Source organism: Dyella japonica DSM 16301 (assembly GCF_001010355.1).
In the GTDB taxonomy this organism is placed as follows: Bacteria; Pseudomonadota; Gammaproteobacteria; order Xanthomonadales; family Rhodanobacteraceae; genus Dyella; species Dyella japonica.
The window spans coordinates 1-56,902 of the sequence record NZ_JPLA01000032.1 but is presented as its reverse complement, the minus strand read 5'-3'; the positions used below and the strand labels follow the sequence as shown (position 1 = coordinate 56,902).

At 65.7% G+C, this 56,902-nt stretch carries 49 protein-coding genes and 1 pseudogene; 20 read left to right on the top strand and 30 right to left on the bottom strand.

What is annotated here, in order from left to right; translation table 11 throughout:
• Positions 1 to 298: 298 nt before the first annotated feature.
• Positions 299 to 1,687: a cysteine--tRNA ligase gene (gene cysS, locus Y882_RS12925; protein WP_046972341.1), complete on the bottom strand. Its 1,389-nt coding sequence runs from the start codon at positions 1,685 to 1,687 to the stop codon at positions 299 to 301.
• Positions 1,688 to 1,918: 231 nt separating this feature from the next.
• On the opposite strand from cysS, the gene Y882_RS12920 reads away from it, so the two are divergent.
• The 11 genes from Y882_RS12920 (at position 1,919) to Y882_RS12870 (ending at position 13,560) form a co-directional block, all read left to right on the top strand.
• Positions 1,919 to 2,455 carry a glycine zipper 2TM domain-containing protein gene (locus Y882_RS12920; RefSeq protein ID WP_046972340.1) on the top strand — a complete coding sequence of 179 codons (537 nt, stop codon included), beginning with the start codon at positions 1,919 to 1,921 and terminating at the stop codon, positions 2,453 to 2,455.
• A gap of 327 nt (positions 2,456 to 2,782) precedes the next feature.
• Positions 2,783 to 3,790 carry an N-acetylornithine carbamoyltransferase gene (locus Y882_RS12915; protein ID WP_046972349.1) on the top strand — a complete coding sequence of 336 codons (1,008 nt, stop codon included), beginning with the start codon at positions 2,783 to 2,785 and terminating at the stop codon, positions 3,788 to 3,790.
• Positions 3,791 to 3,792: 2 nt separating this feature from the next.
• The gene (locus tag Y882_RS12910) at positions 3,793 to 4,416 is read left to right on the top strand and encodes an FMN-binding negative transcriptional regulator (protein ID WP_046972339.1); all 624 of its coding nucleotides are present in this window, start codon (positions 3,793 to 3,795) and stop codon (positions 4,414 to 4,416) included.
• On the top strand, positions 4,413 to 4,892 hold the full coding sequence (locus Y882_RS12905; protein WP_046972338.1) for an OsmC family protein: 480 nt from the start codon (positions 4,413 to 4,415) through the stop codon (positions 4,890 to 4,892). The genes Y882_RS12910 and Y882_RS12905 overlap by 4 nt, the downstream gene beginning before the upstream one ends.
• Before the next feature lie 41 nt (positions 4,893 to 4,933).
• The gene (locus tag Y882_RS12900; protein WP_046972337.1) at positions 4,934 to 6,124 is read left to right on the top strand and encodes an argininosuccinate synthase; all 1,191 of its coding nucleotides are present in this window, start codon (positions 4,934 to 4,936) and stop codon (positions 6,122 to 6,124) included.
• A 132-nt stretch (positions 6,125 to 6,256) separates the two neighbouring features.
• Complete coding sequence (locus Y882_RS12895; protein ID WP_046972336.1) at positions 6,257 to 7,351, top strand: acetylornithine deacetylase; 1,095 nt, start codon at positions 6,257 to 6,259, stop codon at positions 7,349 to 7,351.
• A gap of 7 nt (positions 7,352 to 7,358) precedes the next feature.
• Positions 7,359 to 8,675 (top strand): acetylglutamate kinase, encoded by a 1,317-nt coding sequence (locus tag Y882_RS12890; protein WP_046972335.1) that lies wholly within the window; start codon positions 7,359 to 7,361, stop codon positions 8,673 to 8,675.
• Between the two features lie 3 nt (positions 8,676 to 8,678).
• Entirely contained in the window at positions 8,679 to 9,659 is a 981-nt protein-coding gene (gene argC, locus Y882_RS12885) for an N-acetyl-gamma-glutamyl-phosphate reductase (RefSeq protein ID WP_046972334.1), read from the top strand.
• 126 nt (positions 9,660 to 9,785) lie between these two features.
• The gene (locus tag Y882_RS12880; protein ID WP_046972333.1) at positions 9,786 to 11,081 is read left to right on the top strand and encodes an argininosuccinate lyase; all 1,296 of its coding nucleotides are present in this window, start codon (positions 9,786 to 9,788) and stop codon (positions 11,079 to 11,081) included.
• A 44-nt stretch (positions 11,082 to 11,125) separates the two neighbouring features.
• Positions 11,126 to 12,298 carry a glutamate 5-kinase gene (proB, locus tag Y882_RS12875; RefSeq protein ID WP_046972332.1) on the top strand — a complete coding sequence of 391 codons (1,173 nt, stop codon included), beginning with the start codon at positions 11,126 to 11,128 and terminating at the stop codon, positions 12,296 to 12,298.
• Positions 12,295 to 13,560 carry a glutamate-5-semialdehyde dehydrogenase gene (locus tag Y882_RS12870; protein ID WP_046972331.1) on the top strand — a complete coding sequence of 422 codons (1,266 nt, stop codon included), beginning with the start codon at positions 12,295 to 12,297 and terminating at the stop codon, positions 13,558 to 13,560. The genes proB and Y882_RS12870 overlap by 4 nt, the downstream gene beginning before the upstream one ends.
• 140 nt (positions 13,561 to 13,700) lie before the next feature.
• On the opposite strand, the gene Y882_RS12865 is transcribed toward Y882_RS12870, so the two are convergent.
• Positions 13,701 to 14,192, bottom strand: coding sequence for a nuclear transport factor 2 family protein (locus tag Y882_RS12865; RefSeq protein WP_244466341.1), 492 nt, complete (start codon positions 14,190 to 14,192; stop codon positions 13,701 to 13,703).
• Between the two features lie 89 nt (positions 14,193 to 14,281).
• Positions 14,282 to 15,187 (bottom strand): LysR family transcriptional regulator, encoded by a 906-nt coding sequence (locus Y882_RS12860; protein WP_046972330.1) that lies wholly within the window; start codon positions 15,185 to 15,187, stop codon positions 14,282 to 14,284.
• A 118-nt stretch (positions 15,188 to 15,305) separates the two neighbouring features.
• Here Y882_RS12860 and Y882_RS12855 point away from each other — a divergent pair, with 118 nt between their 5' ends.
• Positions 15,306 to 16,565: an MFS transporter gene (locus tag Y882_RS12855; protein ID WP_046972329.1), complete on the top strand. Its 1,260-nt coding sequence runs from the start codon at positions 15,306 to 15,308 to the stop codon at positions 16,563 to 16,565.
• Here Y882_RS12855 and kynU read toward each other — a convergent pair whose 3' ends face one another.
• From kynU to Y882_RS12840, 3 genes are read right to left on the bottom strand one after another with little or no spacing between them, the layout of a single operon-like run.
• Positions 16,566 to 17,846, bottom strand: a complete 1,281-nt coding sequence (gene kynU, locus Y882_RS12850; RefSeq protein WP_046972328.1) for a kynureninase — start codon at positions 17,844 to 17,846, stop codon at positions 16,566 to 16,568.
• A gap of 55 nt (positions 17,847 to 17,901) precedes the next feature.
• The gene (locus Y882_RS12845) at positions 17,902 to 18,408 is read right to left on the bottom strand and encodes a hypothetical protein (RefSeq protein WP_046972327.1); all 507 of its coding nucleotides are present in this window, start codon (positions 18,406 to 18,408) and stop codon (positions 17,902 to 17,904) included.
• A complete protein-coding gene (locus Y882_RS12840) occupies positions 18,405 to 19,439 on the bottom strand; it encodes an amidohydrolase family protein (protein ID WP_046972326.1) in 1,035 nt (344 codons plus the stop codon). The genes Y882_RS12845 and Y882_RS12840 overlap by 4 nt, the downstream gene beginning before the upstream one ends.
• On the opposite strand from Y882_RS12840, the gene Y882_RS20995 reads away from it, so the two are divergent.
• Complete coding sequence (locus tag Y882_RS20995; protein ID WP_425479456.1) at positions 19,419 to 20,009, top strand: YciI family protein; 591 nt, start codon at positions 19,419 to 19,421, stop codon at positions 20,007 to 20,009. The two genes, Y882_RS12840 and Y882_RS20995, sit on opposite strands and share 21 nt — an antisense overlap.
• Before the next feature lie 133 nt (positions 20,010 to 20,142).
• Here the strand turns inward: Y882_RS20995 and Y882_RS12830 are convergent, their stop codons facing one another.
• The 4 genes from Y882_RS12830 to Y882_RS12815 all read right to left on the bottom strand — a co-directional run bounded on the left by Y882_RS12830 (position 20,143) and on the right by Y882_RS12815 (position 25,293).
• A complete protein-coding gene (locus tag Y882_RS12830) occupies positions 20,143 to 22,227 on the bottom strand; it encodes an FUSC family protein (RefSeq protein WP_046972325.1) in 2,085 nt (694 codons plus the stop codon).
• Between the two features lie 727 nt (positions 22,228 to 22,954).
• Positions 22,955 to 23,755: an N-acetylmuramoyl-L-alanine amidase gene (locus tag Y882_RS12825; protein ID WP_425479455.1), complete on the bottom strand. Its 801-nt coding sequence runs from the start codon at positions 23,753 to 23,755 to the stop codon at positions 22,955 to 22,957.
• Between the two features lie 114 nt (positions 23,756 to 23,869).
• Complete coding sequence (gene efpL, locus Y882_RS12820) at positions 23,870 to 24,433, bottom strand: elongation factor P-like protein EfpL (RefSeq protein WP_046972323.1); 564 nt, start codon at positions 24,431 to 24,433, stop codon at positions 23,870 to 23,872.
• A gap of 98 nt (positions 24,434 to 24,531) precedes the next feature.
• The gene (locus tag Y882_RS12815; RefSeq protein WP_046972322.1) at positions 24,532 to 25,293 is read right to left on the bottom strand and encodes an SDR family NAD(P)-dependent oxidoreductase; all 762 of its coding nucleotides are present in this window, start codon (positions 25,291 to 25,293) and stop codon (positions 24,532 to 24,534) included.
• Positions 25,294 to 25,577: 284 nt separating this feature from the next.
• On the opposite strand from Y882_RS12815, the gene Y882_RS12810 reads away from it, so the two are divergent.
• Positions 25,578 to 28,985 (top strand): 6TM ABC transporter family protein, encoded by a 3,408-nt coding sequence (locus tag Y882_RS12810; RefSeq protein ID WP_156171461.1) that lies wholly within the window; start codon positions 25,578 to 25,580, stop codon positions 28,983 to 28,985.
• Positions 28,986 to 29,003: 18 nt separating this feature from the next.
• Here Y882_RS12810 and Y882_RS12805 read toward each other — a convergent pair whose 3' ends face one another.
• From Y882_RS12805 to Y882_RS12735, 15 genes are all read right to left on the bottom strand, one after another.
• Positions 29,004 to 29,567, bottom strand: a complete 564-nt coding sequence (locus tag Y882_RS12805; protein ID WP_046972320.1) for a GNAT family N-acetyltransferase — start codon at positions 29,565 to 29,567, stop codon at positions 29,004 to 29,006.
• Positions 29,564 to 30,031, bottom strand: a complete 468-nt coding sequence (locus tag Y882_RS12800; RefSeq protein WP_046972319.1) for a GNAT family N-acetyltransferase — start codon at positions 30,029 to 30,031, stop codon at positions 29,564 to 29,566. Before Y882_RS12800 ends, Y882_RS12805 begins: the two co-directional genes overlap by 4 nt.
• Positions 30,025 to 30,624, bottom strand: coding sequence for a YdeI/OmpD-associated family protein (locus Y882_RS12795; protein WP_046972318.1), 600 nt, complete (start codon positions 30,622 to 30,624; stop codon positions 30,025 to 30,027). The genes Y882_RS12800 and Y882_RS12795 overlap by 7 nt, the downstream gene beginning before the upstream one ends.
• Before the next feature lie 9 nt (positions 30,625 to 30,633).
• Positions 30,634 to 31,119, bottom strand: coding sequence for a GNAT family N-acetyltransferase (locus tag Y882_RS12790; RefSeq protein WP_046972317.1), 486 nt, complete (start codon positions 31,117 to 31,119; stop codon positions 30,634 to 30,636).
• The gene (locus Y882_RS12785; RefSeq protein ID WP_046972316.1) at positions 31,116 to 32,432 is read right to left on the bottom strand and encodes a metal-dependent hydrolase family protein; all 1,317 of its coding nucleotides are present in this window, start codon (positions 32,430 to 32,432) and stop codon (positions 31,116 to 31,118) included. Before Y882_RS12785 ends, Y882_RS12790 begins: the two co-directional genes overlap by 4 nt.
• Before the next feature lie 67 nt (positions 32,433 to 32,499).
• Positions 32,500 to 32,874 carry a hypothetical protein gene (locus Y882_RS18955; RefSeq protein WP_052949986.1) on the bottom strand — a complete coding sequence of 125 codons (375 nt, stop codon included), beginning with the start codon at positions 32,872 to 32,874 and terminating at the stop codon, positions 32,500 to 32,502.
• Between the two features lie 39 nt (positions 32,875 to 32,913).
• Positions 32,914 to 33,678, bottom strand: a complete 765-nt coding sequence (locus Y882_RS12775; protein WP_046972315.1) for a LytR/AlgR family response regulator transcription factor — start codon at positions 33,676 to 33,678, stop codon at positions 32,914 to 32,916.
• Positions 33,675 to 34,931, bottom strand: a complete 1,257-nt coding sequence (locus Y882_RS12770; RefSeq protein WP_156171459.1) for a sensor histidine kinase — start codon at positions 34,929 to 34,931, stop codon at positions 33,675 to 33,677. The genes Y882_RS12775 and Y882_RS12770 overlap by 4 nt, the downstream gene beginning before the upstream one ends.
• A 149-nt stretch (positions 34,932 to 35,080) precedes the next feature.
• Positions 35,081 to 35,977: a hydroxymethylglutaryl-CoA lyase gene (locus Y882_RS12765; RefSeq protein ID WP_046972345.1), complete on the bottom strand. Its 897-nt coding sequence runs from the start codon at positions 35,975 to 35,977 to the stop codon at positions 35,081 to 35,083.
• Positions 35,978 to 36,022: 45 nt separating this feature from the next.
• Complete coding sequence (locus tag Y882_RS12760; RefSeq protein ID WP_046972313.1) at positions 36,023 to 36,733, bottom strand: hypothetical protein; 711 nt, start codon at positions 36,731 to 36,733, stop codon at positions 36,023 to 36,025.
• 84 nt (positions 36,734 to 36,817) lie between these two features.
• Positions 36,818 to 38,806 carry an ATP-binding protein gene (locus Y882_RS12755; protein WP_046972312.1) on the bottom strand — a complete coding sequence of 663 codons (1,989 nt, stop codon included), beginning with the start codon at positions 38,804 to 38,806 and terminating at the stop codon, positions 36,818 to 36,820.
• 173 nt (positions 38,807 to 38,979) lie between these two features.
• Complete coding sequence (locus Y882_RS12750) at positions 38,980 to 39,498, bottom strand: cupin domain-containing protein (protein WP_046972311.1); 519 nt, start codon at positions 39,496 to 39,498, stop codon at positions 38,980 to 38,982.
• A 37-nt stretch (positions 39,499 to 39,535) separates the two neighbouring features.
• Complete coding sequence (locus Y882_RS12745) at positions 39,536 to 39,928, bottom strand: VOC family protein (RefSeq protein ID WP_046972310.1); 393 nt, start codon at positions 39,926 to 39,928, stop codon at positions 39,536 to 39,538.
• Positions 39,929 to 39,982: 54 nt separating this feature from the next.
• Positions 39,983 to 40,777, bottom strand: coding sequence for an enoyl-CoA hydratase-related protein (locus Y882_RS12740; protein ID WP_046972309.1), 795 nt, complete (start codon positions 40,775 to 40,777; stop codon positions 39,983 to 39,985).
• A 73-nt stretch (positions 40,778 to 40,850) separates the two neighbouring features.
• Complete coding sequence (locus tag Y882_RS12735; RefSeq protein ID WP_211259175.1) at positions 40,851 to 41,897, bottom strand: MBL fold metallo-hydrolase; 1,047 nt, start codon at positions 41,895 to 41,897, stop codon at positions 40,851 to 40,853.
• 267 nt (positions 41,898 to 42,164) lie between these two features.
• On the opposite strand from Y882_RS12735, the gene Y882_RS12730 reads away from it, so the two are divergent.
• Genes Y882_RS12730 through Y882_RS12720 form a run of 3 tightly spaced genes read left to right on the top strand, consistent with a single transcriptional unit; the run spans position 42,165 to position 44,547 of the window.
• On the top strand, positions 42,165 to 42,410 hold the full coding sequence (locus tag Y882_RS12730; protein ID WP_046972307.1) for a FeoA family protein: 246 nt from the start codon (positions 42,165 to 42,167) through the stop codon (positions 42,408 to 42,410).
• Positions 42,407 to 44,251 carry a ferrous iron transporter B gene (gene feoB, locus Y882_RS12725; protein ID WP_046972306.1) on the top strand — a complete coding sequence of 615 codons (1,845 nt, stop codon included), beginning with the start codon at positions 42,407 to 42,409 and terminating at the stop codon, positions 44,249 to 44,251. The genes Y882_RS12730 and feoB overlap by 4 nt, the downstream gene beginning before the upstream one ends.
• Entirely contained in the window at positions 44,248 to 44,547 is a 300-nt protein-coding gene (locus tag Y882_RS12720) for a DUF6587 family protein (protein WP_046972305.1), read from the top strand. Before feoB ends, Y882_RS12720 begins: the two co-directional genes overlap by 4 nt.
• A gap of 4 nt (positions 44,548 to 44,551) precedes the next feature.
• Here Y882_RS12720 and Y882_RS12715 read toward each other — a convergent pair whose 3' ends face one another.
• Both Y882_RS12715 and Y882_RS12710 read right to left on the bottom strand, forming a co-directional pair.
• Positions 44,552 to 45,460: a tetratricopeptide repeat protein gene (locus Y882_RS12715; RefSeq protein ID WP_082121105.1), complete on the bottom strand. Its 909-nt coding sequence runs from the start codon at positions 45,458 to 45,460 to the stop codon at positions 44,552 to 44,554.
• A gap of 131 nt (positions 45,461 to 45,591) precedes the next feature.
• The gene (locus Y882_RS12710) at positions 45,592 to 46,488 is read right to left on the bottom strand and encodes a tetratricopeptide repeat protein (RefSeq protein WP_052949982.1); all 897 of its coding nucleotides are present in this window, start codon (positions 46,486 to 46,488) and stop codon (positions 45,592 to 45,594) included.
• 193 nt (positions 46,489 to 46,681) lie between these two features.
• On the opposite strand from Y882_RS12710, the gene Y882_RS12705 reads away from it, so the two are divergent.
• The gene (locus tag Y882_RS12705) at positions 46,682 to 46,867 is read left to right on the top strand and encodes a hypothetical protein (RefSeq protein WP_046972304.1); all 186 of its coding nucleotides are present in this window, start codon (positions 46,682 to 46,684) and stop codon (positions 46,865 to 46,867) included.
• A 63-nt stretch (positions 46,868 to 46,930) separates the two neighbouring features.
• Here Y882_RS12705 and Y882_RS12700 read toward each other — a convergent pair whose 3' ends face one another.
• The 3 genes and pseudogenes from Y882_RS12700 to Y882_RS12690 all read right to left on the bottom strand — a co-directional run bounded on the left by Y882_RS12700 (position 46,931) and on the right by Y882_RS12690 (position 50,321).
• Positions 46,931 to 48,538, bottom strand: coding sequence for a carboxyl transferase domain-containing protein (locus tag Y882_RS12700; RefSeq protein WP_046972303.1), 1,608 nt, complete (start codon positions 48,536 to 48,538; stop codon positions 46,931 to 46,933).
• 191 nt (positions 48,539 to 48,729) lie between these two features.
• A pseudogene (locus tag Y882_RS12695) lies at positions 48,730 to 48,990 on the bottom strand (hypothetical protein); the annotation flags it as partial.
• A gap of 146 nt (positions 48,991 to 49,136) precedes the next feature.
• A complete protein-coding gene (locus Y882_RS12690) occupies positions 49,137 to 50,321 on the bottom strand; it encodes an acetyl-CoA C-acyltransferase (RefSeq protein ID WP_046972302.1) in 1,185 nt (394 codons plus the stop codon).
• 225 nt (positions 50,322 to 50,546) lie between these two features.
• Between Y882_RS12690 and Y882_RS12685 the strand changes: the two genes are divergently transcribed.
• Positions 50,547 to 53,369: an autotransporter serine protease gene (locus tag Y882_RS12685; RefSeq protein ID WP_046972301.1), complete on the top strand. Its 2,823-nt coding sequence runs from the start codon at positions 50,547 to 50,549 to the stop codon at positions 53,367 to 53,369.
• Between the two features lie 206 nt (positions 53,370 to 53,575).
• Positions 53,576 to 56,473, top strand: a complete 2,898-nt coding sequence (locus Y882_RS12680) for a S8 family serine peptidase (protein ID WP_244466340.1) — start codon at positions 53,576 to 53,578, stop codon at positions 56,471 to 56,473.
• Positions 56,474 to 56,902 lie beyond the last annotated feature (429 nt).

Here is a 56,902-nt window from a genome sequence, read left to right as displayed (position 1 = left end):
CCTCGCTGCGCATCGGCTTTAGGCTGCGCGTGGCGAGCCGCGCCGCGCTTGTCGCTTGTCTGTGGGAGCGCACCCTGTGCGCGACAGGCACGCTGCGGTGTACCGCTCCGTAGGTTTGTCGCGCACAGGGTGTGCTCCCACAATCGCTCGATGGTGCGAGCCGCCTAGAGAGAAACGCGATACACCGCACTTCTCCCTCTCCCCTGCGGGGAGAGGGCCGGGGTGAGGGGCGGGTGCTCGCGGGAAGGTTTCTATGGAGAGGGTTTGGGGCAAAAGAGCGAAGGCGTGACCCTTCACCTCACCCCTTCACCACACTCCACCGCGTCCCCTGCGCACCATCTTCAATGGCCACGCCCATCGCCGTGAGTTCTTCGCGAATGGCATCGGCGCGCTTGAAATCCTTGCTGGCGCGGGCGGTGCGGCGTTCTTCCAGCAGGGCTTCGACGCGGGCGGCGTCGACTTCGGTGGCGCCGCTGGTCTGCTTGAACCAGCTCTCGGGGTCCTGCTGCAGCAGGCCCAGCACGGCGCCGGCGCCGAGCAGGGTGGTCTTGGCGGCGCGGCGTTCTTCCTCGCTGCCGGCCTGGCGTGCGGCGTCGGCGAGCTGCGACAGCTCGGCCAGGGCCTGCGGAGTGTTGAGGTCGTCGCACAAGGCGGCTTCGACCGTGGCGGGTACGGGAAGGGCGGTGGTGTCCACTTCCACGTCGACCAGGTCGCGCAACACGCGATACCAGCCATCGAGCGTGCTGATGGCCTGGGCGATGGCGGTGTCGGACCAGTCCAGCGGCTGGCGATAGTGGCCGCGCAGGAGCAGCAGGCGCAGCGCTTCGGGCGCATGTTCCTTGAGCAGCTCATGCACCAGCATCACGTTGCCCAGCGACTTGGACATCTTGCGGCCGCTGAAGGTGAGCATGCCGTTGTGCAGCCAGTAGCGCGCGAACACCTTGCCGCCATGGGCGCAGGTGGACTGGGCGATCTCGTTCTCGTGATGCGGGAACTGCAGGTCGACGCCGCCGGCATGGATGTCGATGGTGTCGCCCAGGTGGGCTTCGCTCATCGCCGAGCACTCGATGTGCCAGCCAGGGCGGCCGCGGCCCCAGGGGCTGTCCCAGCCGGGCAGGTCGGGGGTGGAGGGCTTCCACAGCACGAAGTCGCCCGGATTGTGCTTGTACGGGGCCACCTCGACGCGGGCGCCGGCCAGCAATTCTTCCGGATCGCGGCCCGACAGCTCGCCGTACTTGGCATACGAATCCACCGAGAACAGCACGTGCCCCTCCGCGGCGTACGCATGGCCGCTGGCGATCAGGCGCTCGATCATCGCAATCATCTGCGGCATGTGAGCGGTGGCGTGCGGCTCCACGTCGGGTGGGGCAATGCCCAGCGCCGCCATGTCTTCCCGATAGGCCTGGGCGTAGCGGGTGGTGATGCTCTCGATGCCCACGCCCAGCTGCTGGGCGGCGGTGTTGATCTTGTCGTCGACGTCGGTGATGTTGCGGGCGTAGACCACGTTCGGATAGTGGCGCCGCAGCAGCTTCACCAGCACGTCGAATACCACCGGCCCGCGCGCATTGCCGATATGCACGTAGTTGTAGACGGTCGGCCCGCACAGATACATGGTGACCCGCTGCGGGTCGAGCGGGGTGAACGTTTCTACGCGGCGCGTCAGGCTGTTGTGGAGCGAAATCGGCATCGGTCGGGTGGTCCGGACGGTGGGAGCAGGCGCCAGGCGGGCGCAAGCCGGTCGCGCATCTTAACAAGCCGCCGTGGCCTCCGCTGGGGCCGGGGACAGCCCTGGCAGCGCTTGGCTCGGTGCGGGCAGGCGGCGCAAGAAAACCTCTAAGCGTCGATTCAGCGTGAATTTGCTGCAATGGATGCTATGAGGTGCAGAGATGCGCCCGAATTGCTTCCTGCGGAGGTCGTAATGACCAAGTGGTTGTTCCCTGCGCTCGTGCTGTCCGTAATGACCACTGGCGTATTTGCGCAGGATGCGCGCTATCAGAATCAAAATGAAGACAACACCCATTACGGTTGGGCGGATGTGCTGCGCGTCGACCCCGTGTATGGCGTGGCCCGTACCGAGGTGCCGCGCCAGGAATGCTATGACCAGCAAGTAGTACGTGAGGCCCCCAGCCAGGGCTCGGCGGCCGGCACCATCCTGGGTGCCGTGGTGGGCGGTGTGCTGGGCAGCACGGTGGGTCACGGCAACGGCCGCACGGCGGCCACCGTGGCCGGTGCGGTCGCCGGCGGGGCCGTGGGCAATAGCGCCACCCAGTCCGGCGGCGGCGAATATGCGACTACCGAAACCCATTGCCGCCAGGTGGCGGCGGTCAGCGAGCAGCGCCGCATCATGGGTTACGACGTGGAGTACCGTTATCGCGGCGAGGTTTACCTGTCCCGCCTCAACTACGATCCCGGCGAGCGCCTGCGCGTGCGGGTGAGCGTTTCTCCCGCCGACTGAGATCCCCCGTCCATCGCCGCCTCCGGGCGGCGATTTGGTGTCGGGTGCCGCGATCGGGGGCATTCGTTGTTGCATGGCAGCGAAAATCCCGTCATCATGACAATTCAACCTCCCGGAACACCCATGTCCGCAGCCGTCTATACCGCCACTGTCCTCACTAGCGCCCGCATGGCCGCTGGGATGACGTCGCGTGCTCGCCGACCGCTGTGCCGCTTTATGGCCGGGTAGGCTGTCGCACGCGTTTCACGTGTATCGACGATAAAACCCGGCTAGCAGCCGGGTTTTTTTGTTTCCGGATTCCGACGATTGGACAAAGGCAACTTCCTCATGACGCTTCGCCACTTTCTGACCACCCAGGATTACAGCCGCACCCAGATCGATGCGCTGCTCGAGCAGGCAGCTGCCTTCAAGCGCTCGCCGCGCGGGCAGCAACTGGCCGGCAAGTCGGTGGCGCTGATGTTCTTCAACCCGTCGATGCGCACGCGCACGAGTTTCGAACTCGGCGCCTTCCACCTGGGCGGCCATGCCATCGTGCTGGCGCCGGGCAAGGATGCGTGGCCGATCGAGTTCGAGGTGGGCACGGTGATGGATGGCGACACCGAAGAGCACATTGCCGAAGTGGCACGCGTGCTGTCGCGCTACGTGGACCTGATCGCCGTGCGCGCTTTCCCGAAGTTCCAGGACTGGCAGGTGGATCGCCAGGACAACGTGATCAAGGCGTTCGCCAAGTACGCCACGGTGCCGGTGATCAACATGGAAACCATCACCCACCCATGCCAGGAGCTCGCCCACGCGCTGGCCATGAAGGAACACCTGGGCAGCCTGCAGAACAAGAAATACGTGCTGACCTGGACCTATCACCCCAAGCCGCTCAACACGGCGGTGGCCAATTCCGCGCTGCTGATCGCCACCAAGATGGGTATGGACGTGACCTTGCTGTGCCCCACGCCGGACTATGTGCTCGATGAGCGCTACATGGAGTTCGGCTATCAGAACGCCAAGGAAAACGGCGGTTCGCTCAAGGTAAGCCACAACATCGAAGAGGCCTATAGCGGCGCCGATGTCGTGTATGCCAAGAGCTGGGGCGCGCTGCCGTTCTTCGGCCGCTGGGAGCAGGAAAAGCCGATCCGCGATGCGCACAAGCACTTCATCGTGGACGAACAGAAGATGGCCCTGACCAACAACGGCCTCTTCAGCCATTGCCTGCCGTTGCGCCGCAATATCAAGGCCACCGACGCGGTGATGGATTCGCCCGCGTGCATCGCCATCGATGAAGCCGAGAACCGCCTGCACGTGCAGAAGGCCGTCATGGCCTCGCTGATCGGCCAGGGCTGAGCATGTACCAGCCCGCGCACTTCAAGCAGACGGACAGCGAGACGCTGCACGCGCTGATGCGCGCCTACCCGTTCGCCACCGTGGTGGTGCAGGGCGAGGACGGGCTGGCGGCCAATCATTTGCCGATCGAGCTGGTGGATGGAATGCTGCACGGTCATGTGGCGCGCGGCAATGAACTGGCGCGCATGGACGGAGCCGACGTGCTGGTGATCTTTCGCGGTCCGGACGGCTATATCAGTCCCAACTGGTATCCCAGCAAGCAGGAAACCCATCGCGAAGTGCCCACCTGGAACTACGCCGTGGTGCACGTGCATGGCCGCCTGCGTGTGATCGACGACGCCACTTGGTTGCGTCAGTTGCTGGAGCGCCTCACCGATCGCCATGAAGCTGGTCTTCCGGCGCCCTGGCAGGTCTCCGACGCACCGGAAGATCACATCGAGAAGATGCTACGCGCCATCGCCGGGCTGGAAATTTCCATCGATCGCATCGAAGGCAAGTTCAAGTTGAACCAGAACCATCCGGCGGCCAATCGCGCCGGTGTGATCGCCGGCCTCGGGCAGCGTGCCGGTCGCGGCGATGCGGAACTGGCCGATCTCATGTCGAAACAAGAAGAGGCAAGCTCGTGAGCCACACCCATCAGCACCACTACAAAGTCGACGTGACCTGGACCGGCAACCAGGGCACGGGCACCAAGACCTATCAGGGCTATGGCCGCGGCCATGAGATCCGCATCGAGGGCAAGCCGACCGTCGAAGGCTCGTCCGACCCGATGTTTCGCGGCGATGCCAGCAAGGTCAACCCGGAAGACATGCTGGTGACGGCACTGTCCACCTGTCACATGCTGTCCTACTTGCATCAGGCGGTGTTGGTCGGCGTCGTGGTGACGGCATACACCGATAGCGCCGAAGGCACGATGGAAACCGATACGCATGGCGGCCACTTCACCGAAGTGGTGCTGCATCCGGTGGTCACCATTACCGCCGACAGCGACGCGGCCAAGGCCGAGGCGGCACACGATGCTGCTCACCACGGCTGCTTTATCGCCAATTCCGTGAATTTTCCGGTGCGCGTCGAACCGCGCATCGTGGTCCAATCCGTTTAACTATTTATCCGTTTAGCCTTCCATCTCAGGATTCGCAAGTCATGAGCAAAGACATCGTTCTCGCCTTCTCCGGTGGCCTCGACACCAGCTTCTGCGTGCCTTACCTCAAGGAGCGCGGCTGGGCCGTGCATACCGTGTTCGCCGACACCGGCGGCGTGGATGCCGAGGAGCGCGCCTATATCGAGCAGCGCGCCAAGGAGCTGGGCGTGGCCAGCCATGTCACCGTCGATGGCGGTCCGGCGATCTGGAACGGTTTCGTCAAGCCGTTCGTGCAGGCGGGCGAGGCCTACCAGGGCCAGTATCCGCTGCTGGTGTCCGACCGTTACCTGATCGTGGACGCCGCCATTGCGCGCGCCAAGGAACTGGGCACCAAGGCGATCGCGCACGGCTGCACCGGCATGGGCAACGACCAGGTCCGCTTCGATCTGGCCGTGAAGGCGCTGGGCGACTACCAGATCGTGGCGCCGATCCGCGAGATCCAGAAGGAACACACCCAGACGCGTGCCTATGAGCAGGCCTATCTGGAAGAGCGCGGCTTCGAAGTGCGAGCCAAGCAGAAGAGCTACACCATCAACGAGAACCTGCTGGGCGTGACGCTCTCTGGCGGCGAGATCGACCATTGGAAGACGCCGGGTGAAGGCGCCCGCGGCTGGTGCAAGCCGCGCGCCGAATGGCCGTCCGAAAAGCTGACCGTCACGCTGGGCTTCGTGAAGGGCGAGGCGGTGTCGCTCAATGGCGAAAAGCTGCCGGGCGACAAGCTGCTGGCCAAGCTCAACGAGCTGTTCGCGCCCTACGGCGTGGGCCGCGGCATGTACACCGGCGACACCACCATCGGCCTGAAGGGTCGCATTGTGTATGAAGCGCCGGGCCTGATCTCGCTGCTCGCCGCGCACCGCGCGCTGGAAGAAGCCGTGCTGACCAAGCAGCAGAACCGCTTCAAGCCGGAAGTGGCGCGCAAGTGGGTGGAAGTCGTGTACGAAGGCTTCTTCCATGACCCGATCAAGACCGACCTGGAGGCGTTCCTGTCCTCCAGCCAGGGCCAGGTCAATGGCGAGGTGGTGCTGGAAACCTCCGGTGCCCAGGTGACGGCGGTGGAAGTGCGCTCGCCGCACATCCTCAATGCCAAGGGCGCCACCTACGCGCAGTCCGCGGACTGGGGCGTGGAGGAGGCCGAAGGCTTCATCAAGCTGTTCGGCATGAGCAGCACCTTGTGGGCTGAGATCAACCGCTGACCTACGCTCGTCATCCCAGCGGAAGCTGGGATCCAGTGACTTTCGCCCCTAAAGCTAAGGCATTGGATTCCTGCTCTCGCAGGAATGACGGATGGGAAAACTTGAGGCAACCATGTCACCTGCCTGGATCGCATGAACGCACTACTGGACGACACCCTCCGACATCTCCGCGCGCTGGTCAGCTACGACACGCGCAATCCGCCGCGCGAAATCGGCACGGGCGGCATCTTCGATTACCTGCGGGACAACCTGCCGGGCTTCGATGTTTCCGTGACCGATTACGGCGCTGGCGCGGTCACGCTCTATGCCGTGCGCGGCAAGCCCAAGGTGCTGTTCAATGTGCACCTGGACACCGTGCCCGATTCGCCGCACTGGACCGCCAGCCCGCACGAGCTGCGCGTAACCGAAGACCGTGCGATCGGCCTGGGCGCCTGCGATATCAAGGGTGCAGCGGCAGCGCTCGTTGCCGTGGCCAACGTCACCAGCGGCGACATGGCCCTGCTATTGTCCACCGACGAAGAGGCCAACGATCCGCGTTGCATCGCCGGCTTCCTCAAGGATAAGCCGGCCTACGATGCCATCATCGTGGCTGAGCCGACCAAGGGCGAAGCCGTGCTGGCGCACCGTGGCATCCATTCGGTGCAGATGCGCTTCAAGGGCAGTGCCGGCCATGCGTCGGGCGAGCAGAAACCCAGCGACAGCGCGGTGCACCAGGCCGTGCGCTGGGGCGCTGCTGCGCTCGATTATGTGGAGAAGCAGGCGCATGAGCGCTTTGGCGGCCTCACCGGGCTGCGCTTCAACATCGGCCGCGTCGACGGCGGCATCAAGGCGAACATGATTGCGCCGTCCGCCGATGTGCGTTTTGGCTTCCGTCCGTTGCCGACCATGGCGCCGGAGCAGCTGCTCAACACCTTCCGCACGTTGGTGGAGCCGCAGCCGGTGGAGTTCCAGGAACTGTTCCGCGGCGACTCGCTGCCGGCGGGCGACACGGCCACGGCCGAAGCGCGCCGCCTGGCGGCGCGCGACCTGGCCGATGAGCTGAACATCCCGATCGGCAACGCGGTGGACTTCTGGACCGAGGCGGCGCTGTTCTCGGCTGCCGGTTACATCAGCTTTGTCTACGGCCCCGGCGATATCGCCCAGGCGCATACCGCCGACGAGTGGGTCGCGCTCGATCAATTGCAGCATTACGCCCAGACCATCTACCGCCTCATCGATAAGAGCTAAGACCGAAGTGGAAGCCCACAAGCACACCCGGAAAACCATCGTCCGCCTGCTTTCGAGCATGGGTAGCGCGAAGGAGATCCAGCAATACCTCAAGCGTTTCTCGCAGTTGGATGCGAAGCGCTTCGCCGTGGTGAAGGTCGGTGGCGCCGTGTTGCGCGACGATCTGCCCGCGCTGACCTCGTCGCTCACCTTCCTGCAGCAGGTGGGCCTGACCCCGATCGTGCTGCACGGCGCCGGTCCGCAGCTGGACGAAGAGCTGTCGGCCGCGGGCATCGAGAAGCAGACCGTGAACGGCCTGCGCGTGACCACGCCCAAGGCCTTGTCCATCGTGCGCAAGGTGTTCCAGGAACAGAACCTGCGCTTGGTCGAAGCCCTGCAGACCATGGACACGCGCGCCACCTCGGTGCCGTCGGGCGTGTTCACGGCCAGCTATATCGACCGCGATACCTATGGCCTGGTCGGCAAGGTCAGCCAGATCAACCTGGCGCCGATCGAAGCGAGCCTGCGTGCCGGTTCCATTCCGGTGATTGCGAGCCTTGGCGAAACCGAAGAGGGCCAGATCCTCAACGTGAACGCCGACTTCGCCGCCAACGAACTGGTGCGCGTGCTGCAGCCGTACAAGATCGTGTTCCTCACCGGCACCGGCGGCTTGCTGGACGATCAGGGCAAGATCATCGACTCGATCAACCTCAGCACGGAATTCGACCACCTGATGTCGCAGCCGTGGATCAACGGCGGCATGCGCCTGAAGATCGAACAGATCGCCGACCTGCTGAACGACTTGCCGCTGACTTCGTCGGTCTCCATCACCAAGCCGTCCGAGCTGGCGAAGGAACTGTTCACGCACAAGGGTTCGGGCACGCTGGTTCGCCGCGGCGAAAAGGTGAAGCGCTTCGAGTCGTGGGAAGGCATCGACCTGGGTCGGATGCGCGAGCTGATCGAGTCGAGCTTCGGACGCACGCTGGTGCCTGACTATTTCGAGCGCACCATGCCGTTCCGTGTCTATGTGAGCGAGAACTATCGCACCGCGATGATACTCACCATGGAAGGCGGCCTGCCGTATCTGGACAAGTTCGCCGTGCTGGACGACGCACAGGGCGAAGGCCTGGGTCGCGCGGTGTGGCAGGTGATGCGCGAGGAGAATCCGCAGTTGTTCTGGCGCTCGCGTCACGGCAACAGCGTCAACCATTTCTATTACGCCGAATCGGATGGCTGTCTCAAGCAGCCGAGCTGGAAAGTGTTCTGGTACGGCATCGACGACTTCGACACGATCGCCAGCTGCGTGGCGCATTGCGCGCAGCGCCTGCCGACCCTGGTGGACTGAATCATGAGCACGACTAAACATCGCTTGGGCATCGTGGGCGCGCGCGGGCACACCGGTGCCGAACTGATCCGGCTGGTGGCGGCGCATCCGTCGCTGGAGCTTGCCTTCGTTTCTTCGCGCGAGCTGGATGGTCAGCGCGTGGCCGATCACGTGGAGGGCTACACTGGTGAGCTGCGCTACGTGAATCTTGATGCCGAGGCCGTGGCGGCGCAGCAGGCGGACGTGGTGGTGCTGGCCTTGCCTAACGGCAAGGCCGCACCGTATGTCGAGGCGATCGACAAGGCCAAGCCGGACACGCTGATCGTGGACCTCTCGGCCGACTATCGTTTCAACGAGACGTGGTACTACGGCCTGCCTGAGCTCACCCGCCAGTTGTGGCGCGGCGAGAAGCGCATCAGCAATCCGGGTTGCTACGCCACCGCCATCCAGCTTTCGATTGCGCCATTGAAGGACTTGCTTGCCGCGCCGCCGGTGAGTTTTGGTGTTTCCGGCTACTCCGGCGCAGGCACCACGCCCTCGGACAAGAACAATCCGGAAAAGCTGCGCGACAACCTGATGCCGTACCAGCTGACCGGCCACATGCACGAGAAGGAAGCGAGCCGCCATCTCAACGTGCCGGTGGAATTCATGCCGCACGTGGCGCCTCATTTCCGTGGCCTCACCGTCACCACCAACCTTTACCTGGCGCGTCCTGTGACGCGCGAGGACATCATCAAGCGCTTCAACGGCGCCTATGAAGGCGAGAAGCTCGTGCATGTGGTGGACGAGGCGCCCTGGGTCAGCCAGATCGCCAACAAGCACCATGTGGATATCGGCGGCTTTGCCGTGTCCAACGACGGCAAGCGCGTGGTGGTGGTGGCGACGCTGGACAACCTGTTGAAGGGCGCCGCGACGCAGGCCATGCAGAACATTAATCGCGCCATTGGCGTGGACGAGTACACGGCGATCGAAGAGCGAGAAGTGAGTGGGAAGAGCCAGAAGTGAGTGGGGAGAAGTGAGGAGTAAGAGAAAGCCGTCATTCTTCAGCTCTATCTCACTTCTCATCCCTCACTTCTCACTCCTAGCTACTAACTCCTAACTTCTCACTTCTCGCTCTAAAGAGGCATTCCAATGACCCAACCCCTCTGGCAAAAATCCAATATCAAGATCGACGCCCGCATCATGGCGTTTCTTGCCGGCGACGACGTGCTGCTGGATCGCGAGTTTTTCCTGCATGACATCACCGCCAGCAAGGCGCATGTCGAAGGCCTGGCCAATATCGGCGTGGTCAGCGCGGACGAAGCCGCCGCGCTCAAGCGCGAGCTGGATGCGCTGGCCGAGGACTTCCGCAGCGGCGCCTTCGTGCTGGACGATCGCTATGAAGACGGTCATTCGGCGATCGAGGCGCGTCTCACCGAGCGCCTTGGCGATGCTGGGCGCCGCGTGCACACCGGCCGCAGCCGCAACGATCAGATCCTGGTCGCCACGCGCCTGTGGCTGAAGGAGCAACTGGCGGCGCTGGAACAGTATTGCCGTGCGATCGCGCAGGTCTGTCTCGATCGCGCCGCCCAGCCGGCGGTTCCGCTGCCGGGGTACACCCATCTGCAGCGTGCCGTGGTGTCCTCCACCGGCATGTGGTTTGCCGGCTTTGCCGAGGGCTTTATCGACAATGCGCTGCGTGCAAAGCAGACGGCGCTGCTGATCGATGCCAATCCGCTGGGCACGGCCGCGGGCTATGGCGTCAACCTCAAGCTGGATCGCGAACACACCACCCAGGCGTTGGGTTTTGCCCGCATGCAGGTGTCGCCGATCTATGCGCAGCTCTCGCGCGGCAAGTTCGAGATGGCCGTGCTCGAGGCGATTGCCGGCGCGCTGCTGGACGTGCGCCGCATGGCCTGGGACCTGTCGCTGTTCACCACCGCGGAATTCAACTTCGTGAAGCTGCCGTCGGAGTACACCACCGGCAGCTCGATCATGCCGAACAAGCGCAACCCCGACGTAGTCGAGCTGCTGCGCGCCAGCTATGCCAGCGTGGCGGCTGCGCGTACCGAGATCGAGCAGCTGCTCTCGCTGCCGTCGGGCTACCAGCGTGACCTGCAGTTCTCCAAGGGCTCGCTGTTCCACGGCTGCCGCCACGGTCTGGCCGCGCTGGAACTGGTGCCGGATCTGCTGGCGCGGATGGAATGGAACGAGCCCGCCATGCGCGCCGCGATCGAGCCGGCGATGTACGCCACCGATGTGGCGATCGAGCAGGCGGCAGCTGGTGTGCCGTTCCGCGACGCCTATCGGGCAGCGGCCGATGCCGCCGCCTCGGCGGGTGCGGGGCGCACGCCCGAGGGCAGCCTGGCTGCTCGCGTGTCGCCCGGTTCCGGCAACGACCTGCGCCTGGACGAATTGCGCGATAGACTCGGCCATCTGGACGTCTAAACGGAGATCGGCATGACGACCGTCAGTACGGGAAGTGCCGAATCATGAATGAGGGGCAGCGCGTGCAGACGGCCCCGCAGGCGCTGCCTGCCTGGCGTCGTGCCGTGTTGAAGGTGGGCAGCAACCTGCTGGCAGCCGACGGCGGCGGCCTCACGGCGGCCTATGCCGCGAGGCTGGCGGAGTTCATCCGGGCGAGCCGGGAGGCAGGCCGCCAAGTGGTGCTGGTGTCCTCCGGCGCGGTGGCGGCAGGGCGGGCGCAGCTGCGGGCGCATGCGCCCAGCGGCGGCGATCTGGCGGCGCGCCAGGCGCTGGCCGCCTTGGGGCAGGCGCCGATGATCGCGCTATGGCAGTCGCTCAGCGCACGCCCGGTGGCACAGGTCCTGCTGGCCCATGACGACCTGCGCAGCCGGCGCCGTTATCTCAATGCCCGCACCACGCTGCGCGAACTGCTGGCGCTTGACGTGCTGCCGGTGGTGAACGAGAACGACACGGTCGCGGTCGACGAGTTGAAGCTGGGCGACAACGACAATCTGGCCGCCATCGTCGCGGCCCTGGTCGATGCGGACCTGTTGCTGATCGCTTCCGATATCGATGCGCTGTATACCGCCGATCCGCGCCGCGATCCCGCGGCGACGCCCATCAGGAGAGTGGACGCGCTGACGCCCGAGATCCTGGCCATGGCCGGCGGCAGCGGCAGCGCGGTCGGTACGGGCGGCATGCATACCAAGCTTGAGGCGGCGTCCAAGGCGGGCGCCGCGGGCATACCGACCGCGTTGTTCAGCGGCCGAAACGCCGGCGCCGTCGCCGCACTCTCGCGCGGTGAATTGCTGGGAACGTTTTTCGCAGCTGGCCGCAATCGCATGCAGGCGCGCAAGTACTGGTTGCGCCATGCGCCCGCTGCACCGGGACGCGTCCATGTGGATGCGGGTGCAGTGCGTGCCCTGGCCAGCGGACGCGCCTCCCTGCTGCCCGGTGGCGTGCTTGCGGTGATCGGCGAATTCCACCGCGGCGACCTGGTCGAGATCGTCGACGAGCAGGGGCGTGCGGTGGCGCGTGGACTGAGCCAGTACGGCGCCGGCGAAGTGAAGCGTTTGGCCGGGCGGCATAGCCGCGATATCGAAATCATCCTGGGTTACAGCTACGGTGCGGAAGTCGTGCATCGTGATGATCTCGCCACCACGGCAGACATCGAGACCACCGGAGATATCGACGCATGAGCGACATCCGTTCGTTGGCGATGGCCTGCCGTGAGGCGGTACCCCTGCTGGCCATGCTCGACACGCCAAGCAAGCGCGCACTGTTGAATGACATGGCGGACGCGCTCGAACGACGGGTCGACGACGTGCTCGATGCGAACGCACAGGACATGCAACTGGCCGCCGACAAGGGCGTGCAGGGCGCCATGCTGGATCGGCTGCGACTCGACCAGGCTCGCGTGGCCGGTATCGCCCAGGCCTTGCGCGATGTGGCGCAGCTGCCCGATCCGGTGGGCGTGGTCACGCGACGGGAAACGCTCGCCAACGGCATCACCGTGGAGCGCGTGCGCATACCGCTCGGCGTGATCGCGATGATCTACGAAGCTCGCCCCAACGTCACCGCCGACGCCGCTGCGCTATGCCTGATGGCAGGCAACGCGGTGATCCTGCGCGGCGGCTCGGAGGCCATCCACTCCAATCGCGCGATCGCCGCCGCGCTGCACGAGGCGCTGCACGCCCACGGGTTGCCGACGGCGGCCGTGACCCTGGTCGAAGATCTCAGCCGCGAGACCATGGTGGCGCTGCTGCAGTTGAGCGATCTGGTCGATCTGGCCATTCCACGCGGCGGCGAGGGCCTGATCCGTTTCGTGACCGAACATGCGCGCGTGCCGGTGATAAAGCACTACAAGGGCGTGTGTCACCTGTACGTGGATCGCGTTGCCGATCTAACGCTGGCCTTGAATCTGCTGATCGACGGCAAGACCTCGCGTCCTGGCGTGTGCAATGCGCTGGAAACGGTGCTGGTGCATCGCGATGTGGCTGATGCGTTCCTGCCCGGCGCCGCGGCGGCGTTGCGCGAGCGCGGCGTTGAGTTGCGCGGCGACGAAGCCACCCGCGCCCTGGTGCCCGCAGCAGGTCCTGCCAGCGAAGAGGATTACGCCGCCGAATTTCTCGACCTGATCATCGCGCTGCGCGTGGTGGACAGTCTCGACGAAGCGATCGCGCACATTCGACGCTACGGCTCCGACCACACCGAAGTGATTGCCACCGGTGATACATCGACAGCGCAGCGTTTCGTGCAGTCGCTGCGTTCGGCGGTGGTGATGGTCAATGCGTCGTCGCGCTTTTCCGATGGCGGGCAGCTGGGGCTGGGGGCGGAGATTGGCATTTCCACCACTCGCCTGCATGCGTATGGCCCGATGGGGGCGGAGTCGCTCACCATCGAGCGATTTGTCGTGCGTGGGGAAGGGCAGGTGCGGCACCCAGAGAGCCGCATCCCCTAATCGATTGTAGGAGCGCACCCTGTGCGCGACCGCGGACTGACCGGAAGCCTCTGTGCCCGGTCTTCGCGACGACCGATCCGGCTTCATCGCTCCGTAGGCTGTCGCGCACAGGGTGCGCTCCTACAAGGGCGTGGTGGCGCTCAGTTTGCAGGCTCGAGCGGCCGATGGTCGTAACTCACCACGCGCGTCAGCTGCCACTGGCCATGCTGGTAACGCCAGATATGGAAGAACTTGCCCATGCCTTCGCACTTGCCGGACTCGAGCTGGCAGAACTTGTGCGTGCCGATCTCGATCGCGCCGTAATCCTTGATCGGATACACCTCGATGTTGCCGATCAGTTCGCGCCGCACTTTGTGGCAGATATTGCGCCGGGTCGCATCAACGATGGCGTCGCGAGTAGTCATCAGTCCACCCTTGTCGTGGTAGAACTCGATGTCGTCGCTGAAGTACTCGCCGAACGTCTTCAGATCGCAGTGGTTGTAGGCGTCGAAGACCTTGCTGTCAAGCGAAGCAATCGTGCGGGTCAGTTCGTCGCCGGTCGGCATCGCTGCCGGTGTTTGCGCATGTGCCAGGCAAACAGCCATCGGCAGGGCGATCAGACCGAGCAGGCGGACGAGCAGTGCGTTGCGCATGGCCATTCCTTGTCGTGGAGGGGGCCATCATGGCTCAACCAACCAGCACTCGCATCCATGCCTAATGGATGGACGTCCATTCATCGCCTTCAACGCGACCGCGGCCGCCGCGACATCACCGCCTTGAGCTGCTCCAGCAGCATGGCCACCGGCGCTTCCAGGCGCGGCGGCAGGGCGCGGTGGATCAGCCAGGCGATCATGTCCAGCTGGAAGTCGGTTACCGTGACGAGCTTCAGCTGGCTGCGATAGCTGCTGGCGGAGAGCAGGTCGGGAGTGATGATGCCGATGCCGGCGCCGCGCGCGACCAGGGACAACTGCAGATCCGCCCCGAACGCTTCCACGCCCACGTTGCAGGGCAGCCCGCGTTCTTCCATGGCCCGCCGCAAGGTGGAACGCATGCCGCAGCCGTTCTGGCTCAACACCCAGGGAAACGCGGAGAGATCCTTGAGCGTGGCGCGTGCGCGCAGGCCCAGCGATGGCGCGGCGACAATGCGCAAAGGCTGGCGATCGATGGCGTGCGCCGTCATCGTTGCTGGTGGCGGCGTGTGCTCGGAGAGAACCACCGCTGCCGCGTCCAGCAGGCCGGTCTCCACTTGTTCCACCAGGCCGGGCGACCAGGCCGAATGGATGCGCAGCGCGAGGCCCGGATAGCGCGAGCGGAGCAGATCGATGGGCGTGGTGAGCGCGCGCTCCGCGAGGAACGGCGGCATGCCCAGGCGCAATTCGCCGGTGGGTTCGGTGTCGCTGCGCGCCAGTGCGAGCAGGTCGGCCTCGGCGTGCAGCAGGTCGCGGCCCTTCTGGTAGATCTCGCGTCCCGTCGCGGTGGGGCGCAGCGGCTTGGATTGGCGATCCAGCAGTTCCACGCCCAGCAGCGCCTCCAGGCTTTGCACGCGACGCGTGACGCCGGGCTGGGTGAGGTGCAGCTGGGCCGCCGCCTGCACGATGGAGCCGGTGTCCACCACCGCGATGAAGGCCCTGACGTCCCGCGTATTCATGCCCGATGGTCCTGCTCTGTATGCAAAGTACGCATGAAAACTATGATGATTATTCACTGTCATCATGATGCCAGGGTATTTAGCATCGCAGGCCCATCGATTGGCAAGGCCCCAAGACATGCAATACCCCTCCCGACGCCGTATCGATGCCGTGGCGACCGAGGTGCCCGCGGAGCTCACCACGCCATTGACCCTGCTGTTCGCCTTTGCGGTGGGCGTGATCATCATCAATCTCACGGCGGCGCAGCCCCTGGCCGGCCCGGTGGCGCGTGCGATGCATCTGCCCCCGTCGCTCACCGGGCTGGTGGCGATGCTGCCGCAGCTGGGTTACGCCGTTGGCATGATGTTCGTGGTGCCGTTGGCGGATCTCTTCGAAAACCGGCGCCTGACCACGATCACCCTGCTGGCTTGCGCGCTCGCGCTGGGCGCTGCAGCCGTGGCGCAGCAGGCGTGGTGGTTGTTGCTGGCCGTATGCCTGGCGGGGGCCACCTCGTGTGCGATCCAGATCCTGGTTCCGCTGGCGGCCGCCATGGCCAGGCCGGAGCATCGCGGCAGCGCCGTGGGCAACGTGATGAGCGGCGTGATGCTCGGCATCCTGTTGTCGCGTCCGTTGGCCAGCCTGGTGGAGGGCACCTGGGGCTGGCGTGCCTGTTACGGCCTGCTGGGCGCGTTCGACGCGTTGCTTGCCGTCGCGCTTTGGTTCGCGCTGCCACGGCGACAGCCGCTGGTGCATACCTCATATCGCGGGCTGATCGCGTCGCTGTGGACGCTATGGCGCGGTGAACCGGTGTTGCGACGCTACGCCGTCTCGGCGGCGATCATGATGGCCGCGTTCAGCGCATTCTGGACCGGGATTGCGCTGCGCCTGGTGCAGGCGCCCTTTCTGCTCGACAGCCGCGGCCTGGCGTGGTTCGCGCTCGCCGGCGTGGCCGGCACGGTGGTGGCGCCGTTGGCGGGCAAGGCAGGGGATCGCGGCCACAGCGCGGTGGGCATGCCCATCTCCCACGCCGTGGCCACAGCAGGCGTTGTGCTTGCGGGGATCGCAGGGGCGGGCTGGTTTGGCTTGGACCTGGTGCAGCATCCGCGGCTGGCGCTGGGTCTGCTGGTGCTGGCCGCCATCGTGATCGATGCCGGCGCCGTCGGTGATCAGACGCTGGGGCGGCGCGCCATCAATATGCTTGATCCGGCCGCGCGCAGCCGACTCAATGGCTTGTTCGTCGGCGTGTTCTTCATCGGTGGCGGAGCCGGCGCCGTGGCCGCCGGCAGCGCCTGGGCGGCCGCGGGATGGACCGGCGTGTGCGGCGTTGCCCTGGCGCTGTGCGTGCTGGCCTTTGTGCTCGATGCGGCGACATGGCGCGGCATGCGCCATGTCGCCTGATCAGCTGCGCTGGGCCCAGCGACGCGTGGCTTCGACAAACGCCACGCAGTCGGCAAACTGGTTGTACAGCGGCGTCGGCGAAATGCGGATCACATCGGGCTCGCGCCAGTCGCCGATGATGCCGTGCTCGACCAGATCGTCGAACAGTGCACGGCCACGCGCACGCCCGCCGAGCACGCGGAGGGACAGCTGCGAGCCGCGACGCGACGGATCGCTCGGCGTCACCACTTCCAGCACGTCGCTCAATTGCGACTGCACCAGCCATTCCAGATAAGCGGTAAGCCGCAGCGATTTCTCGCGCAGCCGGCCCATGCCGGCACGGCGGAAGATCTCCAGCGACACGCGCAGCGGCGCCAACGCGAGGATCGGTGGATTGCTGAGCTGCCAACCGTCCGCGCCATAGGTGGGCACGAACTGCGGACCCATCTGGAACCGCGAGGTCTTGTCGTGTCCCCACCAGCCGGCGAAACGCGGCAGGGTGGTGCGCGCGTGGCGCTCATGCACGAACGCGCCGCCGACCGCACCCGGGCCGCTGTTGAGGTATTTGTAGCTGCACCAGATGGCAAAATCCGCGCCGCTGTCGTGCAACTGCAGCGGCAGATTGCCCACGGCATGGGCCAGGTCGAAGCCCACCATGCAGCCGTGGCGATTGGCCAGGCGCGTGATCGCCGCCAGGTCGAAGGCCTGGCCCGTGCGGTACTGCACGCCCGGCAGCATCACCAGCGCAATGCGCGAACCATGTTCGGCCAGCACGCGCTCGATGGCCTCCATCGAGATCACGCCGTTCGCCTCGTCGCCCTGCAACTCGATCAGCGCGGTGGCGGGGTCGTAACCGTGGAAACGCACCTGCGATTCCACCGCATAGCGATCGGTGGGAAACGAACCCGCTTCGATCAGGATGGCGTGCCGCTCCGGCGTGGGCCGATAGAAGCTCACCATCATCAGGTGCAGGTTCACGCCCAGGGTGTTCATCGCCACCACTTCGGACGGCTGCGCACCGACCACGCTGGCGAGGTCGTCGCGGACGAACTCGTGGTAGTCCATCCACGGCAGGTCGCCGCGGAAGTGGCCTTCCACCGCCTGGTCGGCCCAGGAGTCGAGCTCGGCGCTCAGCGCCGGGCGCACGGCGCGCGGCTGCAGGCCCAGCGAATTGCCGCAGAAATAGTGGCCGTCGCGGCCCTCGTGCCTGGGTATCAGGAACTCGTCGCGGAAGCCGCGCAGCGGATCGGCGGCATCCTGGGACTGCGCCCAGGCGAGGGTGGCTTCGAACGGAGCGGACATCGGGAATCTCTTGCAGAGGCGTCGTGCCCAGCGCGGGCACGACGTGGGTGACGATTTACTTCATGCGTGCGGCGATGGCGTCGCAGCCCTTGTCGAACGAGGCGCGCCATGCGGCGCCAGCCTGGCCTTGCGCAGGACGCACGCAACGCAGCTGGATGGCGTGGCTGTCCTTGAACCAGTAGCGCTCGCTGTAGCTGTACTGCGCGCCGTTTTCCTGCGCCGTGTAGACGAAGTTGTCGGGCGTGCCGCCGCTGGTGGCCTGGTAGCCGGTCAGTGCCTTGGCCTTGCCCATGGCGCCGGTCACGTACTGCTGGAACTCGCCGGCGTTGCCCACCTGCTTCACCGTGACGCTGATGCGGGCGAGGCTGCTGCTGCCGTTGGGCGAGGGGTCGGGGACCTGGAACACGCGTACTTCCGGATCGCCCTGCGTTTCCATGATGCCCATCCACTGGTCGGGCGTGCTGAAGGTGACGCTGCCGCCGGCCATGCTGATATCGGTGGCGTGGGCGGCTCCGGCCATCACGAGGGCGCCGGCGATAACCAAAGTGCGGAACAAGCTCATGCCTTTTCCTGTGCGTGAAGGTGAGGTTCGAAACGCTGCAGCGGCAGGCCCAGCCATTCCAGGGCGGTGCCGTGGAAGAGTCGCGCGCGGGCCTGGTCGTCGAGTCCGAGTGACTCGATGCCGCTGCCCGGATGCTGTTCCCCCAGCGGGAAAGGATAGTCGGTCCCCAGCATCACGCGCTCGACCCCGGTCACATCCAGGAGATAGCGCAGGGCGGCCGGGTCGTGCACGCAGGAATCGAAATACAGGCGCTGCAGGTATTCGCGCGGATTGCGCGGGTTGTCGGTGGCGACCAGGTCGGGGCGCATGCGGAAACCATGCTCGATGCGGCCGATGGTCCAGGGGAAGCTGCCGCCGCCATGGGCCAGCATCACGCGCAGCCGCGGCAGGCGCTCCAGCACGCCGCCGAACACCAGGCAGCAGGCCGCGCGCGACTGTTCGGCCGGCATGCCCACCAGCCAGGGCAGCCAATACTTGGGCATGCTGGCGGCGCCCATCATGTCCCAGGGATGCACCATCACCGCGGCGCCCAGGTCGGCGGCCGCCTCGAAGAAGGGAAACAGCTCGGGCGCGTCCAGGTTCCAGTCGTTGCAGTGCGAACCCACCTGCACGCCCTGCAGGCCCAGCTCGTCGATGCAGCGTTCCAGCTCGCGGATGGCCAGGTCGGGCGACTGCAGCGGCACCGTGCCGATGCCGGCGTAATGGCGCGGGTAGTCGTTGCAGATGCGCGCGGTCTCGTCGTTTAGATGACGATGCAGCTCCAGCGCCTGATAACCCGGCGCCCAGTACGAGAACAGCACGGGCACGGTGGACACCACCTGCACGCTCACGTCGAAGCGGGCGTAATCGTCGATACGCTGCTGCGCGTCGAAGGCCGAGTCCCACACCTCCCTGAAGAACTTGCCATCCTTGTAGATGCGATGGCGCCCGTCGTTGTGAATCATCACCGGAAAGCGCTCGTCGCCGAACTTGGCGGCGAGGTTGGGCCAGTCGCGGGGCAGGATATGGGCGTGCGTGTCGATTTTGAGCATGTCGCCGAGTGTAAGTCAGGGGCGCGGTGCCGTCTCGGCGCGGTGCAGCGTAAAAGCTGCCCGGGGTGGCAGGGCGCCCGACTCAGCTGGGGCGAGATTCCCGCCAGCTGTGCGTTGGCCCGATTGCACATGCAAGCCGTCGCGGCTGGCGGCATCATGGCGAGCGCGACGACGTCCGCAGCCATTGGAGGCAACATGAAGTTCCTGGTCATGATCTACAACGACGACAGCCTGCTCGAGGCCCTGCCGCCGGGTGAGTTCGACACGATGATGCACGGCTGCTTCGTCCACGCCGACGAACTGCGCGCCGAAGGGCATCTGCTCGATTCCATGCAGCTCGAATCGCCGGCCCAGGCCAAATCGCTGCGCATGCGCGACAACACCATGAGCGTGATGGACGGCCCGTTTGCCGAAGCCAAGGAATACCTCGGCGGCTTCAACCTGATCGAAGCAGCCGACATGGCCGAGGCCGTGCGCATCGCCGCGGAATTTCCGTGGGCGCGGACGGGGCGCATCGAGGTGAGGCCGGTGCGGGATATCGATGCCGTGCGCCGGCGCGTCGGGGCCTGAAGCGCAGCTGGTGAATCACTGTGGGAGCGCACCCTGTGCGCGACCGCGGAGCTGCGCCGCTACCTCTTCGTTTGGCCGTCGCGCACAGGGTGCGCTCCCACAAGCGTATTGGCAGGTCGTGTGGTCAGCGCGGTCAGGCCGTCGCCGTCGATTTGCTGTGGCTGCGCCCGGTGATATGCGCCAGCGTGTTCACGTTATCCACCAGACGATCGCTGATGCGCGCGAGCATCTCGGCGGCCTGACGGTCTTCCGCCATATTCAGCAGCGCGGCCAGGGTGCGCTGCAGGCCGCGCAGATCGGGTAGCTGTTCGGGCGCCCGCTGCGTGCGCAAGGCGGAAGCGACTTCATGCAAGGCCTTGGCGCTGTGGTCGACGAACGCGCACATTTCCGCCGTCTCCGGCAGGCTTTGGTGGTCGTCGATCAGTGCCTCCAGCGTCATCGCCGTGCGGGCCAGGCGATTGCCGTTGGCGAACAGCGCATTGGCCAGTTCCAGTAGGGGCGCTGGCGTGGCCGGTTCCGAGCGCATGCGATCCAGTGAGGCCTGCGCATTGCTGCGCGCGGTGCGTGCGGCAGTGCGCGCTTCGCGACGGTGATCGCGGCGTTCGGGATGGGCCAGCGCGTTTAGATAGTCGGCATAGGCGTCGAGCATGTCCGATAGTGCCGCGCGCGCACGCCCGCGTTCCCAGGTGGGCCACAGCACATAGGCCACCAGGGCCATGCCGCTGCCGAGCGCCGTATTGATCACGCGATCGAGCACCGCATCGCTGGAGTTGACGCCTTCGAACGACAGCAGGATCACCACGGTGCCGGTCAGCGCCGCCACCGCAATGCCGTAATGCGCGGTGGCCAGGTAGCGAAAGCCCATGCACAGCACCGCCATCAAGAGCAGATGCGCCCACATGTCGTGCGGCGTGAAATGCAGCAGGGCGGTGGTGAGCAACAGGCCGAGGATGGTGCCGACCACGCGCAACAGGCCGAAGTTGAAGGTGGCGGCGAAATCCGGACGCAGCACGATGGCGGCCGTCATCGGCAGCCAATAGCCATGCGGCAGGCCGAGTTCGCGCGAGACAAACAGCGTGGCACTGAGCGTGACGGCGCTGCGCACGGCATGACGGAACGCCACCGAATGCGGCGTGAGATTGGCGCGCAGGGTGGCGCGTGCCGAACTGCTGCGCAGCGCCGTCGGCAGCGGCGTTTCCGCGGCAGCCGCGCGCAACTCGCCGCGGCTGCCCGCCCAGTTGGCATTGCGCACCGCGGCAGCGAGCTGTCCGGACAACGCATGGATATGCGTGGCCAGGCCATCCGCGGTGCCGCCATTGCTGAGCAGGGCGTTCTCGCTGGCCTGCAGGGTCTGCAAGGCGTGTTCGGCCTGGCGGGGTGATTCGGCCAATTCCAGCGCGTCGGCGATCGCTGCGAGCACGCGCGCAGCGTCGCCCCGGAACATCGCGTGGATGGTGGAATTGCCGCGCAACTCCGCCATCGCGGTGAGCTCCAGGCGAATGCGTTCGGCCAGTTCCAGCAGCACGCCGAACGCCTCCATCGCGCGGCCACGCGCGTGGTGCCGCCCCAGCAGCGTGTGCTGCAGCGTGGTCATGGCGTCGGTAAGTGCAGGCACGTCGGCGTCGTCGTGCTCCTGCTGGCGGGCGAGGGTCGAGAGGCCGCGATAAACCGCCGCCAGCGCATGCCGCTCCGGGCGGTAGCGCTGCAGCGGCCAGGCCGCCACGGAAAACAGGGTAAGCAGCAGGCCACCGGCAAAGATCAGCGCCGAGGCGCCTAGCGCTTCGGCCAGCGGCCGTGGCGTGGCCGCGGTGACCACCAGCAGGATCATGCTGGTCATGCCCACGCGCGTCATGTCCGGGCCAAACACCACCAGCAAGCCGCCGAAAAATCCGAACGCCGCCGTGGCGATCAGGATGGGGATTAGCTGATCGCCGATCAGAAAGCCGATCAAGGAGGCCAACCCGGCCGCCAGCGAGGCCAGCAGCAGGCGCGTCATGCGCTGGCGGTAAGGCCCCGGCTGGTCCGAGAACATGGTGTCCAGCGCGCCGGCACCGATACCCAGTCCAATGCCCGGATGTCCGGTCAGGATGCCGATGGCCAGCGGCAGCACCACGGCAGCCGTATTGCGCACGACCACACGCACCGGCACGTCAGGCCGCTTGGCCGTGAGCAGGCTGTCCACGACCGTGGCGCGCAACGAATAACCCGTCGAGGACATGACGCGACAAGACTCCTAGTCAGTGCGGTGATTCTGCCTCAAACAGCCTGAAGCGAACGCGACGGGCGAGGGATGAGTGGCTGGTCGGGCAGGGCGCATGGACTGGCCGGTTTCCCGATGGAGGGCGAAGTGAAGTGCATGGGAGTCGCCGGGCGCTTGTCTGTGGGAGCGCACCCTGTGCGCGACCGCCCAGCTGCGGTGTACCGCTCCGTAGGTTTGTCGCGCACAGGGTGCGCTCCCACAGACAAGCCAAGGCGGGAGGAACTAGGCCCGATGCGCAGCGAGGCCCCGCTTTAAGTCCTCAGCGATTCGGGCGCGTTGCGCAGCGCATTGAGGTACCCCTGTGTACCCTCGGAGGTTGTCCCCTGACGGCCTGCATCGAGCGTTCGGGCTTATCCCAGCACGATGCTGCGGGCGTTATCAGGCCATTTTCTTTGGGTTACTTTTCTTTTGGGCCAGCAAAAGAAAAGTGACTCGGCTGCCGGCAGGCAGTCGAAACGCCCGCCGCGCAGGCGGCACGCTGGCGGTAACGCGACAACCGAGCGCAAAGTCACTGGATTCCTGCTTTCGCAGGAATGACGATCAAGAGCTGGATGACCAGCCTACGGCTGTTGAAAGCGCCTCAGGCCTGCGCCGGAATGACGAGAAAGAAGCGTTCCCGCGAGCACCCGCCCCTCACCCCGACCCTCTCCCCGCAGGGGAGAGGGAGAAGGGTGGGGCGCAGCGCTTACCCCGCCGCCGGCATTACCCCACTACCACCAGCCCCAAGCTGCTGCGACAAGCTGTACAGGATGCGCAGGTCTTGTGCGTCCAACGTATCGCCATCCATGCCACGAAAATGGTGATGGAAGGAGCGCACCGTGGACACCCGATCGTCCAGCGGATACCCGATCAAGCCCAGCGCCGCCCACGGATCAAACCCCGCCGGCGGCTCCACCAGCGCGCCCCGTGGCCACAAGCCAAAGCCCGCCTGCGCCAGCTGCTGCCATGGAAAGCGCGGGCCGGGATCGTCCTTGCGGCCGGGCGCGAGATCTTCGTGGCCGATGATCTGCGTGCGCGGGATGCGCAGGCGGTCGGTGAGGTCGGCCAGCAGGCGCAGCAGGCTGTCGATTTGTACCTGGGTGAAGGGCGAGTCGCCATCGTTGTCCAGCTCGATGCCGATGGAAGCGGAATTCAGATCGGTAATCGTGCCCCAGTGTCCGGCGCCGGCGTGCCACGCACGGTCGCTATCGGCGACCAGCTGGTAGAGGCGGCCGTCGTTGCCGATCAGGTAATGCGAACTCACCGGGCCACCGCTGTTGGCGGTGCGCAAGGTATGCAGCGCCTGTTCCGCGGAATGCTCGTTGGTGAAATGAATCACGATCAGCACGGGCCGTCGCGCGTCGAAATTGGGCGAGGGCACCCATTGCGCGATGGGATTGCGTACTGGCGCCGGTGCACATGCCGAAAGTGTCAGCGCCAGGAGCACCGGCGTCAGCAAATGGCGAGTACGAAAGAAACGAGCATGCGGAGCGTGGGGACGCGACACGGCATTCATTCCTGGGCGGGAAGAGGCGAACGTGCCGCAGCCGTGTCACCGCGTCAAGTCAAACAAAAAGCGCCAGGTTTCCCCGGCGCTTTCGTGACTTACTTGCAGCGCCGATCAGGCGCGGCCGGCGAACTCGCCCGTCAACGTGTTCACCCACACCTTCTCGTCATTGGTGATGTACTCGGGCACCTGGATTTCGATGCCGGTGCTGAGCTTGGCCGGCTTGGTGCGCTTGGTGGCGCTGGCGCCCTTCATTTCCGGGGCGGTGTCGACCACGGTCAGCGTCACGCTGGTCGGCACCTGCAGGCCCACCGGCGCATCGTCGATCAGCTGCACGTAGTAGCCCTCGACGCCTTCCACGATGTAGCCGGCGTTGTCGCCGACCAGTTCGGTGGAGAGCAGGTACTGGGTGAAGTCTTCGTTGTCCATGAAGACGAACGCTTCGCCGTCCATGTACGAGAAGTTCGCCTCGCGGCGCACCAGCTCCATTTCCTTCAGATCGTCGTCGGCGCGCAGGCTCAGGTCGAACTTGCGGCCCCCGGGGATCGAATACATGGTGAAGCGGAACGTGACATTGCCGCCACGCGCCGTCGGCGAGCTGCGCTCGATATCGCGCACCTGATAAACGGTGCCGTCGTGTTCGACTACGTTGCCTTTCTTGACGTCGGAAGCTTTCATAGGGGCTAGGAGTAAGTGAATAGAAGTGAGGAGTGAGAGAAAGCGAAGAGTCGGGAGCATCTCTCACTCCTCACTCCTCTCCGCTATCTCCTGTTTTATTACTTCGGCTGCAATCGCACCGCGCCATCAAGACGAATCGTTTCGCCATTGATGTAACGATTGCCGAGGATGAAAGCCACCGTGCTGGCGAATTCATCCGGCTTGCCCAGGCGCGACGGGAACGGGATCGAGGCGGACAGCGATTCCTGCACCTGCGGCGGCATGCCGTCGACCATCGGCGTCCAGAAGATGCCCGGGGCGATCGTGGCCACGCGGATGCCGAAGCGCGACAGTTCGCGCGCCATCGGCAGCGTCATGCCGACCACGCCGCCCTTGGATGCGGAGTAGGCGGCCTGGCCGATCTGGCCTTCGAACGCGGCGACCGAGGCGGTGTTGATGATGACGCCGCGCTCGCCGTCTTCACCGCTTTCGTTGTTCTGCATCAGCGCAGCGGCGGCCTTGGCCACGTTGAAGCTGCCCACCAGGTTCACCATCACGGTGGTCGCGAAGGTGTTGAGCGGCATCGGGCCTTCCTTGCCCAGCATGCGGCCCGCGCCCAGGATGCCGGCGCAGTTCACCAGCACGTTCAGGCCACCCATCGCATCGCGCGCGGCGGCGACGTTGGCGGACACGCCTTCCTCCGAGGTGACGTCGGTGCGGAAGAAGTGACCCTTCAGCGCCGTGGCGGCTTCCTGGCCTTTTTCCTCGTTGACGTCGAACAGGGCGACCTTGGCGCCATTGGCGACCAGATGCTGGGCTACGGCATTGCCGAGACCGGAGGCGCCGCCGGTGATGATCGCCTTGACCTGATTGAGCTGCATATGAAGTCCAAAAAGCGGTGGAAAACGCCAATGGTAGCGCAGCAGGCCGGACCAGGCGCCACCCCGCGCGCCCTGGCCCTTCCGGGCGGCGGAGAGACGCCGGGAGGGGCCTGCGGCGCAACGCCTGCAGGGGCCGTCACAGCGCTTCCATGGGGTACGTAGCTGGTTATACGTATGACCTTTGGCGCCGCGGCTTAAGCCATGTTTCCAGGCGTTTTTGGCGGCTTTATGGCGTAGAACCAGCGGAGTGAGATGACTGGCGCGTTCGCATAGGGAGAGTCGCCATGATCCATCCCGCTCAGGGACCCGTTTCGGAGGGACGGCCGGTCGCCACGTCGCCGGTGTCGAAGGGCTTGTTCGCGGGGCTGGCGGCGTGCCGGTCGAAAGGAAGCCGTCGGCGCATCACGCGATGGCTGCTCGCTGCCGCATTGATCGGCGCTGCACCGGTCATCGCAGCGAAATCTCCGGAAGAGACCGGTGCTGTGGCGGCCGCTTCGTCGGTCGCGCCACCACCGGTGACCTCGTCGTCGTACTTCGTGGCGGCATCTGAACTCCCGCATCCGTTGCGGCCTTTCGAACATCTGCCCGGCAATGCAGCGATCAACGTGCACGCCGCCGTGGTGACCATGCCTGACCCGGTGGAAACACGCCTTGGCCGCTCGTTTGACACCGAGCTGACCGCACTGGTGAGCGCGTTCCAGGCCAAGGAATACGTGCTGGACGGTTTTGCCTTCACCTGGGCGCCCCGCGCACCCGACGACAAGCCCGCGCCCAACGAAGCGGATGCAAGCCGCCGTTCGCTGCCCAGCGTGATGCTGTTTCGCAAAGACAACTGGCGCAGCTGCAAATCCAAAACAGACAAGCAGGCAGACGCCGCCGCGTGCGAGTCGACGTACTACGTGCTGTTCCTGGTGGGCGAGACGCCGAGCTTTGGCATCCATCCGGAGTCTTTCATTCGCGCCGCGCGTTGTGCGATGGCACTGGATGCGAGCAATCGCCAGCAGAAGAACTCACTGCCTGACGCGTTCAATCAGACCGATTGTGACCGGATTGCGTGGAAGGCACCAATCAACGGCGTCTCCTGGTCGTGCGATGCGAATCTCGCGGTGATCGGTCCGACTTTTTCCGGTGCGATGGAATCGATGGCATCGGCACTGAGCAAGGTCGCCACGGAAGCAAGGGACCAGGCGATCAAAAGCGCGGCCGCGACAGCCAAAGCCACGAATCAGGCCTCAGGCAACGCAGCCCTCGAAACAACGGGCGCGGCCTGTCAGGGACCGGGCCACTTGAATATCGTGCTCAGGACGCCTTCCGCGAGCGTCGACAGCAATGATCAGATCGTGCAGAACGCCTACCTCAGCCCGCTGCAGCCCTTCGTTTCCTTGAACTACACCCCGCTGGCCTACAGCGTCGGGCATCAGCTGGAACGGGTGAAGCGCTATCTGGAGCGCCGGATTCTGCGCGGCGACAAGGTGGTGATACTCAGCGAGGAATCCAGCTTTGGCCTGGGCGCTTCGAAGCTGGCGATGCCTTCGTCGTCGTCATCATCGGCACCGCCGGCATTGCCGGCATCAACGGCATCGTCACCGGCATCGTCTTCGTCAACGGCCACGGCACGCCGGGTCCAGTTCATCAGCGTGCAGTTTCCGCCGAACATCGCCGCCATCCGCTCCGAACACGTCCAGCTCAAGCAGGAAGAGTCCAAGCAGCGCCGCAGCATGCTCCCCGAACGGCTGCTCGAGCTGGACCTGACCGGTGTGGAACGAGGCGTCGATCAACCGCCGACGTACCAGCCCAGCCTGAGCTCGCGTTCGGACGAGCTGATGCTTTACCAGACCTTCGACGCGCTGCAGCGCTTTGTCACGCCGGCGGCGGTGATCATCGTGGCCACCGATGTGCGCGATCGCCTGTTCCTGTTGAGCGAGATACGCAATGCCTTTCCCGGCGCGCTGCCGGTGGTGCTGGAACAGGACAACCTGATGGTGCATCCCGATTACCGCGCCATGAGCCGAGGCAGCATCATCATGCCGGCCGGCAAGAGCCTGCTGTGCCTGAATGCGTCAGGGCTGGACTGCTTCCCTGCGAAAGCCGCGCCCGATGCGTCGCCACGCGAGCAGGCGTCGCCCAGTTCTGCCGGCAACGCGCCTGAGTTGGTTGCGAACCATTGCACTCGCGCTGCCAGTCGACGCTTTTTTTCGTTTCCGACGGACTATGCGGCCAACATGTTTCGCGCCGTGGTGGGTCTGATCTGCCCCAGCGATGCCTCGCCCAACGAACCCGCCATGCTGGTCGCGACCTTGGCGGGCTTCCAGCGTGTCGACGAGTCGGTTCCCGACCAGCGCGATGAACAGGACAAGCGGGGAGCCCAGCGCAACAGCAAGACGATGGGCGATATTCCCATCGTTGCCGATACCCGCATGCAGCTGCAGCAGCCGGTCTACCTGTCGATGGGGATCGTGCTAGGCATCCTGCTCGTCACTGCGGTGTGGCTGGTCCGCAACGGACGCACGCCCGAACTGGCCACGCTTCCGCTCAGCCGCCATGCGATGCGCTGGATGGACATGGTGAAGACGCCAAACGGCGCGCGTGCCTCCAGGCAGGCTGGTGAGCCCAGGACCAGCTGGTGGTGGCTGGCGCCATGGATCGCGTTTGCCGTGTTCGGCATCGTCGTCGCTGCGTGCAAGATCATCGTGATGTTTCCTCCGGCGACGCCCGGCGACACGGATCTGGCGCATGGCACGGATCGTTGGGCCTTGATCTGTTTGTGTCTTGCCTATGCGTGCTTCGTCGCGTTCTGCGGTGTGCGCATGAGGGTGTGGAATGCCTATTGCCTGGCGATCGCCGAGCATGTGGATGCCTCCTCGCGACTGAAGGTCCGCCTCTACCACCGCGCGTACCTGCGCGCGTCGGTGGCCACCGTGCTGCTGTTGCTCGTGCTGGTGCTTTGCGTCAACGACTACCTGCCAACCGGGGCCCATTCGGTCTGGCTCTCGGCGTTCGCTGGCGCGTTCGTGCTGGGCAGCAGCGGCTTCTTCCTGGTGCTTTACCTGGAGGGCCTGGACCGCTGGCGCTGCATGAGCCTGGAGCTCAGCAGAACGGTGACAGCCGTGCAGGAATCCACGGGAGTCAAGGAATGGCCCACGCCCAAGCTGCTCGACGAGCGGCCGCGCAGCCCGTTCAACGTGGTCATGCGCATCGACAATTACAACGCGCTGCGCCGGCCTGATCTTGCCGCCTGGGTGCGCCAGACCAACGCCTTGCTGGGCGGCACGGTCGACCCTTCGTTCGACAAGGCGAAGCTGCGCGAGTGGCAGGCCGTGCTGGTGTCGCAGATGAAGCTGGCCGGCACGGCGGTAAGGTCCAGCGCGTGGTGCGCCGTGCTCGGCGCCACCGTCACGCTGATGTTGATCCAGGTCTATCCACCGGTGTACGAGCGGTTGCAGACGACGGCGGCGGCCATCCTGATGCTGCTTGGCTTTGCCGCCATCACCTACGGCGTACTCACGCTGGAGAAGGACTATCTGCTCGGGCGCATGTTCACCAACGACAAGGACCAGTTGACCCTGGGCGGAGCCTTGTCCGCCTTGTGGCCCAAGCTGCTGGCGATGGGCTCCATCCTGATCACCGTGTTTCTGCCCGATGCCTGGGACTGGCTGAACAGTGCGGTGAAGGCGGTCAACTCGCTGCGATGAGCGCGCGATGGGCCGCGGTCAAGCCGCGAACAGTGCCTTCAGCTGCTCGGCGTCCACTGCGGGAAACGGCGTCACGGGCCGCGGCGGTGTCTGCGTCGGTTGCAGTTGTTTCTGCCAGACGCCCACATCCCACCACTGCGCGAGCTTGTAGCCCGAACTGCGCCACACGCCGGCCGGGGTGAAACCCATGGTTTCGTGCATGGTGACGCTGCTCTGGCCGGGCAGGGTGATCACGCCCACGGCCTGGTTGATGCCTTGCAGGCACATCACCTCGAGCAACGTGCCGTAGAGCTTGCGCGCAATGCCCCGACGGCGTGCGTCGGCATGCACATAGATCGAGGTCTCCGCGATCCAGTCGTAGGCGGCGCGTTCGCGGAAGCGGCTGGCATAGGCATAGGCCAGCACGCGGCCGTCTTCTTCCCAGACGATCCACGGGTAGTGGCGCAGGCGCGTGAGTATGCGTTCGCGCATCGCCTCGACGCCGGGAAGCTCGGTCTCGAAGGTTTCCACGCCGTGCAGTACGGACGGAGTGTAGATGTCGTGGACAGCGCTGGCATCGTCAGCGTGGGCGATACGGATCATGCGAGCGCTTTCTCCATGCAGATGCTGCGCGGGTTGGACTGGTGTTCGCCGAAGGGCGGGCAGCGACGATAGCCGGCGCGTGCGTAGAGTTCCAGCGCTTCGGCCTGGGCGGTACCGGTTTCCAGGCGCACGAGGGTGCCACCGCTGCGCGCCACCTCCTTCTCAAGTGCCTCGAGCAGTTGCTTGCCAAGGCCCAGCCCGCGGCAGGCCGGCAGCACGTACATGCGCTTGACTTCCACATAGTCGCTGTGACGAACGAAGGCGCCGCAAGCCACTGGCTTGCCGTCGACACGGGCGGTGAGGAAGGTCACGTTCGGCTGCTTCAGCTCGGCCAGCGGCACCGGCAGGATATTGCCGGTGGGATACAGTTCGGCCAGATAGCCGTCCAATTGCAGCAGCAGCGGCGCGACCTTGGGCGCCGCGGGGTCGTCGATCTCGAAATGCAGCAGCGGCGCTTTCAGCATGCTTCGTACTTCCAGTTGCGTCGCTTGCCTTCGGCCAGCCACTCCAGCGCGCTGGCAATGCGTTTCTGGCGCGTGGCGTCAGTCTTCGCTTCGGTGATCCATTCGACGTAGTCGCGCTGCGCGCTGGGCGGAAAGCCCTCGTAGGTCTTGCGGGCGGCGGCGTGCTTCTTCATCGCCAGCAGCGCGGCGACATCCTCGGGCAGCGTCGGTGCGGGTTTGGGCGCGGCCTTGGGGCGCGATACCTTCACGCCGGTTTCGTTCAAGGCCTTGGCCTTGCGGATCAGGGCGATCAGCGTCTTCTTCGCCGGCAGATCCTTCAGCGAGGTCAGCTTGCCGAACTGGCCCATGCCATCGGCGCGATCGCTGCCGGTCACCTCCTTGTGGCGCCAGAAGCCGAACGCGCAGTGCTGCTTGAACGCGGCCATCTGGCACATCGGCGAGCCGTTGAGGCTGAAGAACGGCATGCTCCACTTGATGCCTTCCTCGACCTCCGGGCAGGCTTCATGCACGACATCGCGCAGATGTTCGAGGATGGGCTGGGCGAACGGCGGCGCCTTGAGGATGTAGGCGTCGATGCGGTGATCGTGGGCCATGAGGTACTCCTACAGATCGCGCAGATAGAACTGGTCGCAGCTGAAATGTCCGGTGCCGCCCATCGGCGCGCAAAGGGTGCGGAAGCCGTGACGACGATACAGCGCCTGGGCCGCATCCATGCCGGTAAGCGTTTCCAGATAGCAACGATGAAAGCCATGCTCGCGCGCCGCGTCCAGACAGCGCAGCATCATCGCGCTGCCGGCGCCGATGCCTCGCGCCTCGGGCAGAAAATACATCTTGCGCAGCTCGCACACATCCGCTTCGCCGCTTTCCAGCGGCGCCACGCCGCCGCCGCCGATCACCTTGCCGTCTCGCTCCACCACGAAATAGGCGCTGCGTGGCCGCGTATAGGCTTCGTACATGGCGCCGACTTCGGCATCGTGGATGGCGAAGCCCGGGCCGTCAGCGCCGAACTCCGGCATCACGGTGCGGATGATGCTGGCCACGGCGGCGTTGTCGCGTGCTTCGATGGGACGGATCAGGAAGTCGGTCATGGTGTGGTTTGCGGTGTGCGGTAAAGGCTGCCGTCCTTCATCACGAAGACGGGATGCTGGAGATCGTCGATATGCGTGCTGGGATCGCCGGTGAAAGCGACCAGGTCCGCGCGCAGGCCCGGCGCGATGCGGCCGAACTTGTCCTGCTGGCGCAGGATGCGCGCCGCGATATTGGTTGCGGCGTGCAGGGCCTGCGGCGGCGTCATGCCGTCGCGCACCATATTGGCCGGCTCGCGCCAGTTGTCGCCATGGGTGAACACGCCCACGTCGCTGCCGTTGCCGATGGTGACGCCCAGCTTGAGTGCGGTGCGAAAGGCGCGTTCGGCTTCTTTCATGCGCGCCGTGGGTTCACTCTGGCCCGGCACGTAGTGCTCGAAATACTGCGCGGTGGCTTCCACGGCGGTCAGCGTGGGTTCGTACGCGGTGCCGTGCTGCTTGAGCAGGCGGAAGGTCGCCTCGCTGGCGCCATAGCCGTGTTCGATGCTGTCCACGCCCGCTTCCACGGCGAGGCGTACGCCCTCGTCGCTGGACGCATGCGCAGCCACCGGCCGGCCCGAAAGATGCGCGGTATCCACGATGGCCTTCATTTCAGCCAGCGACAGCGTGGGCTGCGTGCTGCCATCGGCGCCCACGCGGTAGTCGGCGTAAAGCTTGATCCAATCGGCGCCGTGACCGGCCTGTTCGCGGGTGGCGCGGATGGCCTCGTCCACGCCGCTGATTTCCTGCGCGCCGCCCGGCAAGTCGAGGTCAGGACGGAAGCCGCGTGGACCCGGTCCATAACTGTCCGTGGCCACGATGGCGCGGGTGGCGACGAACATGCGCGGGCCCGGAATCATGCCCTCGTCAATCGCGCGCTTGATCGACACATCGGCGAAGCCGGCGCCTTCGGTGCCCAGATCGCGCAGGGTGGTGAAGCCGGCCATCAAGGTCGCGCGCGCATGCGCGGCGGCTTCGAGCGTGCGGTAGTCCTGCGGTTCCTTCAGGACCTGGTCGTTCCACAGCGTCTCGTTGTACGGATGCAGGAACACATGCGAGTGCAGATCGATCAGGCCCGGCGTGAGCGTGGTGCCGGGCAGGGCGATGCGCCGGACGTCGGCAGGGGCGTGGAGACTGTCCACCGGACCCACGCCAGCAATGACGCCTTCATGCACCAGCACCGCCCAGCCCGCGTGCGCGGCATCGCCATCGGCGGTCCAGACGCGGTCAGGCACCAGCAGCAGGTCGCCCTTGGGTGGTGCGGTTGCCGCCGTGGCGGCCGCCACGGCCAGGGCTGCGAGCCCGCCGATCCAGATCTTGCGTGGTTGCCACCGCATCGCGTACTCCCGCCGTCGATGCTGCCGATTCTAGCGAGGCCCGGCGCCGGGCTGCGAGATCGGACTGTTACGGCGTGCGATGACCGGTGCCGGCCAGTTGCTGGGCGCAAAGCCCTTCGGCCGTGGGCGAGGAGGTGACGCAGCTGGCGAAGTCTTCGGGCAGGCGCGTGAGCAGCAGCGAATCGCCCTGGCGCATGGTGAAGACGGTGATCGGCGGATCGCAGTTCACGCGCTGGGTGCTGCAGGAGCCGGGCAGTACGGTGTAGTGGCATTGGCCGCTGCGGCTGCGCAGGCAGCGGAAGGTGGCCAGCTCACCGGTGATCTGGATCTTGCTGTAGAGCAAGTCCGTGCCGTCGACCAGTTCGTGCGTGATGACCGTGCGTCCCTTCTCGCATCCGGCAAGGCATAACAACAGGTAGAACAGAAGAATCAGCTTTTCCATGATGACCTCTCGTGATTCCCGCGTGGTTGAATGTCAGCGCTACATATTCCGGAACAGCGTCATGAACGGCTGGCTCACCACCAGGGTCTCGGGTCGTTGCTTGAGCCGCAGCGTGCCCTTGCCGGTGTCGTCGCGGACGATCGAGGCGACCGCGCGCAGATTGACGATGGTGGAGCGGTGGATCTGCTTGAACACCGCAGGGTCCAGCGCCGCGGCCAGTTCGCGAATGGGTTTGCGCAGCAGCGCCTCGCCCTCGGCCGTCATGGCGATGGTGTATTTGCTGTCGGCACGAAAATAGGCAACGTCGTCCACCATGATCAGCCGCGTTTCGCGCCCGTTGCTGGCGGTGATCCAGGTCAGCGGTTCGGTGCGCGAACCGGGTTGCAGCATCACCTCGCGCAGCAGCTGCGACAGCGCGGCGGCGTCCATCGCGCGGGGCGCGGCGCGGGTCTGCAGACGCTGCATGGTGGCGGTGAGCCGGGCTTCCGTGATGGGCTTGAGCAGATAGTCGACGGCGCCGCGTTCGAAGGCATCGATCGCGTACTGGTCGTAGGCAGTGGTGAACACCACCTGCGTTTGCGGGCTCGCTTCGGCCGCTGCTTCGGCGACTTCGAGTCCGCTGAGGCCCGGCATGCGGATATCGAGAAAGGCGATGTCGGGACGATGTTCGCTGATCGCTTCCAAGGCGCTGGCGCCGTCTTCGCAGTCGGCGACCACCTCCAGTTCCGGCCAGACGCGCGCGAGCAGATCGCGCAGCGCCGAGCGCAGCAGGGTTTCGTCTTCGGCAAGGATGGCAGTGGTCACGACGCGTGTTCCGTAGTCTCGCTGCGCAGGGGCAGGGTGATGGTGGCGGCGACGCCTTCGGGCGCATTGCCGACCACCGAGAGCGAGGCATCCGTGCCATAGATCAGGCGCAGCCGCTCGCGCACATTCTTCAGGCCGATGCCGGTGCCGCCGCTGGCGTCGCTGAAACCGCGGCCATCGTCGGCCACCGTGATGGACACCGTGTTGTCGTCGCGGCGCGCCAGGATCCACACCGTGCCGCCGCCGGGCTTGGGTTCGAGGCCGTGCTTGATGGCGTTCTCCACCAGCGTCTGCAGCATCATCGGCGGCATCGCGATGGCGCGCAGCGCATCGGGCACGTCGATCTGCAGGGAGAGTCGCGGCCCCATGCGCAGGCGCATGATTTCCAGATAGGCGCGGGTGCGTTCCAGTTCATCGCCCAGCAGGGACAGCGCATCGTCGCGCTGCGGCAGCGAGTGGCGCAGGTAGTGGATCAGATGCCCGAGCATGTGATCGGCCTGCAACGGATCGGTACGCGTGAGGTATTGCGCGCTGGCCAGCGTGTTGTAGAGAAAGTGCGGCTCCACCTGCGCATGCAGCAGGTTGAGGCGGGCCACGGTGCGTTCCTTCTCGTTTTCCGTCTGGGTGGCGCGGCGCTGTTCCTGCCGGCGCTTCTCGGCGATGCGGCGGGTGATGGCGCGGGTGATGGCCTCGGCGTTCTCCAGATTGGTGCCGTCGTCGACGCGGAACCAGTCGGTCCATGCGCCGGCTTCGGGCTCGCAGATCAGGGTGACGCTGCCCGAACCCTCGCGTGGCGTGACCGTGGCGAAGATCTGGTTGCGCACATGGCCGAACCACAGCGACGGATCAAGCCGTTCGAACGGATTGGTTCCATAGGCCTTGGGGCGCTGCACCTTGGCGCGGATCTGCAGGCTGTCGCGCGCGCTCTCCACGTCTTCGCTGCGCGGCAGTTCGCGGATGGCGGCGTCGAGCAGATCGAACGCTTCACCGGCTTCCAGCGGTATCTCGATCTGCCGCCGCTGGCGGTTGCCCATGGTGCTGTCGTCGAGATGGCCGGCGATCAGGCGCACGCGGCGCAGATGGGTCACCGCGCTGGTCACCACCATCACCAGGGTGATGAAGATGATCAGCACGAACATCGGTGCCGTGTCCTTGTAGCGCAGCGGCGGGCTGTTGGCGAGCAACAAGGCCACGAACAGCAGCACGAAGAACCAGAACACGACCAGGCGGGCTACGAAGAACACGCTCTTCATCACGACGTCCTTGAATGGGATGCGTCGGAGCATAACCAGCCGCTATGCGGCTGGCGCGTGGTTTTCGACGGAAGCGGGCCTGGGGCGACGAAACGGCCCGGGGCCGGGATGAACAGGGAGGGCAGGGGCGCCGTGCAGGCGCCCAGGTCTCAGGCTGCGGTGCGCGCCCGCGTCACGCGGCTGGCGGTTTCCTTGTGCAGCTGGCCGGCCAGCCAGGCGCCGGTGGCCACCAGGATGTCCAGGTCGATGCCGGTTTCCATGCCCAGGCCATGCAGCATGTAGACCACGTCCTCGCTGGCCACGTTGCCGGTGGCGCCCTTGGCGTAAGGACAGCCGCCCGTGCCCGATACCGCGCTGTCGACCACGCGCACGCCTTCTTCCAGGCAGGCGAGGATATTGGCCAGCGCCTGGCCATAGGTGTCGTGGAAATGCACGGCCAGGGCGGACATGGGAACTTCCTGCGCCACCGCCTTCAGCATGGCGCGCGCCTTGGCCGGTGTGCCGATGCCGATGGTGTCGCCCAGCGAGACTTCGTAACAGCCCACCTCGTGCAGGCGACGCGCCACGCGCACCACCTCGTGGACTGGAACTTCACCCTGATACGGGCAGCCCAGCACGGTGGAGACATAGCCGCGCACTTTCACGCCGTCCTGTTTGGCGCGCACCATCACAGGCAGGAAGCGCTCGATCGATTCGTCGATCGACGCATTGATGTTCTTGCGGTTGAACGCTTCGGACGCGGCCGTGAAGATCGCGATCTCGCTGACGCCCACGGCGCGGGCGCGCTCGTAGCCCTGCTCGTTGGGCACCAGCACCGGATAGCTCACGCCGGGCAGCTTGCGGATGCCCTGGAATACTTCGGCGGCATCGGCCAGTTGCGGTACCCACTTGGGGCTGACGAAGCTGGTGGCTTCGATGGTCTTCAGGCCGGTGCTGGAAAGGCGATCGATCAAGGCGATCTTCACGTCGGCGGGCAGCAGTGTTTTCTCGTTCTGCAGGCCGTCGCGCGCACCGACTTCGACAATACGGACATGGTTCGTGCTCATGCCGATCAGCATAGCGCGATTAGCGCCGGTGGCGGCGCAAACCCCTCATTGCGGCAGCCGTTCGGGATCAAATTGCTGGATGAAGGGCTGGAACAGCGCCTGCGCCTGCGGCGTGTTCAAGCCGGTCAGCGCGCTGCCTTGGTTGGTGGCCTGCAAGGTGACGACGTGGCGATCCTTGAACAGGGCCACGGCTTCGGCGGGACCCACTTCGCTCTGTGCCGTGACGTGGATGACGAAGGAGTCCTTGGTGGAGGTGGGCACCAGCACCGGCGCGTAATCCGGGCCGCCCAGGGCACGAAAGGATTCGGCGTTGGCCTGCATCGGATCGGTCATGGCGGTCAGCATTTCGATGGCTTGCCGCGTCACCGAGCGCTGCATGTCGCGCGTGCGCCGGTTGACGTCCTCGCTGCCCGCGGGCGTGCCAGTGTCGGCGGGGTGCGTGTCGGTCACCGAGATCTCCACCTGCTTGCTGTCGTTCTTGCCGTAGACCGCGCGGATGCTGGCCGGCGTGCAGTCCCATAGGCGAAACGGCAGGCCGCCGATGTCGTGCTTGGGCGGCAGCGCCTGGGCCAGCGGGTTGTCCGCGCATTTCGCGGTGGAGGCAGCGTCTTCCTGTGCCTGTTTGGCGGCGTCCGCCTGGCCGTGGTCGGCGCTGGATGCCGATTCATCGGCGTGCTTGCCGCAGCCAGCCAGCAGGGCGATGGCGATCAGGGTGAGCACGATCGTCGACCGCAAGGAACGGAAATGCGCAAGCATGGACTCTCCCCAGGCCCGGGCAAGGACCCGGGCGATGCTTCAAGCGTCGGGATTGTGTTGTCGACGCGGCGTCAATCCGCGTGTTCAGTCGGCAAAGCGCAGCAGCACCGTGTCCGCTTCGACGAAATCGCCCTGGGTGGCGTGCACGCTGGCGATGCTGCCGCCGCGCGGCGCCTTCAAGGCAAGCTCCATCTTCATCGCTTCCATCACCAGCAATTCCTGGCCTTCTTCGACGGTGTCGCCGGCCTGGGCCTTCACCAGCACGATGCGGCCCGGCATCGGTGCGGTGATCTGGTTGCCGCCGGCGGCTTCCTTCGATTCCCAGGCAAATGCCGGTGCGCGCTCAAATGCGTAGCGGTGGCCCTGCGTGTCATGCACGGTCACGCGGGTGGCATCGTTAAGCACGGGCACGCGCATGGCCTCGCCGTCGAAACGTGCGCTCAACGCGTCCGCGCCCAGGCGTGCGCCTTGCACTTCGCAGGATGTATCGCCGTAGCGCAGCTGATAGTTGCCGTCATGGCCATGCGCTTCCACTTCATGGCGCTGGCCGTGCAGCGACAAGGCCACGATGCGCTTGCCGGCATGACCCACGCGCCACGCGTCGGCGCGCGACCAGGGCGAGTACGGATCGCTGATGTTGGAGGTGACGCTGGTTTCTTCGTGCATCAGCGCGGCGACCGCCGCGGCGAACAGCACGGATGCCGCCGGCGCCACATCGCCCGCCAGGAACTGGTCCAGGTGACGATCAAGATAGCCGGTATCGATGCGACCTTCGACCACCACCGGGTGACGCGCGAGGCGTTCGAGGAAGGCGATATTGGATTTCGGTCCCACGATTTCGCTGGCCATCAGCGCATCGCGCAAGCGCTGCAGGGCCTGCGGACGATCGACGTCCCACACGATGAGTTTGGCGATCATCGGGTCGTAGAAGATGGTGACGGTGTCGCCTTCGATCACGCCGCCGTCCAGACGCACGTGGCGCGACGGCGCAGGCAGGCGCAGCTTGACCAGCTTGCCGGAGCCGGGCAGGAAGTTCTGGTCCGGATCTTCGGCATACAGGCGCACTTCGATGGCATGGCCATGCGCCTTGATCTGTTCCTGCGCCAGCGGCAACGGCTGGCCGGCGGCAATGCGCAACTGCCATTCCACCAGGTCCAGGCCCAGGGTTTCTTCCGTGACGGGATGCTCGACCTGCAGGCGCGTATTCATCTCCATGAAGAAGAACTCGCCGTCCTGGGCAACGATGAATTCCACCGTGCCCGCGCCGACATAGTTCACCGCCTTGGCCGCGGCGACGGCGGCAGCGCCCATGGCGGCGCGGCGTGCGTCGTCGAGGAAGGGCGAGGGCGTTTCCTCCAGCACCTTCTGGTAGCGCCGCTGCGCCGAGCATTCGCGCTCATTGAGATGGATGATGTTGCCTTGCGTGTCGCCGAACACCTGGAATTCGATGTGGCGCGGATGCTCCACATAGCGCTCGAGGATCACACGCGTATCGCCGAACGAACTGGCCGCCTCGCGCTGCGCGGAGGCCAGCGCATCGACGAATTCCGCTTCGCCGCGCACGATGCGCATGCCCTTGCCGCCGCCACCGGCCGCCGCCTTGATCATCAGCGGGAAGCCGGTACGGCGCGCCTGTTCGGCGAGCACCTCGGCGGACTGATCCTCGCCGTGATAACCCGGCACCAGCGGCACCTGATGCCGCTCCATCAGCGCCTTGGCGGCAGCCTTGGAACCCATGGCGTCGATGCTTTCGGGGCGCGGACCAATGAAGGCGATGCCGGCATCGGCACAGGCGCGCGCAAACGCGGTGTTCTCGGAAAGAAAACCATAGCCAGGATGGATGGCCTGCGCGCCGCTCTTGCGCGCCACCTCGAGGATGGCCTCGCCACGCAGATACGATTCCGTCGGGCGCGGGCCGCCGATCGGCCAGGCCTCATCGGCCAGGCGCACATGCTGCGCGTTGGCATCAGCCTGCGAATACACCGCGATGGTGTGGATCCCCAGGCGTCGGCAGGTGCGGATGACACGGCAGGCGATCTCGCCACGGTTGGCAATGAGTACGCGCTCGAACATGCGGCTTCCGGGGGAGGCTGGGAGCCGCCAAAACTACCAGATCGGCACGCCGGAGCCGATGCGCGGCGCAACATGGGCAGTGAAACCCTTGTGGGAGCGCACCCTGTGCGCGACGGCCGAACGGTGAGGCAGCCTCGTCGCGCACAGGGTGCGCTCCCACAGGGACTGAGGTTTTATTCCTCGTCCCAGTAACCCACCTGCATATCCGCCCGCGTCACCATGCGAAACCCCTGCGGCGTGCCATCGGCCGCGGGCGGATATTCCGCCAGGATGCCGATCTTGCCCGTATCGGGATACTCGCAAATCTCCGGCGATTCCTTGGTGCTCACCGCGAGGTAGCGCATCTCGGTGCTGCCGGTGTTGATGATCTGGTGCGCTTTTTCCGGACCGCCGGGCGGACAGGCGATCACGTCGCCGGCGCGGATCGGATAGCGCTCCTCGCCGAAGCGCACCTCGCCGCTGCCTTCGATGATGAAGAACATCTCCTCGTTGACGCGATGGCAGTGCAGCGGAAATGCACGCTTGCCGGGCGGCACGGCGGTGATGTTGTAGCCGAGCTTTTTTGCACCGATCTGCGGACCGAAGCGCCCCATGCGCGCTTCGAAACGTTCGGCGGTGTCGCCGGTGGGGCCCATGCCCGGCGGAAACGGCTGCAGCTGGACATCGGCGATATTGATGATGGGATGCGTCATGGCGTGATCTCCAGGGAGTGATCGTGGTCGGTGGGCATCAGCCCGGCAGATGGCAGACCGCTTCGATGTTGTGGCCATCCGGATCGAGCACGAAGGCGCCGTAGTAATGCTCGTGATAGTGCGGACGCAGGCCGGGTGCGCCGTTGTCGGTCGCGCCCGCCTCCATGGCCGTGCGATGAAAGGCCATCACGGCAGCGCGATCAGGCGCGGTGAATGCCACGTGCACGGCGCCGCTGGCGTGGGTGATCTGCGAAGTGCCGATCCAGAACGTCGGTCGCCCGGCGATGCCGAAGCCGGCGTGCGAGCCGTCGCCGGTCTGCTCCTCCGTCACCTCCATCACCAGTTCGCCGCCTAGGGTGGCGAGCACCTTGCGGTAGAACTCACGGCTGCGTTCGTAACCGGAAACCTGCAAGCCGACATGGTCGATCATCGTGTCACTCCCCAGTGATGAAATGAATGGACGGCCATGCGCCGCCGAGGTGCCTCAATCGGTTGCGCACCACGCCGCGGCCCGCTTGGCCAGGAACGCGCTCAGGCCTTCCTGGCCTTCGCTGGACACACGCAGGCGTGCGATCAGTGCTGCGTTGTCGCGATCGATCGCCTCCGCTTGCGCCGCATCAGCGCCGGCCATGCGCAACGCCAGCTGCTTGGCCTCCGCCTGCGCCACCGGTCCTGCCTTGGCAAGCAACGCAAGCGCAGCATCGACCGCATTATCGAGCTGATCAGCCGGCACGCATCGATGCAGCAGGCCGATCTGCAGCGCCGTGGCGGCATCAAACAACTCGCCCGTGACAAACAGGCGACGGGCCTGCCGCAAACCGATGGCATGAATGACGTACGGCGAAATCACCGCCGGCACCAGGCCGAGTTTCACCTCGGTGAGGCCGAAGCGTGCGCTGTCCACCCCGATGGCGATATCGCAGCACGCCACCAGGCCCACGCCGCCGCCGTAAGCGGCGCCGTTGACGCGGGCGATGGTGGGCTTGGGCAGGTATTGCAGCGTGCGCATCAGGGTCGCCAGGCGCAGCGAATCCTCGCGATTCTCCGCTTCGCTCGCGCTGGCCATGCCGCGCATCCAGTTGAGATCCGCGCCGGCCGAAAAGCTGGCGCCTTCGCCGGTGAGCACCACCGCGCGTACCGTGCTCTCCGCGCCGGCCAGGGTCAGTGCCTCGGTAAGCTCCGCGATCAGGCCGTCGTCAAACGCGTTGTGCACCTGCGGGCGATTCAACGCGATGCGGCGCACGCCGCCGTGATCGGCAATCTGGATGCTGCTGGCCATGGAAAGCTCCTGCTGGGGAGCGCCATCGTAAACCGAACCATCCCCGACCATCTCCTGGCCGGGGCGGCGTGGCTCAGTCCTTGGCCGGCAGCACCAGGAATTCGGCGGCCTGCCGCGCACAGCCCTTGGAGTGTTCCGCACTCAGCTCGCGCCACCACGGCTGCACGGTTTCAAACTGCGCAGGTTCGATCACTTCGCCCAGGCGCGGCATCACCAGGCCCTCCGGCACCCTGGCCAGCAGGACCTCGGCCGGCTCGGCCCACGGATGCATGGCCAGGTTGAAGGTGCCCCAGTGCACCGGCAGAAAGCGGCCGCTGCCCAGCTGGCGCCATGCGCTGATCGCATTGTCGGGGCCCAGGTGCACGCTGCCCCAGGACGGATGAAACGCGCCCACTTCGATCATCACCAGGTCGAACGGTCCGAGTCGTTCGCCGATCTCGCTGAAATGCGGCGACAGGCCCGTGTCGCCGCTGAAGAACACCGCATGCCGTTCGCCACGCAACACGAAGGACGACCACAGCGTGGCGTTGCGATCGTGCAGGCTGCGGCCGGAGAAGTGGTGCGAGGGCGCGGCGGTGAGCGTGAGTCCGCACGGCAACGTGGTGCTTTCCCACCAGTCCAGCTCGGTGATGCGTTCGGCCGGCACGCCCCAGGCTTCCAGATGCACGCCCACGCCCAGCGAGGTGATGAAGGGCACGTCCAGCTTCGCCAGCGCGCGAATGCTCGGGTAGTCGAGATGGTCGTAGTGATCGTGCGAGATCAGCACGGCATCCAGCGGCGGCAGTTGGTCGATCGCCACCGGCACGGGCTGGAAGCGCTTCGGCCCCATGAACGTAAATGGCGAGGCACGTTCACCCCACACGGGATCGGTGAGCACGCGTGCGCCGTCGATTTCCAGCAGCACGGTGGAATGGCCAAGCCAGGTGCTGCGCAGGCCGGTGTCCACCGGACGCGTCCAGGCGGCGCGAGGGTCGAGCGAGGGCAGGGGGCGGGGCGGGGTGCGTCCTTCGCCGTGGAAAATGAAATCGACCAGCGACGGCTTGTCGTCGGCCACGCGCGGCGTGCTGGATGGATAGGTATTGGCAAACGCCTCGCCGGCGTACTGCGAGGAAGCTTGCATGCGTTCGAGCCGTAACCCGCTCGCGTGTCTGGCGAATAGAGCCATGTGAACCTCGGTATCCGTGGGTAGCGCCATCGCACAAAGGAATGCGACAGCCCGCTTCACTGCTATCGGGGCGTTTGCCGCCACTTCCAAGGCGGCGGCGATGGCAACGGTTCAGCCCCATGTTCTTGCGGCTTGCCGGGGCTGGAGGCGGCATCCGGCCGCGCTGCAGTACCCGGGTGGCTCATGTACAATGCGAACCATTCTTATTTAAGTTGGTGACCAGTGCGCCTGTCCGATCTTCCGAAAGGGGCTACTGCCGTGGTGGACCGAGTGGACGATGCTCATGCTTCCGACCCGATCGCGCAGCGCCTGCGCGACCTGGGCTTCGTGGCGGGCGAGCCGGTTCGCGTGGTGGCGCAGGGCCCGCTGGGAGCAGATCCCCTGCTGATCCAGATCGGCTCGACGCGCTTCGCGTTGCGCCGCAAAGAAGCGGAGCGCGTGCAGGTCCAGTCGGAGCATGCTGGATGAGTGCGGGCACCCTGCGCATTGCCCTGGTCGGCAATCCCAACTGCGGCAAGACCGCCTTGTTCAACCAGCTCACCGGCGGCCGCCAGAAAGTGGCGAACTATGCCGGCGTCACGGTCGAGCGCAAGGAAGGCCGCTTCACCGCGCCTTCCGGCCGCGTGCTGCAGCTGCTCGACCTGCCGGGCACGTACAGCTTCGACGCCACCAGCCCCGACGAGCAGATCACGCGCGACGTGCTGGAGGGCAACTATCCAGGTGAAGCCGTTCCCGATCTGATCGTGTGCGTGGCCGACGCCACCAACCTGCGCCTGCACCTGCGTTTCGTGCTGGAAGTGAAGCGGCTCGGCCGCCCGGTCGTACTGGCGCTCAACATGATGGATGCCGCGCGTCGCCGCGGCATCGTCATCGATGTGCCGGAACTGGCGCGACGCCTGGGCATCCCCGTGGTGGAAACCATTGCGGTGAAACGCGACGGCGTGAAGGCGCTGATCGCTCAGGTGGACGGTGAGATGCCGCAGGCCGCGCCCGCGCAGGCCGATGACGCCGAAAGCCGCGCCGATCTGCATGCGCAGGTGCGCGAACTGATGGCAGCCACCGTGACCATGCCGCGCGCAACGGCGGAGATCGACGACGCGCTCGATCGTTGGGCGCTGCATCCGGTGTTCGGCCTGGCCATTCTTGCGGTCGTGATGTTCCTGGTGTTCCAGGCGGTATATGCCGCCGGCAAGCCGATGACCGATCTGATCGGTGACGGTTTCGGCTGGCTCGGCGAGCACGCCACCGCATGGATGCCGGCGGGACCGCTGCAGAGCCTGCTGGTCGATGGCGTGTTCGGTGGCCTCGGTACGGTGATCGGCTTCCTGCCGGAAATCCTGGTGCTGTTCTTCTTCATCCTGGTGCTCGAGGAATCGGGCTACCTGCCGCGCGCGGCCTTCCTGCTCGATCGCCTGATGGTGTCGGTGGGGCTGACCGGGCGCTCGTTTATTCCGCTGCTTTCCAGCTTCGCCTGCGCCATTCCCGGCATCATGGGTACGCGCAGCATCACCGACCCGCGCGATCGCCTCTCGACCATCCTGGTGGCGCCGTTGATGACGTGCTCCGCGCGTCTGCCGGTGTATGCGCTGTTGATTGGCGCCTTCATCCCCACGCGTCGTGTGCTCGGCATCTTCAACATGCAGGGCCTGGTGCTGTTTGCGCTGTACGCGGCCGGCGTGCTCGGCGCCATGGCGGTGGGCTGGGTGATGAAAAAGATGCGCCGCGACCGCAGCGAACACGCGCTGCTGATGGAGCTGCCGTCCTATCGCTTGCCCAAGCCTCGCGACGTCGCGCTCGGCCTGTGGGAACGCGGCACGATCTTTCTCAAGCGTCTGACCGGCATCATCCTCGGCCTGACCGTGTTGATGTGGTTTCTCTCCACCTTCCCGTCGCCGCCGGCAGGCGCCACCGGCCCCGCCATCGATTACAGCTTCGCCGGTTACATGGGGCGCGGACTGCAATTCATCTTCGCGCCGCTGGGTTTCAACTGGCAGATCAGCGTGTCGCTGATTCCCGCCTTTGCCGCGCGTGAAACCGCCGTGGCTGCACTTGCGACCGTGTATGCGGTGGGCGGTGAGGGCGCCGAAGGGGCGGGCCTGGCGCAGGCGCTGGCGGCCAACTTCTCGCTGGCGAGCGCGTTGTCCTTGCTGGTGTGGTTCGCGTTTGCGCCGCAGTGCATGTCCACGCTGGCGGTGATCCGCCGCGAGACCAACTCGTGGCGCAACGTGGGCATCTCGTTTGGTTATATGTTCGTGGTGGCGTATATCGCCTCGTTCCTCACCTACCAGATCACCAGTTGGCTGATATGAGTACCGGGCTGCTCGCGCAATACCTGATCATCGGCGTGATCGTGCTGATCAGCGCATGGATCACCCTGCGCAAACTGGCACCGAAGTTGACCAGCCGCTGGCTGGCCTCGCTGGCGCTGCGGCTTGACCGGCCGGGCAGCGCCGGATGGCAGCGTGCGCTGGCCCATCGCCTGCAGCCCAAGCAGGCCACCGGCAACTGCAGCGATGGCTGCGATACCTGCGGGGCCTGTGGTCCCAAGCCACCTGCTGCTGCGCGCGACGTGCAGCCGTTGGAATTTCGTCCGCGCAGCAAGTAGCGCCTTACTGGCGGTTGCCCGGCAGCTCCATCGGCGGATTGATCTTGCGCAAGGATGGATCGTCAGACTTCACCGGTGTGAGTATGCCCACCGTCACCGTGCCCGAGAGCAGATACGACGTGAATTTCGGATCGTAGGGATCCGTGCTCGCACGCAACTGTTGATAGGCGATGACGCCATCGGTCTGGTGCACGCCGGTAACCTCGCCAGCGGTAAAGGCCTGCATGCCGCCGATGCCCACGTCGTAGTTGATCGGCGACTCATGGCTGTTCCTGCCCGTCGTGCCACCGACGACCAGATGCGGCGCCGCCGAGCCGACCCTTGATCCCGTCGCCGACATCAGCACTTCGCGCCAACGCGCCTTGGCGCGCACCAGGGCGGTGGCATCGCCGTAGGTGGGCAGCAGTTCGCGCCAGATCACATTGGCCTCATCGAACTGCTCCGGCGTGAGGTGCGCATACAGCAATTGCTTGGCATAGACGTATTGGGTGTCGTTGCGCTCGGCTGCCAGGGCAAACCACGCCATGGCACGCGGCAGGTCGACCGGCGAGCCGAGGCCGTTGAGATACAACACGCCCAGGTTGTATTCGGCGGGTTTGTACGCCCACGAGGCCGATACCTTGTACATCGCGATGGCGTGCTCGTAGTCGTGCTTCTGATTGGCCAGCGCGCCCAGGTAGAAGAAGTATTCGCCCGGCCGGCCATCGTCCTCGGGCCGGTTGAACGGATCGGTGCGGCTGGTGGGAACGTCCGGCGTGGCCCGGTAGCTCACCACTTTGGGCTGGGACGTCTGGGCATCGATAGGGATGGTGGGTAGCGCCGTATCCGTGGCGTGCAGGCCGGGGCAGAACCACAGTCCGGCGCATGCCAACAGGGATAACGGAGTCTGCATCAGGTGATTTCGCACAGTCATGGCGACACCTCGCATCGTCTGCAGGGGAAGGCAGCAGAACCAAGCTACTCCCAACCGCTGCACCGGGCAATTGCACCCGGGCGCATCGCCGGACGATGAGGGCACGCGGACCCGCGTGGCACGCCCGTCGGCTACGGATGCGTGCCGTCGTCGCTGTCCTTCTTGGCCGTCTGGTCGCTGCTGGCGGCACCGTCTTTGGCCTGCACCTGCGACAACGGACCCACCGTGGCCTGGCCCGTCACCGGCATGACCTTGGGGTCGTAGGGATTGTCGGTGGAACGCAGCGCCTGATAGGCCACGGATCCATCGCCCTGGTGCACGCCGGCCACCTCGGCGGGGTTGCCGCTGACGTGGCCGCCGTCGTGGAAATCGTAGTTCGGTGAATTCATATGGTTGGGCGTGCCATCGGCGCCGCCGACCATGACATGGGCGGCCGATGACCCAACACGCGAGCCCGTGGCGTTCTGCCGCGCCTCGCGCCAGCGCGACTTGGCGCGGGGCAGGGCAGCTTCATCGCCATAGGTGGGCAGCAGGTCGCGCCAGATCACGTTGGCCTGGTCGTATTGCTCAGGCGACATATGGCTGTACACCAGCTGGCGCGCACGCACGTACTGCGCATCGTCGCGTTCCGCCGCCAACGCCATCCACGCCAGTGCATGCGGGAGATCCACCGGCCCGCCTTGTCCGCTCAGGTACATCACGCCCAGGTTGTACTCGGCGGGCTTGTACGCCCATGAGGCGGACACTTTGTACATCGCCATGGCGTGCTCGTAGTCGCCTTTTTTGACCGCCTGCACGCCAAGCGCAAAGTAGTACTCGCCCGGTCGGCCATCGTCGGTGGGCTGGTTGAACGAGCGGCTGTTGTCTTCGCTGCGGTCGCTGACGGTGACGGGCGCCGCGGCGATCGGTTTCGTATCGATGGGGATGGTCTTGAGCGCCGTGTCGTTGCTGGCGATCGCCACGGAACCACACAGCATCAGGGCAACCAGGAGCGACGCAAAGAGCGCGGAACGTTTCTGCACAGCCATGGGAGTCCTTCCTAAGCCTGCATGAGACAACGGGTCGGCAAAACCTACTATCAGCCGCCATGGAGACGCAATGTGCTTGCCGTTCCGCGGGCCAGGGCGGACAGCAAGTTCTTGCCGAGCCTGGGCACATCGATGCCCCAGCGCCATTGAGACCAGGCGCGGCTAGAATGCGCCGATCCCACAGGAGCCACCCATGCAGCACACGCCCAACACCGAGTCGGCCGTGCCAGACGGCGACCTCTCCGACGTCACCACCTCGCCGACGCACGTGCATCACCCGGCCGGTCACAACGTGGTCGACACGCTCGACTTCGCCGGGCACGACGAAGTGGACCACGACACCGCACTGCGCGAGTCCTCGTTGCGCGTTCCGCGCTGACGCCAACCGGCAAGCTTTGAACATGCTGCGCCTGCCCTGGGTTGGCAGGCGCATGAGTGTCCACTACATGCGGAACACGCCGTAGCGCTGCGGTTCGATCGGCGCATTGAGCGAGGCGGAAATCGCCAGGCCGAGCACGCGGCGCGTATCGGCCGGATCGATGATGCCGTCGTCCCATAGGCGCGCGCTGGCGTAATAGGGATGACCCTGGCGTTCGTACTGGTCGCGGATCGGTGCCTTGAAGGCCTCCTCTTCCTCCGCGCTCCAGCTTTTGCCGCCCGCTTCGATGCCGTCGCGACGCACCGTCGCAAGCACCGAGGCGGCCTGCTCGCCGCCCATCACGCTGATGCGGGCGTTCGGCCACATCCACAGGAAGCGCGCGCCATAGGCGCGGCCGCACATGGCGTAATTGCCGGCGCCGAAGCTGCCGCCGATCACCACGGTGAACTTGGGCACGTGCGAGCACGCCACCGCGGTCACCATCTTGGCGCCGTCCTTGGCGATGCCGGCGTTCTCGTATTTCTTGCCGACCATGAAGCCGGTGATGTTCTGCAGGAACACCAGCGGCACGTTGCGCTGGTTGCACAGTTCGATGAAGTGGGCGCCCTTGAGCGCCGACTCGGAGAACAGGATGCCGTTGTTGGCGATGATGCCCACCGGATAGCCGTGGATATGCGCAAAGCCGCACACCAGGGTCTTGCCGTAGCGCGCCTTGAACTCGTGGAACTCCGAGCCGTCCACGATGCGTGCAATGACTTCGCGGATATCGAACGGACGGCGGTTGTCCTGCGGGATCACCCCGTACAGTTCCTCGGCGGCATGCAGCGGCTCGCACGGCGCGCGCAGGGCCAGCGGCATGTCCTTCTTGCGATTGAGGCTGGCCACGATGTCGCGCGCGATGGACAGCGCGTGGGCATCGTTCTCGGCGTAGTGGTCGGCCACGCCCGAAACAGACGTATGGACATCCGCGCCGCCCAGCGCCTCGGCATCGACCACCTCGCCGGTGGCGGCCTTCACCAGCGGCGGACCACCCAGGAAGATGGTGCCCTGCTCGCGCACGATGATGGTCTCGTCGCTCATCGCCGGCACATAGGCGCCGCCGGCAGTGCACGAGCCCATCACCACGGCGATCTGCGGAATGCCCAGGCCCGACATGCGCGCCTGGTTGTAGAAAATGCGGCCGAAGTGTTCCTTGTCCGGAAACACCTCGTCCTGCAGCGGCAGGAAGGCGCCGCCGGAGTCGACCAGGTAGATGCAGGGCAGGCGGTTCTCCAGCGCGACTTCCTGCGCCCGCAGATGCTTCTTCACCGTGATCGGGAAATACGTGCCGCCCTTGACGGTGGCGTCATTGGCGACCACCACCACCTCCAGCCCGTTGACGCGGCCAATGCCGGTGATGATGCCGGCCGCCGGCGCCGCATCGTCGTACATGCCATGGGCGGCCAGCGGCGAGAGTTCGAGGAAGGGCGAGCCGGGATCGAGCAGGGCGCGGATGCGTTCGCGCGGCAGCAGTTTGCCGCGGGCGGTGTGCTTCGCGCGGGCCTTCTCGCCGCCGCCTTCGGCACTGCGGGCCAGCTCGCGGTGCAGGTCGTCCACCAGCCCCTTCAGCTGCGCGCTGCTCGCCTGGAAATCCGGGGCGCGGGGGTCGATCTGGGACGCGATGACACTCATGGGCTAAGGCTGCCGTTGGTGGGGAGCGTCGATCATAGCGGCCCATGGCCGATGGCTAAATCGGCGTCGCAGCATAGGGGGCGCGTACTTTCACTTAGGCAAAAGCGTGGGCGCTGCTTTTCATAGGTCCAAAAAAAAACCGGCCGCACAAGGCGGCCGGTTTTAGAAGTACACGAGTGTACTTAGTGACCAGCGGTCGACGCAGCAGCCGGAGCAGCAGCGGTCGAAGCCGGGGTCGGCGCCGGCTGTTCGGCCGGAGCAGCAGCGGTCGAAGCGGGAGCTGCGGCCGGAGCCTCTGCCGGAGCAGCAGCAGCCTTCTGAGCCTGGTCAGCAGCCTGCTGAGCCTGGTCAGCCGACTTCTGAGCGTCCTGCGCGGAATCCTGCGCGCCGTTGCTGCAAGCCGCCAGCAGCGCGACGAGCGCAGAGGCGAGAAGGGTACGCGTGAACTTCATGTTGAATCTCCTTTGCCGTGGAATGCCGTTTGGCGGGCGTATTAATAGCGCTTTCGCGGAAAATCCGCCACATGTTTGTGTAAACGGGCAAAAATGGTTAACCCCGCTTTCATCGGCGGCCTTGGGCAGGACCGCCAATCAAGGGCTTAGTCCAGCAGTTCCACCGCAACGGCGGTGGCTTCGCCACCACCAATGCACAGTGAGGCCACGCCGCGCTTGAGGCCGCGGGTCTTCAAGGCATTGAGCAGGGTGACCACCAGGCGAGCGCCGCTGGCGCCGATCGGATGGCCCAGTGCGCAGGCGCCGCCGTTGACGTTGATCTTGTCGCGCGAGATGTCCAGCTCGCGCATGGCGGCCATGGCCACCACGGCGAAGGCTTCGTTGACCTCATAGAGGTCCACGTCGCTGGCCTTCCAGCCGGCCTTCTCCAGCACCTTATGCAGTGCGCCGACCGGCGCGGTGGTGAACCACTCCGGTTCCTGCGAATGCGTAGCGTGGGCGACGATGCGGGCGAGAGGCTTGAGCCCACGCGTCTTTGCGTCATCGGCTGACAACAGAACCAGTGCTGCAGCGCCATCGGAGATGCTCGAAGAGCTGGCGGCCGTGATGGTGCCATTCTCCTTGCGGAACGCCGGCTTCAAGGACGAGATCTTGCTGGTGTCCGAACGGCCCGGCTGCTCGTCGGTGTCGACCGTGATGTCGCCCTTGCGGCTGGAGACGGTGACCGGAACGATTTCGTCGGCGAAGGCACCATTGGCCTGGGCGGCCTTGGCGCGGTCCACCGACTCCTTCGAATAGGTGTCCTGCTCTTCGCGGGTGAAGTGGTACTTGTCGGCGCACAGCTCGCCGAACACGCCCATGGCCTTGCCGTCGTACGGGTTGGTCAGGCCATCCCACGCCATGTGGTCGACCAGGGTGCCGTCGCCGTAGCGGATGCCGGTGCGTGCATTGACCATATGCGGTGCATTGGTCATCGACTCCATGCCACCGGCCACCACCACCGAGGCCGAACCGGCCTTGATGAGGTCATGGCCCAGCATGATCGCCTTCATGCCCGAACCGCAGACCTTGTTGATGGTCGTGCAGCCGGCAGCCACCGGCAGGCCGGCGCCCAGGGAGGCCTGGCGGGCAGGAGCCTGGCCGAGGTTGGCGGGCAGCACGCAACCCATGATGACTTCGCTGACATCGGCGGGCGCCAGGCCGGACTGCTCGATCGCGGCACGGATGGCGGTGGCACCCAGGGTGGGGGTGGGTACGCCGGTGAACTGGCCGAGGAAGGAGCCAATGGCAGTGCGCTTGGCACCGACGATGACAACGCTGACGTCCGACATGGGGATCTCCGCAAGTACTTGATGGGGCGAGGCCCCGGTTTAATCCGAGAATTATCGCAGCCCGCCAGTAACCGGGGCAAACCGGTCCTATTTGCGATACCAGCGGGATCTTGCAGGCATTTAGTTGCGATTTCGTTGTGCAAATATGGAGGCACGCGCGGCCGATACCAGGGAGACGCGCGCGCGGCAGTCATCTTGAACGCGATTCAGTGGGGCGGGGGCCTTATGAATACCGTGATGCAAGGCTTGCGGGGCCGTCGTGGCGCGGCATGGGTCTGTCTGGCCCTGGGCTTGAGCGCCTGCGGGGGCGGCGGTGGCAACACCAGGCCCTCGCCGCCGGCGCCAGCACCTGCGCCAGCGCCAGCGCCCCCACCGGCTTCCACCGCACCGCCGCCGCCGATCGACGCGCAATTGACCCTGACCAACACCAATGCCGCGCATGCAGCCGGTTACACCGGGGCAGGCGTGACCATCGGCGTGGTCGATACCGGCGTCACTTCCACCCATCCGGCCCTGGCGGGGCGGGTGATCAAGGAACTCACTTACGTCAATCCCGCGACCAATAACCTCAAGGTGGATGACGTCAACGGCCACGGCACCTACGTGGCCGAGATCGCCGCGGGCAAGCCCTTTGGCCAGTTCGTCGGCGGCATCGCGCCGGGCGCGAGCATCGTCTCCGCGCGCATCATCGACGACAGTGCGCCCGACGATAACGGCACCACGCCGCCCGCGCCGGTGACGTCGTCCGATGCGATACCGCTGGGCCAGGTCAACGCCGATCTGATCGCCAACGGCGTCAAGGTGATGAACAACTCCTGGGGCGGCATCAGCTGGAGCGCCAGCGACACGGCCACCACCCAGGGCTTCCACGATGCGTACAACACCTTCATCAACAGCTGGGGCGGCCTGGTGGTGTTTGCGGCGGGCAACGATTCGCAGGCCAATCCCAGCAGCATCGCCGCGCTGCCGAGCCTGGCGCCGGACCTGGCAAAAGGCTGGTTGACCGTGGTGGCGATCAACAGCAACAGCCCCACCCAGCTGGATGGTTATTCGAACAAATGCGGCATCGCCATGAACTACTGCCTGGCCGCGCCCGGCGATGTGATCGTGAGCGGCAAGAGCGATACCAGCACCGCCAACGAAACCTATTGGATCGTCGAAGGGACGTCGCTGGCCGCACCGCAGGTCTCTGGCGCAGCGGCGCTGGTATGGCAGGCCTATCCGTATTTCAGCAACGATCTGGTGCGCCAGACCTTGCTCGGTACCGCCGATCCGCTGGGCGGCTCGCAGCCGAACGCCACCTTTGGTTACGGCGAGCTCGACGTCGGCAAGGCGGTCAATGGACCGCAGCAATTCAACTGGGGCGATGTCACCGTCAGCTTCAGCGGCAGCTCGAACTGGAACAACCCCATCTCCGGCGCCGGTGGTCTGATCAAACAGGGCACGGGCACGCTGACGCTCACTCAGCCTTCCAGCTATACCGGCCTGACCCAGGTGCAGGGCGGCATGCTGGTGGCCGCATCGCTGGCTTCGAGCGTGAGCATCGGCGCTCAAGGCGTGCTCAGCGGCACGCCGTCCATCGGTGGATCGGTCACCAATGCCGGCGTGCTGGCCGTGGCCGGTACCGACGTCAACGTCACGGGCAACTACGCGCAACAGGCGGGTGGTCGCCTGGCTGTATCGCTGGGCTCGGCGCTGCGCGTGGGCGGGGCGGCGACGCTCGGTGGCGGCGACCTTTACGTCACCGGCATCAACTCGGGTTATCAAGCCAATGCGCATACCGATGTGCTGACAGCCAAGGCCGGCCTCTCCGGCACGTTCTCGGCGCTGAATGTGGCCACCGGCGTCCTGCTCAGCGCCACGCTCAACTACAACAGCACCGACGCATGGTTGAACGTGAGCCAGGTGCAGGCCACGGCGGTGACGGGGATGACCTATACGCCGGCATCGTTCGGCGCCGCGCAGCGTGTCGATGGCGCGTTCAATCAGATCAACACACAGGTGAGCTCGGGCACCACGGTTACCGGCAATCCGCTGCCGACGTCCTTCATCAACGGCGCGGCGAGCCTGCAGCAGACCGCCTCGACCAGCGCCTTGCAGCAATCGTTGAATTCACTGTCGGGCCAGTTGCATGCCGCCAGTGCGGCCATGACCTTCGATGCGATGGATGCAGGCACGCGCGCACTATCGAAACGCTTCGACCAGTTGGGCGATGTGTACAGCGCCGGTGGCTGGACGCAGACGCTGGGCAGTTACGGCAGCATGGATCGCAGTGGCTACAACAGCGTGGGCTACGACCTCAGCGGCTGGATGGCGGGCCAGGATCGTCGCGTGGGCAGCAATGGCGTCATGGGTTTTGCGGTCAGCCAAAGCCAGGATCTGGGGCGCCTCGACGAATTCGCCGACCAGGGCCGCAGCCGCGCGGTGGAAGGCATGCTCTACGGCGGATTCGTGCAGAACCAGTGGTATGCGATGGGACGACTGGGCATGGGCTCATATCGCGAGGACATGCGTCGCCATCTCGAACTGGGCAGCGATGTGGAAGGCGTCGCCAGCGATACCAACGGTACCTACGATATTGCCTACGGCGAGAGCGGCTACCGCATGCAGTGGGCCGGTGTGCACATCACGCCCTACGCCAATCTGCAGTACGCCAATATCTGCACCGATGGCTTCGACGAACTCGGCGGCGCTGGCTTCGGATTGAAGGCCGCCTCGCAGAGCATCGAGCGCTGGCAGGCAGGCGCCGGCCTGCGCGCGGGTCGCGACTGGACCTTGCCTGGCGGCGGCAGACTGAGCGTGCAGGCGCACATGCTGTGGCAGCGCGCCTTCAGCATGCGCGGCGATGTGCTCGATGCGAGTTTTGCGGTGCTCAACCAATGGGCGCCGGTCGGTGGCATCGGCCTGTCACGCTATGGCGGCGACGCCGGGCTGAGCGTGGACTGGGCGATCTCGCCTCGCTCCAGCCTGTCGCTGGGGATGGACCAGTACGTTGCCGAGCATGAGCACGGCAAGATGGACACGCTGGCCTATCGCCTCTCGTTCTGACCCCCAATGGCGGCAAAACATCCAGCCCGCCCTCCGGTAATGCGGGCTCTTCGTCCTGTGCGCCCGTCGAAATTTTCAACACGATCTTGTGCCAAGATTAGCCAGGGAGGTGCTGGCGGAGTCCAGTAAGAGGCCGCCGCGCCATGGATGCAAGGGATGCCCTAAGGGGGCGCGCAGGGGGAACAATGGAGAATGGTCTCGGCGGAATGCGTTTCCGCCAGGTTTCCGTGTTGGTGTGGATGGCCCTGGGCGTCAGCGCCTGTGGTGGCGGGGCCAACGGCAATGTGAAGCCGGCGCCGGCCTATGTGCCGCCAGGTCCGGGCTATGCGCCGCCAGGTTCGGGTTACACGCCGCCCACGGGTCCAGGCTCGGGCGGCAGCACCACACCGCCTACCACGCCACCCACCACGCCGCCGCTCGCGCAGCCGCCGATCGACGCGCAGCTGTCGCTGACCAACACCGGTGCCGCCCACGCGGCCGGTTTCACTGGCACGGGCGTGACCATCGGCGTGGTCGACAGCGGCATCATGCGCAACCACCCCGCGCTGGCAGGCAAGGTCACCCAAGAGCTGACCTATATCGACCCGGCCACCAACAACCTATCGGTCGACGATGTCATCGGCCACGGCACCTGGGTTTCGGAGATTGCCGCCGGCAACGCTTTCGACAAATTCGCCGGCGGCATCGCACCGGGCGCCAAACTGGTGTCGGCACGCATCATTTCCGACAAGGCGCCGGACGATGACGGCTCCACGCCGCCGTCCACGGTATCGGCGCAGGACGCCGTGCCGTTCGGCTACATCAACCAGGACTTGATCAACGCCGGCGTCAAGGTGATGAACAACTCCTGGGGTGGCATCACCTGGGACGCGGGCGACACCGCCACGACCAAGGGTTTCCACGATGCCTACGCGCCGTTCGTCAATGGCGGCGGGCTGGTGGTGTTTGCCGCAGGCAACGATTCACTGCCCAACCCCAGCACCATCGCCGCGCTGCCCAGCATGCCTGGCGCGGAGGACCTGCAGAAGGGCTGGCTGGCCGTGGTCGCGCTGGACAGCAGCAACCCCACGCAGCTGGCGAGCTATTCCAACAAGTGCGGCGTGGCCATGAACTACTGCCTGGCCGCACCCGGCAACGTGATCGTCAGCGGCAAGGACGACACCACCAGCAACCAGACTTACTGGATCGTCGAAGGCACCTCGCTGTCGGCGCCTATCGTGTCCGGCGCGGCCGCGGTGGTGTGGCAGGCATTCCCGTACTTCACCAACGACCAGGTGCGCCAGACCTTGCTCGGTACCGCCGACGACCTCGGCGCCCCGGGCGTGGACACCACCTTTGGTTACGGCGAGCTCAACGTCGGCAAGGCGATCCTGGGGCCGGCCAAGTTCGACTGGGGCAATTTCGACGTCACGCTCAACATCAATTCCACCTGGGGCAATGCAATCAGTGGCGCGGGCGGCCTGACCAAGGAAGGCACCGGCACGCTGACGCTGACCCAGGACCCGACCTATACCGGCGACACCTTCATCGAGCAGGGCACGCTGGTCGCGCCGTCGATTGCCGGCAAGCTCTACATCGACCACGTCGATGCCGTGATGAGCGGCGCGCACAGCTTCGGTTCGGACGTCCAGAACCTGGGCACGCTGGTGGTGGCCGGTGGCGACGTGCACATCAGCGGCAGCTACTACCAGGGCTTCACCGCAACGGACGGCCAAACCGGTCGACTGGCACTTGAGCTGGGACGCACGCTTACCATCGATGGCCAGGCCTGGCTCACCGGCGGCAATCTGTACGTGATCGGCGCCAAACAAGGCTATGTGGCCAACTCCCACACCGACGTGCTCACCGCCAAGGGCGGACTCACCGGCCAGTTCACGGGGCTGGACGTGGCCTCCGGCGTGCTGCTTTCGGCCACGCTCAACTACGACAGCACCAGCGCGTGGCTCAACGTGACCCAGGTGCAGGCCAGTGCGGTCAGTGGCATGACCTACACCACGGCGTCGTACGGTGCCGCACAGCGTGTCGACAACGCGTTCGGTGCGATCAACTCGCAGCTGGGGCAGGGCACGTCATCCGCCGGCGGTACGCCGGTGGGCGCCGACTTCATGCATGCCGCGGCAAACCTGCAGCAGACGCAGACCACCGCCGCCCTGCAGCAGTCGCTGGAAAGTCTCTCGGGCCAGCTGCACGCCGCCAGCGCGGCGATGACGTTCGAAGCGATCGATGCCGGCACGCGCGCGCTGTCGGATCACTTCGACGGGCTGGTCGACACGCGCACCACCGGCGGCTGGGCACAGACGCTCGGTTACCACGGCAGCATGAGCCGCAGCGGTTATGGCGATGTGGGCTACGACCTCAGCGGATGGATGGCCGGCCAGGATCGCAAGCTCGGCAGCAACGGCGTGCTGGGTTTTGCCGTGAGCCAGAGCCAGGGCCTGGGACGTCTCGCCGAGTTCGCGGACCAGGGCAAGAGCAACGCTGTCGAAGGCATGCTCTACGGCGGCGTGATGCAGGACAACTGGTACAGCATGGGCCGGCTCGGCTACGGCACCTACCGCGAGGACATGCGCCGTCACCTCGAGCTGGGCACCGATGTGTCAGGCGTGGCCAGCGACACCAACGGCCGCTACACCGTCGCCTATGGCGAAAGCGGCCTGCGCACGTCGTTGGGCGGCCTCCAGGTCACGCCGTACGCCAACATGCAGTACGCGCACATCCAGCGCGATGGCTTCAACGAACTGGGCGGCTACGGCTTTGGCCTCAAGAGCGGCGAGCAGGACGTGGAACGCTGGCAGGCCGGCTTCGGTGTGCGCGCGGGCCATACCTGGTCGCTCGCCGGCGGCGGCAGTCTCGGTCTTCAGGCGCGCGCGCAGTGGCAGCAGGCTTTTGCCATGCACGGCGATGTGTTCGATGCGAGCTTCACTGGGGTGGACCAGTGGGCGCCTGTCGGCGGCGTGGGGCTGTCGCGTTACGAAGGGCAGGTGGGCTTGTCGCTGGACTGGACGATGTCGGCGCGCTCCAGCCTGCAGTTCGGGATGGATCAGTATTTTGGGCAGAACAGCCAGGGCATGATGGGGACGCTCAACTATCGGCTGAATTTCTGAGCTTGCCTCTCTCCCTCTCCCCGTCGGGGAGAGGGTTGGGGTGAGGGGCGGGTGCTCGCGGGAACGTTTCCACTTCGTCATCCCGGCGCAGGCCGGAGGCGCTTTTCAACAGCCGCATGGCTGGTCACCCAGCTCTTGATCGTCATCTCTGCGAAGGCAGGGATCCAGTGACTTTGCGCTCGGTCGTCGCGTTACCGCCAGCGTGCCGCCTGCGCGGCGGGCGTTTCGACTGCCTGCCGGCAGCCGAGTCACTTTTCTTTTGCTGGCCCAAAAGAAACGTAACCCAAAGAAAATGGCCTGATAACGCCCGCAGCATCGTGTTGGGATAAGCCCGAGCGCTTGAGGCACGCCGTCAGGGGACAACCTCCGAGGGTACACAGAGGTACCTCAAAGCGCTGCGCAACGCGCCCGAATCGCTGAGGACTTAAA

Bases quoted from the DNA above. Each gene is read 5' to 3' on its own strand.
- cysS (WP_046972341.1), bottom strand. From the start codon at position 1,687: ATGCCGATTTCGCTCCACAACAGCCTGACGCGCCGCGTAGAAACGTTC.
- Y882_RS12920 (WP_046972340.1), top strand. From the start codon at position 1,919: ATGACCAAGTGGTTGTTCCCTGCGCTCGTGCTGTCCGTAATGACCACT.
- Y882_RS12915 (WP_046972349.1), top strand. From the start codon at position 2,783: ATGACGCTTCGCCACTTTCTGACCACCCAGGATTACAGCCGCACCCAG.
- Y882_RS12910 (WP_046972339.1), top strand. From the start codon at position 3,793: ATGTACCAGCCCGCGCACTTCAAGCAGACGGACAGCGAGACGCTGCAC.
- Y882_RS12900 (WP_046972337.1), top strand. From the start codon at position 4,934: ATGAGCAAAGACATCGTTCTCGCCTTCTCCGGTGGCCTCGACACCAGC.
- Y882_RS12895 (WP_046972336.1), top strand. From the start codon at position 6,257: ATGAACGCACTACTGGACGACACCCTCCGACATCTCCGCGCGCTGGTC.
- argC (WP_046972334.1), top strand. From the start codon at position 8,679: ATGAGCACGACTAAACATCGCTTGGGCATCGTGGGCGCGCGCGGGCAC.
- Y882_RS12880 (WP_046972333.1), top strand. From the start codon at position 9,786: ATGACCCAACCCCTCTGGCAAAAATCCAATATCAAGATCGACGCCCGC.
- proB (WP_046972332.1), top strand. From the start codon at position 11,126: ATGAATGAGGGGCAGCGCGTGCAGACGGCCCCGCAGGCGCTGCCTGCC.
- Y882_RS12870 (WP_046972331.1), top strand. From the start codon at position 12,295: ATGAGCGACATCCGTTCGTTGGCGATGGCCTGCCGTGAGGCGGTACCC.
- Y882_RS12865 (WP_244466341.1), bottom strand. From the start codon at position 14,192: ATGCGCAACGCACTGCTCGTCCGCCTGCTCGGTCTGATCGCCCTGCCG.
- Y882_RS12860 (WP_046972330.1), bottom strand. From the start codon at position 15,187: ATGAATACGCGGGACGTCAGGGCCTTCATCGCGGTGGTGGACACCGGC.
- Y882_RS12855 (WP_046972329.1), top strand. From the start codon at position 15,306: ATGCAATACCCCTCCCGACGCCGTATCGATGCCGTGGCGACCGAGGTG.
- kynU (WP_046972328.1), bottom strand. From the start codon at position 17,846: ATGTCCGCTCCGTTCGAAGCCACCCTCGCCTGGGCGCAGTCCCAGGAT.
- Y882_RS12845 (WP_046972327.1), bottom strand. From the start codon at position 18,408: ATGAGCTTGTTCCGCACTTTGGTTATCGCCGGCGCCCTCGTGATGGCC.
- Y882_RS12840 (WP_046972326.1), bottom strand. From the start codon at position 19,439: ATGCTCAAAATCGACACGCACGCCCATATCCTGCCCCGCGACTGGCCC.
- Y882_RS12830 (WP_046972325.1), bottom strand. From the start codon at position 22,227: ATGTCCTCGACGGGTTATTCGTTGCGCGCCACGGTCGTGGACAGCCTG.
- efpL (WP_046972323.1), bottom strand. From the start codon at position 24,433: ATGAAAGCTTCCGACGTCAAGAAAGGCAACGTAGTCGAACACGACGGC.
- Y882_RS12815 (WP_046972322.1), bottom strand. From the start codon at position 25,293: ATGCAGCTCAATCAGGTCAAGGCGATCATCACCGGCGGCGCCTCCGGT.
- Y882_RS12810 (WP_156171461.1), top strand. From the start codon at position 25,578: ATGATCCATCCCGCTCAGGGACCCGTTTCGGAGGGACGGCCGGTCGCC.
- Y882_RS12805 (WP_046972320.1), bottom strand. From the start codon at position 29,567: ATGATCCGTATCGCCCACGCTGACGATGCCAGCGCTGTCCACGACATC.
- Y882_RS12800 (WP_046972319.1), bottom strand. From the start codon at position 30,031: ATGCTGAAAGCGCCGCTGCTGCATTTCGAGATCGACGACCCCGCGGCG.
- Y882_RS12795 (WP_046972318.1), bottom strand. From the start codon at position 30,624: ATGGCCCACGATCACCGCATCGACGCCTACATCCTCAAGGCGCCGCCG.
- Y882_RS12790 (WP_046972317.1), bottom strand. From the start codon at position 31,119: ATGACCGACTTCCTGATCCGTCCCATCGAAGCACGCGACAACGCCGCC.
- Y882_RS12785 (WP_046972316.1), bottom strand. From the start codon at position 32,432: ATGCGGTGGCAACCACGCAAGATCTGGATCGGCGGGCTCGCAGCCCTG.
- Y882_RS18955 (WP_052949986.1), bottom strand. From the start codon at position 32,874: ATGGAAAAGCTGATTCTTCTGTTCTACCTGTTGTTATGCCTTGCCGGA.
- Y882_RS12770 (WP_156171459.1), bottom strand. From the start codon at position 34,931: ATGAAGAGCGTGTTCTTCGTAGCCCGCCTGGTCGTGTTCTGGTTCTTC.
- Y882_RS12765 (WP_046972345.1), bottom strand. From the start codon at position 35,977: ATGAGCACGAACCATGTCCGTATTGTCGAAGTCGGTGCGCGCGACGGC.
- Y882_RS12760 (WP_046972313.1), bottom strand. From the start codon at position 36,733: ATGCTTGCGCATTTCCGTTCCTTGCGGTCGACGATCGTGCTCACCCTG.
- Y882_RS12755 (WP_046972312.1), bottom strand. From the start codon at position 38,806: ATGTTCGAGCGCGTACTCATTGCCAACCGTGGCGAGATCGCCTGCCGT.
- Y882_RS12750 (WP_046972311.1), bottom strand. From the start codon at position 39,498: ATGACGCATCCCATCATCAATATCGCCGATGTCCAGCTGCAGCCGTTT.
- Y882_RS12745 (WP_046972310.1), bottom strand. From the start codon at position 39,928: ATGATCGACCATGTCGGCTTGCAGGTTTCCGGTTACGAACGCAGCCGT.
- Y882_RS12740 (WP_046972309.1), bottom strand. From the start codon at position 40,777: ATGGCCAGCAGCATCCAGATTGCCGATCACGGCGGCGTGCGCCGCATC.
- Y882_RS12735 (WP_211259175.1), bottom strand. From the start codon at position 41,897: ATGCAAGCTTCCTCGCAGTACGCCGGCGAGGCGTTTGCCAATACCTAT.
- feoB (WP_046972306.1), top strand. From the start codon at position 42,407: ATGAGTGCGGGCACCCTGCGCATTGCCCTGGTCGGCAATCCCAACTGC.
- Y882_RS12720 (WP_046972305.1), top strand. From the start codon at position 44,248: ATGAGTACCGGGCTGCTCGCGCAATACCTGATCATCGGCGTGATCGTG.
- Y882_RS12715 (WP_082121105.1), bottom strand. From the start codon at position 45,460: ATGACTGTGCGAAATCACCTGATGCAGACTCCGTTATCCCTGTTGGCA.
- Y882_RS12710 (WP_052949982.1), bottom strand. From the start codon at position 46,488: ATGGCTGTGCAGAAACGTTCCGCGCTCTTTGCGTCGCTCCTGGTTGCC.
- Y882_RS12705 (WP_046972304.1), top strand. From the start codon at position 46,682: ATGCAGCACACGCCCAACACCGAGTCGGCCGTGCCAGACGGCGACCTC.
- Y882_RS12700 (WP_046972303.1), bottom strand. From the start codon at position 48,538: ATGAGTGTCATCGCGTCCCAGATCGACCCCCGCGCCCCGGATTTCCAG.
- Y882_RS12690 (WP_046972302.1), bottom strand. From the start codon at position 50,321: ATGTCGGACGTCAGCGTTGTCATCGTCGGTGCCAAGCGCACTGCCATT.
- Y882_RS12685 (WP_046972301.1), top strand. From the start codon at position 50,547: ATGAATACCGTGATGCAAGGCTTGCGGGGCCGTCGTGGCGCGGCATGG.
- Y882_RS12680 (WP_244466340.1), top strand. From the start codon at position 53,576: ATGCGTTTCCGCCAGGTTTCCGTGTTGGTGTGGATGGCCCTGGGCGTC.